The 57,671-nt window shown below is 32.0% G+C and carries 48 protein-coding genes (2 of these 48 running past the window's edge); 14 read left to right on the top strand and 34 right to left on the bottom strand.

Annotation, left to right across the window (positions count from 1 at the left end):
* The 5 genes from V8G69_RS13545 to V8G69_RS13525 form a co-directional block, all read right to left on the bottom strand.
* Positions 1–1,051, bottom strand: the 5' portion of a protein-coding gene (locus V8G69_RS13545) for a RagB/SusD family nutrient uptake outer membrane protein (protein WP_394882572.1). Its footprint begins 296 nt before the window's first position; only the first 1,051 of its 1,347 coding nucleotides appear in the window; the start codon lies at positions 1,049–1,051; the stop codon falls past the left edge of the window.
* A 25-nt stretch (positions 1,052–1,076) separates the two neighbouring features.
* Positions 1,077–4,079 (bottom strand): SusC/RagA family TonB-linked outer membrane protein, encoded by a 3,003-nt coding sequence (locus tag V8G69_RS13540; protein ID WP_394882570.1) that lies wholly within the window; start codon positions 4,077–4,079, stop codon positions 1,077–1,079.
* Between the two features lie 422 nt (positions 4,080–4,501).
* Positions 4,502–6,007, bottom strand: coding sequence for a SusD/RagB family nutrient-binding outer membrane lipoprotein (locus V8G69_RS13535; protein WP_394882569.1), 1,506 nt, complete (start codon positions 6,005–6,007; stop codon positions 4,502–4,504).
* An 11-nt stretch (positions 6,008–6,018) separates the two neighbouring features.
* The gene (locus V8G69_RS13530) at positions 6,019–9,207 is read right to left on the bottom strand and encodes a SusC/RagA family TonB-linked outer membrane protein (RefSeq protein WP_394882568.1); all 3,189 of its coding nucleotides are present in this window, start codon (positions 9,205–9,207) and stop codon (positions 6,019–6,021) included.
* A 136-nt stretch (positions 9,208–9,343) separates the two neighbouring features.
* On the bottom strand, positions 9,344–10,453 hold the full coding sequence (locus V8G69_RS13525) for an acyltransferase family protein (protein ID WP_394882567.1): 1,110 nt from the start codon (positions 10,451–10,453) through the stop codon (positions 9,344–9,346).
* 166 nt (positions 10,454–10,619) lie between these two features.
* Between V8G69_RS13525 and V8G69_RS13520 the strand changes: the two genes are divergently transcribed.
* Genes V8G69_RS13520 through V8G69_RS13505 form a run of 4 tightly spaced genes read left to right on the top strand, consistent with a single transcriptional unit; the run spans position 10,620 to position 14,910 of the window.
* Entirely contained in the window at positions 10,620–11,369 is a 750-nt protein-coding gene (locus tag V8G69_RS13520; RefSeq protein WP_394882566.1) for a DeoR/GlpR family DNA-binding transcription regulator, read from the top strand.
* 26 nt (positions 11,370–11,395) lie between these two features.
* On the top strand, positions 11,396–12,649 hold the full coding sequence (locus tag V8G69_RS13515) for an exo-beta-N-acetylmuramidase NamZ domain-containing protein (protein WP_394882564.1): 1,254 nt from the start codon (positions 11,396–11,398) through the stop codon (positions 12,647–12,649).
* A 10-nt stretch (positions 12,650–12,659) separates the two neighbouring features.
* A complete protein-coding gene (locus V8G69_RS13510; protein WP_394882563.1) occupies positions 12,660–13,613 on the top strand; it encodes an NAD-dependent epimerase/dehydratase family protein in 954 nt (317 codons plus the stop codon).
* A gap of 49 nt (positions 13,614–13,662) precedes the next feature.
* Positions 13,663–14,910 carry an exo-beta-N-acetylmuramidase NamZ domain-containing protein gene (locus V8G69_RS13505; protein WP_394882562.1) on the top strand — a complete coding sequence of 416 codons (1,248 nt, stop codon included), beginning with the start codon at positions 13,663–13,665 and terminating at the stop codon, positions 14,908–14,910.
* Positions 14,911–14,985: 75 nt separating this feature from the next.
* Here the strand turns inward: V8G69_RS13505 and V8G69_RS13500 are convergent, their stop codons facing one another.
* A complete protein-coding gene (locus tag V8G69_RS13500; protein ID WP_394882561.1) occupies positions 14,986–15,927 on the bottom strand; it encodes a nicotinic acid mononucleotide adenyltransferase in 942 nt (313 codons plus the stop codon).
* Positions 15,928–16,059: 132 nt separating this feature from the next.
* Here V8G69_RS13500 and V8G69_RS13495 point away from each other — a divergent pair, with 132 nt between their 5' ends.
* Positions 16,060–17,061 (top strand): NAD(P)H-dependent glycerol-3-phosphate dehydrogenase, encoded by a 1,002-nt coding sequence (locus V8G69_RS13495; protein ID WP_394882560.1) that lies wholly within the window; start codon positions 16,060–16,062, stop codon positions 17,059–17,061.
* 1 nt (position 17,062) lies between these two features.
* On the opposite strand, the gene V8G69_RS13490 is transcribed toward V8G69_RS13495, so the two are convergent.
* Positions 17,063–17,458: a hypothetical protein gene (locus V8G69_RS13490; RefSeq protein ID WP_394882558.1), complete on the bottom strand. Its 396-nt coding sequence runs from the start codon at positions 17,456–17,458 to the stop codon at positions 17,063–17,065.
* Positions 17,459–17,622: 164 nt separating this feature from the next.
* Between V8G69_RS13490 and V8G69_RS13485 the strand changes: the two genes are divergently transcribed.
* Positions 17,623–20,166: a DUF2339 domain-containing protein gene (locus V8G69_RS13485; RefSeq protein WP_394882557.1), complete on the top strand. Its 2,544-nt coding sequence runs from the start codon at positions 17,623–17,625 to the stop codon at positions 20,164–20,166.
* 55 nt (positions 20,167–20,221) lie between these two features.
* Positions 20,222–21,388, top strand: coding sequence for a DUF3999 family protein (locus V8G69_RS13480; protein ID WP_394882556.1), 1,167 nt, complete (start codon positions 20,222–20,224; stop codon positions 21,386–21,388).
* Between the two features lies 1 nt (position 21,389).
* On the opposite strand, the gene V8G69_RS13475 is transcribed toward V8G69_RS13480, so the two are convergent.
* From V8G69_RS13475 to V8G69_RS13445, 7 genes are all read right to left on the bottom strand, one after another.
* Positions 21,390–21,980, bottom strand: coding sequence for a TetR/AcrR family transcriptional regulator (locus V8G69_RS13475; protein WP_394882555.1), 591 nt, complete (start codon positions 21,978–21,980; stop codon positions 21,390–21,392).
* 96 nt (positions 21,981–22,076) lie between these two features.
* A complete protein-coding gene (locus V8G69_RS13470; RefSeq protein WP_394882554.1) occupies positions 22,077–23,504 on the bottom strand; it encodes an efflux transporter outer membrane subunit in 1,428 nt (475 codons plus the stop codon).
* Between the two features lie 5 nt (positions 23,505–23,509).
* Positions 23,510–26,647 (bottom strand): efflux RND transporter permease subunit, encoded by a 3,138-nt coding sequence (locus V8G69_RS13465; protein WP_394882553.1) that lies wholly within the window; start codon positions 26,645–26,647, stop codon positions 23,510–23,512.
* A gap of 12 nt (positions 26,648–26,659) precedes the next feature.
* A complete protein-coding gene (locus V8G69_RS13460; protein WP_394882552.1) occupies positions 26,660–27,793 on the bottom strand; it encodes an efflux RND transporter periplasmic adaptor subunit in 1,134 nt (377 codons plus the stop codon).
* Positions 27,794–27,806: 13 nt separating this feature from the next.
* The gene (locus V8G69_RS13455; protein ID WP_394882550.1) at positions 27,807–28,304 is read right to left on the bottom strand and encodes a GbsR/MarR family transcriptional regulator; all 498 of its coding nucleotides are present in this window, start codon (positions 28,302–28,304) and stop codon (positions 27,807–27,809) included.
* A 128-nt stretch (positions 28,305–28,432) separates the two neighbouring features.
* Complete coding sequence (gene pheS, locus V8G69_RS13450) at positions 28,433–29,452, bottom strand: phenylalanine--tRNA ligase subunit alpha (RefSeq protein WP_394882549.1); 1,020 nt, start codon at positions 29,450–29,452, stop codon at positions 28,433–28,435.
* Positions 29,453–29,531: 79 nt separating this feature from the next.
* A complete protein-coding gene (locus V8G69_RS13445) occupies positions 29,532–29,888 on the bottom strand; it encodes a hypothetical protein (protein WP_394882548.1) in 357 nt (118 codons plus the stop codon).
* Positions 29,889–29,961: 73 nt separating this feature from the next.
* Here V8G69_RS13445 and V8G69_RS13440 point away from each other — a divergent pair, with 73 nt between their 5' ends.
* A complete protein-coding gene (locus V8G69_RS13440) occupies positions 29,962–30,495 on the top strand; it encodes a CvpA family protein (RefSeq protein WP_394882547.1) in 534 nt (177 codons plus the stop codon).
* Positions 30,496–30,502: 7 nt separating this feature from the next.
* Here the strand turns inward: V8G69_RS13440 and V8G69_RS13435 are convergent, their stop codons facing one another.
* The 11 genes from V8G69_RS13435 to V8G69_RS13385 all read right to left on the bottom strand — a co-directional run bounded on the left by V8G69_RS13435 (position 30,503) and on the right by V8G69_RS13385 (position 42,580).
* Positions 30,503–31,129, bottom strand: coding sequence for a carbonic anhydrase (locus V8G69_RS13435; protein WP_394882546.1), 627 nt, complete (start codon positions 31,127–31,129; stop codon positions 30,503–30,505).
* Positions 31,130–31,167: 38 nt separating this feature from the next.
* Positions 31,168–31,917, bottom strand: a complete 750-nt coding sequence (locus V8G69_RS13430; protein WP_394882545.1) for a tetratricopeptide repeat protein — start codon at positions 31,915–31,917, stop codon at positions 31,168–31,170.
* A 1-nt stretch (position 31,918) separates the two neighbouring features.
* Positions 31,919–33,691 carry a BatD family protein gene (locus V8G69_RS13425; RefSeq protein ID WP_394882544.1) on the bottom strand — a complete coding sequence of 591 codons (1,773 nt, stop codon included), beginning with the start codon at positions 33,689–33,691 and terminating at the stop codon, positions 31,919–31,921.
* A gap of 67 nt (positions 33,692–33,758) precedes the next feature.
* Positions 33,759–34,607: a tetratricopeptide repeat protein gene (locus V8G69_RS13420; protein ID WP_394882543.1), complete on the bottom strand. Its 849-nt coding sequence runs from the start codon at positions 34,605–34,607 to the stop codon at positions 33,759–33,761.
* Positions 34,608–34,693: 86 nt separating this feature from the next.
* On the bottom strand, positions 34,694–35,731 hold the full coding sequence (locus V8G69_RS13415; protein ID WP_394882542.1) for a VWA domain-containing protein: 1,038 nt from the start codon (positions 35,729–35,731) through the stop codon (positions 34,694–34,696).
* Positions 35,732–35,758: 27 nt separating this feature from the next.
* On the bottom strand, positions 35,759–36,763 hold the full coding sequence (locus V8G69_RS13410) for a VWA domain-containing protein (protein ID WP_394882540.1): 1,005 nt from the start codon (positions 36,761–36,763) through the stop codon (positions 35,759–35,761).
* A complete protein-coding gene (locus tag V8G69_RS13405; RefSeq protein ID WP_394882586.1) occupies positions 36,763–38,442 on the bottom strand; it encodes a BatD family protein in 1,680 nt (559 codons plus the stop codon). The genes V8G69_RS13410 and V8G69_RS13405 overlap by 1 nt, the downstream gene beginning before the upstream one ends.
* 7 nt (positions 38,443–38,449) lie before the next feature.
* Entirely contained in the window at positions 38,450–39,316 is an 867-nt protein-coding gene (locus V8G69_RS13400) for a DUF58 domain-containing protein (RefSeq protein WP_394882539.1), read from the bottom strand.
* A complete protein-coding gene (locus tag V8G69_RS13395) occupies positions 39,316–40,173 on the bottom strand; it encodes a hypothetical protein (protein WP_394882538.1) in 858 nt (285 codons plus the stop codon). Before V8G69_RS13395 ends, V8G69_RS13400 begins: the two co-directional genes overlap by 1 nt.
* Positions 40,174–40,266: 93 nt before the next feature.
* A complete protein-coding gene (locus tag V8G69_RS13390; protein ID WP_394882584.1) occupies positions 40,267–41,268 on the bottom strand; it encodes an AAA family ATPase in 1,002 nt (333 codons plus the stop codon).
* 187 nt (positions 41,269–41,455) lie between these two features.
* The gene (locus V8G69_RS13385) at positions 41,456–42,580 is read right to left on the bottom strand and encodes a DUF4382 domain-containing protein (RefSeq protein WP_394882537.1); all 1,125 of its coding nucleotides are present in this window, start codon (positions 42,578–42,580) and stop codon (positions 41,456–41,458) included.
* Between the two features lie 344 nt (positions 42,581–42,924).
* On the opposite strand from V8G69_RS13385, the gene V8G69_RS13380 reads away from it, so the two are divergent.
* From V8G69_RS13380 to V8G69_RS13370, 3 genes are read left to right on the top strand one after another with little or no spacing between them, the layout of a single operon-like run.
* Positions 42,925–44,979 (top strand): M13 family metallopeptidase, encoded by a 2,055-nt coding sequence (locus tag V8G69_RS13380; RefSeq protein WP_394882536.1) that lies wholly within the window; start codon positions 42,925–42,927, stop codon positions 44,977–44,979.
* Between the two features lie 22 nt (positions 44,980–45,001).
* Complete coding sequence (locus V8G69_RS13375) at positions 45,002–45,754, top strand: SDR family NAD(P)-dependent oxidoreductase (RefSeq protein ID WP_394882534.1); 753 nt, start codon at positions 45,002–45,004, stop codon at positions 45,752–45,754.
* Positions 45,755–45,783: 29 nt separating this feature from the next.
* Complete coding sequence (locus V8G69_RS13370; protein ID WP_394882533.1) at positions 45,784–46,917, top strand: ATP-binding protein; 1,134 nt, start codon at positions 45,784–45,786, stop codon at positions 46,915–46,917.
* 154 nt (positions 46,918–47,071) lie between these two features.
* Here the strand turns inward: V8G69_RS13370 and V8G69_RS13365 are convergent, their stop codons facing one another.
* Positions 47,072–48,625 carry an aldehyde dehydrogenase family protein gene (locus V8G69_RS13365; RefSeq protein WP_394882531.1) on the bottom strand — a complete coding sequence of 518 codons (1,554 nt, stop codon included), beginning with the start codon at positions 48,623–48,625 and terminating at the stop codon, positions 47,072–47,074.
* Between the two features lie 123 nt (positions 48,626–48,748).
* Here V8G69_RS13365 and V8G69_RS13360 point away from each other — a divergent pair, with 123 nt between their 5' ends.
* Together V8G69_RS13360 and V8G69_RS13355 are read left to right on the top strand one after the other, a co-directional pair.
* The gene (locus tag V8G69_RS13360) at positions 48,749–49,801 is read left to right on the top strand and encodes an isoaspartyl peptidase/L-asparaginase family protein (RefSeq protein WP_394882530.1); all 1,053 of its coding nucleotides are present in this window, start codon (positions 48,749–48,751) and stop codon (positions 49,799–49,801) included.
* A complete protein-coding gene (locus V8G69_RS13355; RefSeq protein ID WP_394882528.1) occupies positions 49,794–50,117 on the top strand; it encodes an antibiotic biosynthesis monooxygenase family protein in 324 nt (107 codons plus the stop codon). The genes V8G69_RS13360 and V8G69_RS13355 overlap by 8 nt, the downstream gene beginning before the upstream one ends.
* Here the strand turns inward: V8G69_RS13355 and V8G69_RS13350 are convergent.
* Genes V8G69_RS13350 through V8G69_RS13340 form a run of 3 tightly spaced genes read right to left on the bottom strand, consistent with a single transcriptional unit; the run spans position 50,107 to position 52,172 of the window.
* Positions 50,107–51,015 (bottom strand): endonuclease/exonuclease/phosphatase family protein, encoded by a 909-nt coding sequence (locus V8G69_RS13350; RefSeq protein ID WP_394882527.1) that lies wholly within the window; start codon positions 51,013–51,015, stop codon positions 50,107–50,109. The genes V8G69_RS13355 and V8G69_RS13350 overlap by 11 nt on opposite strands.
* A 21-nt stretch (positions 51,016–51,036) precedes the next feature.
* A complete protein-coding gene (locus tag V8G69_RS13345; RefSeq protein ID WP_394882526.1) occupies positions 51,037–51,513 on the bottom strand; it encodes a CYTH domain-containing protein in 477 nt (158 codons plus the stop codon).
* Positions 51,510–52,172 carry an NAD(P)H-binding protein gene (locus V8G69_RS13340; RefSeq protein ID WP_394882525.1) on the bottom strand — a complete coding sequence of 221 codons (663 nt, stop codon included), beginning with the start codon at positions 52,170–52,172 and terminating at the stop codon, positions 51,510–51,512. Before V8G69_RS13340 ends, V8G69_RS13345 begins: the two co-directional genes overlap by 4 nt.
* 42 nt (positions 52,173–52,214) lie before the next feature.
* Here V8G69_RS13340 and dinB point away from each other — a divergent pair, with 42 nt between their 5' ends.
* Positions 52,215–53,312 carry a DNA polymerase IV gene (gene dinB / locus V8G69_RS13335; protein WP_394882524.1) on the top strand — a complete coding sequence of 366 codons (1,098 nt, stop codon included), beginning with the start codon at positions 52,215–52,217 and terminating at the stop codon, positions 53,310–53,312.
* Between the two features lie 68 nt (positions 53,313–53,380).
* Here the strand turns inward: dinB and pyk are convergent, their stop codons facing one another.
* From pyk to V8G69_RS13310, 5 genes are all read right to left on the bottom strand, one after another.
* Positions 53,381–54,823, bottom strand: a complete 1,443-nt coding sequence (gene pyk / locus V8G69_RS13330; RefSeq protein ID WP_394882523.1) for a pyruvate kinase — start codon at positions 54,821–54,823, stop codon at positions 53,381–53,383.
* Entirely contained in the window at positions 54,823–55,308 is a 486-nt protein-coding gene (locus V8G69_RS13325) for an IPExxxVDY family protein (protein ID WP_394882522.1), read from the bottom strand. The genes pyk and V8G69_RS13325 overlap by 1 nt, the downstream gene beginning before the upstream one ends.
* A gap of 125 nt (positions 55,309–55,433) precedes the next feature.
* Complete coding sequence (gene rnc / locus V8G69_RS13320; RefSeq protein ID WP_394882521.1) at positions 55,434–56,168, bottom strand: ribonuclease III; 735 nt, start codon at positions 56,166–56,168, stop codon at positions 55,434–55,436.
* Between the two features lie 7 nt (positions 56,169–56,175).
* Positions 56,176–57,426, bottom strand: coding sequence for a beta-ketoacyl-ACP synthase II (fabF, locus tag V8G69_RS13315; protein ID WP_394882520.1), 1,251 nt, complete (start codon positions 57,424–57,426; stop codon positions 56,176–56,178).
* Between the two features lie 12 nt (positions 57,427–57,438).
* On the bottom strand, positions 57,439–57,671 hold the 3' portion of the coding sequence (locus V8G69_RS13310; RefSeq protein WP_007647141.1) for an acyl carrier protein. It continues 1 nt past the right edge of the window; 233 of the gene's 234 nt are visible here — the last part of the coding sequence; the start codon is cut by the window's right edge — 2 of its three bases fall inside, at positions 57,670–57,671; it ends in the stop codon at positions 57,439–57,441.

Below are 57,671 nucleotides of genomic sequence, written 5' to 3'. Positions count from 1 at the left end.
TAACTGCGTTACCTAATTGACTTTGTCTTGCATAAGCTTCTGCTTTGTTTAACATCATTTCTCCATTAAGGTATATTGGAATTGATGCTGTACTAGTGCCAAAAAAACCAAGCATCTCACTTAGAGCTTGTCCACCTGCATCGGCATTTGCAAAACCAGCATCGGCTCCTAAATAGAAATCTAGACGACCATCTCCAGCTTCAGGAACATAAGCTCCTACTAAACCAAAATTTGATTGAGGATTTAAATCGGCTGAATTAACAGTTCTATTCCAAATAGGATTTTGGTTGTTAGCATCATAAACCCACATTGAACTTGTAGCATCACTATCATTCAATACTGCGTCAGCAGCAGCAATTGACTCAGGATAATTACCTGCCATTAATTGATATCTAGATAAAAATGCATTAACCGTTTTTTGCAAATTAATATCTGACCATAGAACGGTTGATTTAAATTCATCTGACATAGGTGTTGATGTTAAAACATCTCTTGCTTCTTCTAAAAGTGAAATACAATTGGCCAGCACTGTTGCCCTATCACTAAATTCCGCAGCTCCATCTGCAGCATTATTTATTGGCGCTTGTTCAAACATTTCAATTAAAGAACCAAGACACATGGCTTTAAATAAATTTCCATAAGCTAAAAGTCCGCTTTTGGTACCACTTGAAAGTTCTACAGAATTTGCGCCATCAATTAATGATTCTGCCATTCCTTTAGCACGTAAAAGATTTACCCATGGATTTGTGATTCCACCACTTTCAGCAGGTAATTCTGCACCACCTTTGGCCAATTCATTAATATTTAAAAACGTATTGGTTACACCTAATTCTCTGGTTGTAATACCTGGTGCTTCAATTATCTGTCTCAATGCTGTTACAGAATAATATTGTCTTATTCCTGTGGCTAATGCAAACAGACCTCCTTTTGTTCCTAAAACAACATCTTCGGTTGGATTGTTTGGATTTTCAAACTCAGTGTCGCAGGCAGTAAATAAACCACTGCTAATAAGCAAAACACTTATGGTTATATATATTTTTAAATTTTTCATCTTTTAATATTTTTTATTTAGACACTTAAAAAGTAGCTATTACACCAAATTTAATTACACTCGGAATAGGAACTAATCCCATAACGCCACCTCTTGCTCCATTACTTTGACCATCCATATTTACTTCTGGATCGTAGCCAGAGAAATTATCAATTGAAAACAAATTACGACCAGTTAAAGTGAATTTTAAACTATCAACCCCTTCAAAAGGGCTTTTCAATAAATAAGAAGTTGACAGCTCACGAAGCTTAATGTAAGACCCGTCCTCAATATACGATTCTGCAATACCAAACTTAGCCGCTCCAGTTCCTCTAACACTGTCACCTCTTAACTCGCTAGCTGTTTCTGGACCACCTCCAAAACGATAGAACATACGTGTATCCCAACTTAAAACATCTACTCCCTGAACGGCATCAAACTGCATTCTAAATGAAAAGTTTTTATATTTAAATTCATTAGTTAAAGATGCTATAAAATCAGGATTAGGATCTCCAATAACCTTACTTAAATTTGCTCCACTTGGTTGTCCTGATCCATCTCGCTCAGGAACAGGATTTCCATTAGAATCATATGATCCTTTCTCTCTTTGAGGAAGTCCTCCTGAAGTTAAAAGTAAACTTCCGTCAGGGTTTCTAGCATAGTAACCTTGATAAAAAACTCCTAAAGGTTGACCGTTTTTAGCAACAGAAAAACCAAAGTTCCCTATACCAAATTGCTCTCCTTCAATATTGTTTACTTCATTTTTGTTCGTAGAAAAAGTCCCTGTAACTGACCAACTAAAATCATTTGTTTGAATTGGTGTTGCCGTAATTAATGCTTCAAAACCTCTGTTAGTCATGGTTCCAATATTTTCTACTCTAGACCCAAAACCAGTAGATGGAGACAATGTTCTTGCCAATAAAAGATCTTTTATGTCTTGTTTATAATATGTAAGCTCAATACCTACCTTATTATCAAACAAGCCCATATCGATACCAAATTCTAATTCTGTTTGTCTTTCAGGCTTTAGTCCAGCATTTCCTAATCGGGTAGGAGCAATTAAACCTGAAGTTCCATCAATACTAGTTGCAGCATAATTTGACAATCTGTCAAAAGGTCCAATTGCGGTAAGGTTCCCTGCTTGTCCCCAAGCTGCTCTTACTTTAAAACTATTAAGTGTACTTCCAAAACTTTCTTTCCAAAAATCTTCTTCAGATAACAAATACGACATACTTGCTTTTGGATATATTTGGTTTCTTTCATCTGCTCCAAAAACTGAAGAACCGTCTAATCTAATGGCTCCAGTAACAAATAGTTTGTCGCTTAACCCAAATGTTTGTTGAAGAAAACCTCCCCAAAAACTTCTCTCGCTTCTATTTTCATTGGTTGAAATTGAAGCAGCCCCATTCGTTGTTTTAACTCCTAATGCTAATCCTGTTCCAGAGATTGAACGCAACATTGTTTCGTCTGATTGCCAAGAAAAACCTGCTGTTGTTGTTGATGTTATTTTGTCATTGATATCAATATCATATGAAGCATTCAAATCACTATTAAATTGTTTTGTGCTAATAGTAGTGGTACTTGCTCTACCTAATACAATCGTATTGGTTCCAATAGGAATATATGTGTTACCAATAGATTCAGAATTATCATAACCAAGTATATAGTTTACTTTAAGACCATCAACTGGTTTTAAGGTAATTTGCAAATCACTGATATTTCTATTGTTCTTTTGATTAAAATCAAAATTATTAATGTATTCTAGAATATTAGGATAAAAAGTCATACTCGGATAATTTCCGTCAGCATCCGGTCTAGGATCTACAGTGTTGTTGGCAAATAATATTGTTGGTAAAATACCTGCAATATAACCTCCATTAGGCTGATCTTGACTTTTACTTGTTGAAAAGTAGGTTCCAAAAGAAGCAGAAGCCCAATCATTGATTACTTGATTAACTCTAATTCTTCCTCCTTGTCTTTCATAATCAGTACTTTTAAGAATACCATCATTCTTTAAATATGAAAAAGAAGCAAAATAGTTTGTGTTATCTTTTCCTCCAGACATAGAGACATAATTATCTGTTCCAACAGAGTTTTGAAAAACCATATCTTGATAATCATATCTAGTTGCTGCAACTTTATCAAGATTAGTAATATCAGTTGAGGCCCAATCAAAAGGCTCTTGGTTAAAATCACGTTTCTTTCTTAAAGAATTAAAATTTACACTACTCGAAAGAGTAATTACAGGTTTTCCAGATTGTCCTTTTTTTGTAAAAATCTGAACAACTCCATTACTAGCTCTAGACCCATAAATTGCTGCTGCTGCTGCACCTTTTATAACTTCAATTCGATCAATATCCTGAGGACTAATATCTGATAACCTATTTTGTACAACACTTGTTGTGCCTAAAACATCTGTAGAATTATTATTAACAATTACACCGTCAATAATATATAAAGGATCCGAACTTCCATTCACAGTACTTGCACTTCTTAATCTAACACTTATTCCTCCTGCAGGATCACCTGAATTTTGATTGACCTGAATTCCTGCCAATTTTCCAGAAAGTCCGCCAGTAATATCTACTGATCCAGATTCTGCAATTTCCAAACCTTTAATGCTAGAAATTGTATTACCTAGTTGCTTTTTAGCGGTCAAAGCTCCTGCACCAGTGATTACAATTTGATCTAACCCCAAGATATCCATAGTCATGGCAATTTCATTAACAACTTCAGTTTGGCTTCCTAAAGAAACTTTAACTTCCTGAGTTGTTAATCCTAATGATCTAAAAACAAGGGTATAATTACCTGCTTCAAGATTTGCTTTCAAATCATAGTTTCCATCAAAATCTGTAATCGCTCCTAGACTGGTGTTTTTAATTTGAACCGTAACACCTGGTGTTGGATCACCTAAATTGTCTTTTACATTACCTTTTAATGTATAAAGGGTTTGACTCTGTAAAGTAAACCCAAACATCATAAGCAGCAAAAAGCAACTTAGAAGTTTGATTCTCTTAAAACAAGAGAGTATTGTATTAGTTTTTTTCATGAGAATGGAAAGATTAGTTATTTACGATAAAAATAAAAAAAATAAACATAAAACCTGCATTTATTTTGCAAATAATTGCAGGTTTTAATCTTTAAATTAGAAAAAAAATGATCTAAAATTGTCAATATATCAGAAAATCGAAGATTTTGAATAATCAATCTTTAAAATTTAGAAAAAATGAACCATATAAATTAAGACTATGTTAAAAAACAATTCTACAACAACTTAATACTAAACATTAAAGAATTATATAGAATTAATTAGTATGTTGTGGCACAACAAACAAGTCTAAAAAAAGAGGTGAGAGTAAAAACTGATCTCCCACCTCATTTACTAACTCAAAATAAACTAAACATAAAAACTATAACTTTAAGACTTTAATTTTACTAATAAATAAAGCCTGTATTTTTTTATTTAATAAATTATTCAACATCCCACCACATTCTAGTAGTTAAAAGATCTCCTCCTTGTCGAGAAATAGCTTCTTCTACATTGTCAGGGTTATTCAATTTTTCAGATCCTGGATAATTCAATCTTCTTGGTATTTCACCGCCTGTATAAACGTTTGCTGCATTTGCGGGAACCAAAACAGGATACCCTGATCTTTTCCAATTTGCAAAAGTCTCATTAGCATTTCCAAAAGTGGCAACCCAATATTGCTCATTTATCATTCTTAAGGCTTGCGTTGGTACAAAAGGATTAGCTGCCAAATAATCACTTATTTGGGTTGGTGTAATTTCAACACCATGCCCATATAGAGATAAATATTCCATTGCAGCCTTTACACCTGCATTATAATGAGCTTCAACATCACCACCTGCTAATCCCCAACGTTCAGCAGCTTCAGCTAACATATATTCTACTTCAGCATAGGTTTGATAGAAAAAAGGCGCGTCATAAATAATAATTCGAGACCCGTCATTTAATGCCCCTCCAAAAATATTGACATTTGGCTTTGAGTTTGCAGAACTTTGAGTGGCATCGTTTATATCTTGACCAAATTGTAATGCTGAATCTGTATCACCATCGGTAGTAGAACATAAAACAGAAACACGCGGATCGTTTCTGTCTTTCATGAAATCCATAAAAGTCTTAGAAATTTTATTCTGATTTACTCCTCTTGATGTAAAACATTTTGTAAGCGGGTTTACATTAGGTCCGCCATCATTAGCAGAATTTTCATATTTTATATAGGCAATATCACCATTGCTTGTCATAACACCACCAGAAATAGCTTTCGATGCCCATGCTTGAGCCCCTGCATTATCAACCTTTACCATACGCATTGCTAAACGCAGCATTAATGAATTGGCAAACTTTTTCCATTTTACAACGTCTCCGCCATAAAATAAATCTGCAGAACCATAAGAACTAGCTCCTCCAGAACTTAATGTTGCCGCAGAACTTTCTAAGGTTGCTAACATATCGGCATAAATATCGCTTTGCTTATCATATTTAGGGAAACGAATTCCTTCTAGGAACCCTTTACCAGCTTCGCTATAAGGTATATCTCCATAAACATCAGTTATTCTACTAAATATAAGAACCTTTTGTACTCTAGCTATGGCTAAATCTACAGCAGCAGTAGGTTTTTCACTTGTTTCTAATTGAGCTTCTAAATCTGCAATATTTTTAACTGTAGTTTTAAACTGCTCTTCAAATAACCAATGTGTGTTGTTCGTTTGATATAAAAAAATAGTTCCATAATTGGTCTCATTAAGGTGTTGAACATTTTGCATTAAATGAATAACATTCCAAAACAAATAAGACGCATAACTACTTCCTGCAGTATACAATTGAATATATGTCAATTTTGTTGATGGATCAAGTTGAGTAGGTTTCGTAGGATTTACATTAATTTCCTCAAAGCCGTTATCACAAGATCCAAATGTTACTACTATTGCTAGTAAAATAAGTATTTTTTTCATTCTCTTTTTTTTTAAAATTTAACATTTATAGAAAAACCGTAGCTTCTGGTTGATGGAATCCCAAATCTTTCTATCCCTTGCGAATTAAGATTATTTAAAGCGGCTTCAGGATCAACATTTTCAATATCTTTTGAGATAAAGAATAAGTTTCTACCAATTAAAGAGATTCTTAAATCATTTATAAAAATATTTTCCAATACTTTTTTTGGCAAATTATAAGACAAGCTCAATTCTCTAAACTTAATAAAATCTGTACTATAAACAAATTCTTCTGCTATACCTGCAGTCTCTGCTCCTATTAAACCCCAATAATTCCCCAAGCTTTCTGGCGCCACTGTCATAGTAAAAGGCTGACCTGTTGCATTATCAATACCTGACACAACTAAACCAGTATCACGCCCCTCTAAAGTTTTTTTGGTTAGACCTACTGTAGTCATATCATGATTGGTTCCAGAATAAACTGATCCACCAAATTTCGCATCGATTAAAAACCCTAATGATATATTTTTGTATCTGAAAGTATTAGAGAATCCCATAGTATATGGAGCAACACCTTGTCCTAATATCTTGTTTTCTCCTTGAACAGGTTTTGGAATAGAACCTGTAATATCATACATTATGTTTCCGTTATCATCTCTTTTATAAGATGAACCATAAATTACACCATAGTGTTCACCAACAATATGAGAAATAATTGCGGTTCTATCTCTACTTTGACTACCATCAACATTTATAGGAGTATCTTCATCATCAGTATGAACAATTTTACTATCATTATACCCTAAATTAAATGACGTACTCCATGAGAAGTCCTCGTTTTTAATAGGTGTGCCTCCAATCAAAAATTCGATTCCTTTGTTTTCCAATTCTCCAATATTAAGTATTGACGATGTATAGCCTGATGATAGGGAAGCAGCAGCACTAACAATATCATTTTTTGTATTATTTGAATAATATGCCATATCAAGATTTAAACGATTATTTAAAAATCTACCCTCAAATCCAATTTCATATTCATCCTTTTGAAATGGTATTAAGTTTGGGTTAGGAATAGTATTTCCATTTAACTGTCCAAAAGATTGCCCTTGAAAAGACCCAGTAACAGCATAATCTAAATTTAATGCATAAGCATCTTGAGCTCCACCAGCTACTTGTGCATAACTTGCTCTTAATTTTGCATAATTGATTGCTTTAGGTAATTCAAAAGCTTCATTTAATAGTAAACTTCCACTTAATGACCAATAAAAATCATTGTTTGGAGTTGTTTTTCCTGGGAAAGATAATGTTGAGAACCAATCGTTTCTTCCTGTAAAGGTTAGGTAAAAGAATTTATCATAATCGAATTCAAATGACCCATACAACGAATTAGTTTTGGTTTGAAAATAATTATTTTTAGGTTCTGGTAGTGTGGTATTATTTAAATCTTCTAAGCCTATTACTATAAAGCCTCTACCTTCTGCACTTAAGGATTCGAAAGTGTTTGTTCTAGTATTAGCTCCAATTATAGAGTTTGTTGAAATTTTATTTGTTATGGCTTTCTCAACACCCAGCATAAAATCGGCATCAAAAGATGAATAGGTAGATTTACTTTGAGAAAATATACCTGCGGGACGATACGCTGTTCCGTAAGGCGTTACATTTCTTCTAGATAAATCATATGTATCTAAACCTGCCCTACCCGTAGCATATAACCAATCTGTTATATCATATCTTAAAGTGGTTGATACTGTTAATCTGTTTTTCTTATCGTCATTATTAAAATCATTAACGGCCCAATAAGGATTTGAATTAAACTGACTTGGTTGAAATAAAAGTTCTGTTCCATCTGAATTAGACCCAGGTTTTAAATCATAAATATCCAAACTACTTGGCAATCTAAACGCCGTCGCATTTGCATTTCCCGGAGTATCTCCAATACTAATACGGTTATGTACTTTTTCAATAACATATTTTGCATTAATAGTTGAAGTTAACTTAGGATTAATTTTTGCTGAGGCATTTAATGAAAATGACTTTCTGTCTAATCTAGTCTTTGGGAAAATATCCTTATTCTCTAAATTAGAAAAAGAAAAACGATAATTATAGCCATCTCCTCCTTTTGATAAGGCTACCGAATTAACAGCAGTTGTTCCTGTATCATAAAATTTATCGAGGTTATTCCCTGTGTACGAGTATGGTCTCTTAACACCATCCCAGTTATAAACAAGTGATCCGTCCATTGGAGCGCCCCAAGATTGCAATGAACTATTAAAAGCATCATTAATAGCATTTGTAGGATTAGCTATCTCAACAGGATTACCACTTGAATCATATTCATATCCTGGTTTTAACCTATTAAGGCCTTGTCCATATGAAGTTTGGAAATCTTGAAGACCTGTGTTGATTTTATCAAAAGTATAAGAACTAGAATATTCTATACCTAAACTTTCTTGACCTTTGCCTGATTTCGTTGTAATCATAATAACTCCGTTAGAAGCCAAAGAGCCATAAAGTGCTGATGCCGAACTTCCTTTTAATATTGATACAGATTCAATGTCGTCTGGATTGATGGTAGAAATATCATCTCCACCGTCTCCAGTTCCATCATTAGTTGGGCCAACAACAGACCCATTGGTGTTGTTAATAATAGGAATCCCATCAACAACATAAAGTGGTTGGTTATTTCCGGTTAAGGAACTCGCACCACGGATAACTATCCTACTTGAGCCTGAAGCTCCTGTACTACTTGTAGAAACATTTACACCTGCAACACGCCCCTGCAATGAATTAACGGCACTCGCTGTTTTTACTTGCGACACATCTTCACCATCCACCTTTGTCAATGAATACCCTAAGGCTTTAGATTCTCTTTTAATACCTAATGCGGTAACAACTATTTCATCTAAGCTAGTAGCATCTTCTTCAAGCTCTAAATTAACAACCTGATTTACGCCTGTTAACACTACAGAAACTGTTTTAAAACCTAAAAAACTAAAGACAAGGGATTTGCCTTTGGTATTTTCAGCTACAATTGAGTACTTTCCATCAAAGTCTGTAACACTTCCCTTTGATGTCCCTTCAATAGAAACATTTACACCAGCTAAGGGAATCGCACTTCCTTTTTCAGTAACTACACCCGAAACTGTTACAGATTGCGCAAAAGAACTCTGAGCAAAACACAACAGTATCAAGATGATTAATTGAAAATAATAATTTTTCATATGAGATTGAGTTTAAGTTATTTTAGCTAAAAATATAAAAATAAATCTAAAACACGCATTTTTTTTGCAAAAAAATGCGTGTTTTGATTAAATAATTCGAATTATCTTACGTAATTCAAAGACATTATTAAAAACCCTAGATTTTTATAAAAATCTTATTTCTATAAAGAAGTAAACAAATAAGCCAAAAAACAACAATATGCGTTAAAGCAAAGAGCAATGAACCATTCATGTTTCCCGCTATGGGAGAAAATATTTCATCAAACATATATTGATAGGCCGATATTTTATCACCTGAGTTTGTTACAGGCAATTTAATTAAGTAGATAATTGTTTTTACATATAACCCAGAGAAAACAAATATAAATAGAGGGTTAGTTCCAAAATGAACAAAAGGTTTTGCCCAAGTTTTATATCCTTTAAAATCGATGATGAAAATTAAAAAAGCTAAAAATAATGTTCCCAATCCAGCAGTATAAAGCACATAAGAACTTGTCCATAAAGCCTTATTAATAGGGAAAAACAACCCCCAAACAGCACCTAAAATAACTAGTATAGTTCCATGAAATAATAACTTTTTTATTTTTAACAAAATGGATTTTTCAACACTAATAGTTTGACCAACCAAAAACCCAATGATTACCGTTCCAACAGCTGGGATAGAAGACAATAATCCTTCAGGGTCAAAAGGAATACCAAAACCCTTATATACATGATTCTCACCAAACAAAAACAAATCAAATTTCCTGACGATGTTTTCTTTTAACGAATACGGATCTAATTCAGACCCAAAATACAACAATGCCCAATAGCCCAATAAAATGACGGCTAAAACAATTAATAATTTATCTCTTTTAAAACTTAAACAAAGAATAGAACCTATTCCATAAGCTAAAGCTATTCTTTGCAAAACTCCCATAATACGCACTTTATCAAAATCAAAAAAGGGGAATAAATTTAATAGTAATCCTAACAGAAAAATAATTGCGGTTCTCTTTAATATTTTAAATAGAGCTACTTTAGAAATTTTGGTTTGATACTTCTCAAAAGAAAACCATACAGACACACCAACAATAAAAAGAAAGAAAGGAAATACTAAATCTGTTGGCGTGCAACCATTCCACTCGGCATGCCGAAGAGGTGAATAAACATATTTCCAGCTACCAGGATTATTTACTAAAATCATAAATGAAATAGTTATTCCTCTTAAAACATCTAATGAAATTAATCTCTTTGATATAATCATAATTTTTATATTTTTATTAAAATTTTTAAAAAAATACTATCAAATATATGTATTTTTTTAAACAAATGCATGCTTATGCGTTTAAACAAGCAAAAAAATGCTTATTTTTAAATATTAATTTGCATTTTAATTTAATTTAATCTTATTTTTGAAGAAATCAGTTTTTATGAAAAAGAGAGAGAGACAACAAAAAGTAATTGACGAAGTAAGTATTAATAGAAAGGTTAGTTCTAGTTTTTTATCAGAAAAACTTGATGTTTCTGAAGACACCATAAGAAGAGATATTAAAGAGCTACATGACAAAGGTATGATTACCAAAGTTCATGGTGGAGCAATCTCAAACATTCAAAAGCTTTATCATTACAATGAAGATGTAATATATAATAGAGAAGGAAAGGTTCGTATTGCTCAAAAAGCTATTTCTTTAATTGAAGATGGTATGATAATTATTATTAGTGGTGGAACCACAAACTTAATGCTTGCTAAGTTACTTCCGAAAAATTTAAAAGCTACAATCTATACTTATAGTTTACCAATAGCCATGCAATTAACAGAGCATCCTTTAATAGAGACCATATTTATTGGTGGAAAAATTCAGAGAAATTCAATGGTTACTACAGGTATTGATGTTATTCAATATCTGTCTAACATAAAAGCGAGTATTTGTTTTATGGGCGTAAGTGCCTTAAACATTGAACAAGGTATTACAGATGAAGGCTACGAGGTTTCATTAATAAAAAAAGCTATGATAACCGCATCCGAACATATAGTTTATTTAGCAACTTCAAACAAGTTAAACTTAAGACTTAATTATGATGTGTGTAATTTAAAAGAAATTGACACAGTAGTAACAGATTTAGATAAGCAAGATCCAAGGCTGAAAGATTATATTTCAGCAGGTATAAATTTATTGTAACCAAAAACTTAATAAAAACTCTAACCATGCAAAAAGAAATTTCAAAAAGTCTTTTACTCCTTTCAGTATTATTTATATTGTCAAGTTCAGTAATCAGTTGTCAGAAAAAAACCAAAGAACAAGCTACAACTTTAAGTGAAAAAGAGAGTATTGTTGTTGGGGCCAATCAAACAGAAGCATATTTAGATTTATTAAAAGGGAAAAGGATCGCTATAGCAGCAAACAATACTTCGGTTATCTTTAAAAGCGATGATAATCAATCTAATCAACACCTAGTAGATTCATTATTATCTCTTAATATAAAAATTGAAAAAATATTTACTCCTGAACACGGTTTAAGAGGCACTGTAGATGCTGGTGAGATTATTAATAACGAAATTGACGAAAAAACGGGCATCCAAATTGTTTCGCTTTATGGTGACAACAATAATGATACTAGTAATAAATTCAAACCAACTAAAGAACAATTAGAGAATATAGATTTGGTGGTTTTTGATATTCAAGATGTTGGCGTTCGTTTTTACACCTATCTTTCTACCATGCATTACATTATGGAAGCTTGTGCTGAAAATGGAATTCCAGTAATAGTTTTAGATAGACCAAACCCTAACGGACATTATATTGATGGTCCTATAGTAGAAAATGAGTTTAAAAGTTTTGTTGGGCTGCATCCAGTGCCAATTGTTTATGGAATGACAATAGGCGAATACGCTAAAATGATAAATGGCGAAAAGTGGCTGAACAATGGTGTTCAGTGTGATCTTACTGTGATTCCTTTAAAAAATTACACTCATAAATCTACTTACAGTCTTCCTTTTCGACCTTCACCAAACCTTCCTAACGATAAATCTATAAACCTTTATGCAAGCATATGTATGTTTGAAGGAACTAACGTTAGTTGTGGTAGAGGAACAGAAATGCAGTTTCAAATTTTTGGTTCACCAGATTTACCGAGCGATATTTATAAATTCAACTTTACTCCCCAACCAAATTTTGGGTCGAAAAACCCTAAAAACATGGGGCAAGTGTGCCATGGATTAGACCTTTCAAAAACTGAAAATTTAAGTAGCCTGAATTTCAACTGGTTGATAGACGCCTATAAAGCAACTTCTGATAAAGACAAATTTTTCAAAGAAAAGTCTTTTAATATATTGGCAGGCACCGGTAAATTAAAAGAGCAAATTGAGCGAGGACTTACTTTTGAAGACATTAAAGCTACATGGCAAGATGATTTATCTGAATTCAAAAAAATAAGAGAAAAGTATTTAATATACCCTTGATGGGAAATAGATGAAAATAGTTGTAATAGGTGGAACAGGGCACATCGGCACCTATCTGATTCCTAAATTGGCCATGAAGGGGCACGAGATTATTTGTGTGACCCGTAATATAAGCAAGCCTTATGACATCCTTCCAGCATGGGAATTTGTAAAACAAATTAAAATAGATAGAACAGAAGCTGAAGAAAAAGGTGTTTTCGGAGATAAAATAAGAGCATTAAAAGCCGATATTGTTATTGACCTTATTTGTTTTACTTTAGAAAGTGCCACTATACTTGTAGAAGCACTTTCAGAAAATATTCAACACTTCATTCATTGTGGAACTATGTGGGTTCATGGACACAGCCAACTAGTCCCAACCCTTGAGAGTCAAGAGCGTAATCCATTTGGTCAGTATGGTATAAATAAAGCTAAAATAGAATCTTACTTGCTTTTCAAATCGCAACAAATAGGATTTCCTGCTACTATATTACATCCAGGACATATCACTGGACCAGGATGGTTACCTATTAATCCAGCTGGAAACCTAAACCCAGACGTATTTTTAAAATTAGCAAAAGGCGAAGAATTAATTTTACCCAATATTGGAATGGAAACAGTCCATCATGTACATGCTAGTGATGTTGCTCAAGCATTTATAAATACAATAGAAAACAGACCAAATGCATTAGGGGAAAGTTTCCATATTGTTTCAGAGCAAGCTATCACTTTAAGAGGTTATGCCAATGCAATGGCCAAATGGTTTGGAAAACAAGCAAAGCTAAAATTTTTGCCTTGGGAAGAATGGAAAAACACAGTCAGCGAAACCGAAGCAAAATTAACCTGGGATCATATAGCACATAGCCCAAACGGAAGCATTGCAAAAGCTAAGAAATTAATAACCTACATCCCAAAATATAGTTCTTTACAGGCTGTGCAGGAATCCATTGAGCACTACTTTGAAAAAGAACACATAATGTTATAATTAATAAAACATAGACATTCTCAAAATAATTTATCTAAAAACTTACAAAATGTCAAAACTCACAATTCTATTTCCAATAATACTGATATTATTATGCCTTAGTTGTAAAAAATCAAATGACAACAAAAAGGCTTCACCGATAAGGAATGAAACAGAAAACATTATTGTTGGAGCAAATCAAACCGAAAAATATTTAAGTTTATTAAAAGGTAAAAGAATTGCTTTTGTGGCCAATAACACGTCTGTTATTTTTAAAAACGATAAGGCAAACCCTAATCAGCATATTGTTGACTCATTATTGTCATTAGGGGTTAATATTGTAAAAGTTTTTTCTCCCGAACATGGTTTTAGAGGAAATGCTGATGCGGGTGAGAATTTAACTGATGCTATTGATGCAAAAACAGGATTACCCATAATATCATTGTATGGGAAAAGTGAAAACCCCAAACAAATATATAATTACAGAAAACCTACTCCAAACCACTTACAAAATGCAGATGCTGTTGTATTTGATATACAAGATGTTGGAGTACGATTTTACACTTATATATCAACACTGCATAATGTTATGGAGGCATGTGCTGAGAATGGAATACCTGTGATAGTTCTTGATAGACCAAATCCTAACGGATATTACATTGACGGTCCAGTTTTAGAAAAAGAATCAAAAAGTTACGAAGGCTTAGGTCCAATTCCAATTGTTTACGGAATGACTATTGGGGAATATGCTAAAATGACAAATGGAGAAAAATGGTTAAATAATGGCGTTCAGTGCGACCTTACTGTAATTCCCTTAAAAAATTACACTCATAAATCTACTTATAGCCTCCCTTTAAGACCATCTCCGAACCTTCCTAATGATAAATCCATAAACCTATATGCTAGTTTGTGTATGTTTGAAGGAACCAGTGTTAGCTGTGGAAGAGGTACAGAGATGCAGTTTCAAATTTTTGGATCGCCATACCTGCCAACTGAAACGTATCATTTCAACTTTACACCTCAACCAAATTTTGGATCTAAAACACCAAAACACTTGAACACAGAATGTCATGGTTTAGATTTATCAAAGGCTGAAAATTTGAGTAGTCTAAATTTTAACTGGCTCATTGATGCCTACCACGCATCTTCTCATAAAGAAACGTTCTTCGATAAAGAGGCTTTTGACAAATTAGCTGGTACAACAAAACTGAAAGAGCAAATTGAGCAAGGACTTACTTTTGAAGACATTAAAGCTACTTGGCAAAATGATTTATCTGAATTCAAAAAAATAAGGGAAAAGTATTTAATATATCCTTAAATAAAGAAAAACCGCTTGAAGCAAGGAGCTTTTAAGCGGTTTCAAAACTAAATAACCAACCAAACTAACTATATGTTATCCACGAGTGCTCTCTCTTGGATTTTCTACCTTATCTTTTCTTTCTTTACGCAACTTTTCTGTTGACGTAGCAGTACTATTTTTTGTATTTGATGTTTTCAAGAATTGAATATAACCTCTGCCAACAAAATCGTAAACGGTTTGTGATGCTGGATGATATAACTCAATCTTTCCGTCATTTATAACGCTTAATTCAAAGTGTTCATTGTTGAAGAAATCATAATCTAATGTTAAAGTTTTCAAGTACATATTACCACTTACGTTACCAACTCCATAAACTCCTGTATAATCCCAATATAAATTAGAAACACTTGTTCCAGGCGCATCTTGAGAGCTTCTAAATTCTGAATCGTTGCCTCCTGCTAAAAACTGTAAGAAGTTTTCATTGTCAAACTCATTAATGGCTCCAAAATCACTGGTATATGTTTTTTCCCAAGCTTCATATTCTTGCAAGAAATAGTGAATGTTATCGTAAAAAACAAAATCATAATCAAAATTGCTGCGTTGATAACCCTTTAAAAAGTAAGATGTATCGTTATTTGGATTGTAAAGTTCTAAGGTGTTATTATTTACTTGATACACATCAAAGGTTGAAAGTCCATCAACATCATGATGTACATCTAAAATCATGTCATACGCATTATAATCTGCAACTGCAATTCCAAAACCATTTCCTGTACTTCCTATACCTACCAAATTATTGTTGGCAAACATGGTTCCGTTTCTAAAAGACAGTGTAAAAGCCTTTTGCAAAAATGGTGTTGAACCATATCCAATGGTTTCATTAATGTCTACATACCACAACTCATAGGCCCCTAATAATTGGTTTAACGAAATTGTTGGTTCATCAATATAATCGTCTACTACAACTTCTGTATAACAAGAAGTAAAAAGTGTTGTTGCTAAAGCAAAACTTAAAAGTAATTTTATAGTCTTCATAATCACTCATTTTAAGGGTTAATACTTAATGGTTTTCAAAACACGTGCCAAAAAATATTTATTATGAATTTAAGTACTTAACTATGACTAATATTTTATGTACTTTTGAAACCATAACCATTTATTTTAAGTATGAGTAATCAGCTAAAATATGCCGTTTTTGGCGCCGGAAGTTGGGCCACGGCTATTGTGAAAATGCTTTGTGAAAATCTTCCTGAAGTAGGCTGGTATATGCGTAGTGTTTATACTAAAGAGCATTTGTTAAGAGAGCAACACAACCCTAATTATTTAAGTTCTGTTGAATTTCATTTGGAGCAATTAAAATTAAGTAATGACATCAATGAAATGGCAACTTATGCAGATGTATTGATTTTTGTCGTTCCTTCAGCTTTTATGTATAGTGAATTAGAAAAATTAACAGTTGATATTTCAGATAAAATAATTGTTTCAGCAGTAAAAGGTATCATTCCAGAAAGCGGTTTGTTGGTAGGTGAACATTTTCATCAGTTTTACAAGGTTCCTTTTAACAACATAGCTGTTATCGCAGGTCCATGCCATGCAGAAGAAGTTGCTCTTGAACGTTTATCATATCTCACCATTTCATGTGCCGATTCTAAAAAAGCAGAGGGAATTGCTAAACAACTCTCCTGTGATTATATCAAAACAAAAACAAGTGATGATATTATGGGTACAGAATATGCAGTGATGCTTAAAAATATTTATGCCATTGCAGCCGGTATTGCCCATGGTTTGGGTTATGGCGATAATTTCCAGAGCGTCCTTATGAGCAATGCCATACGCGAAATGAGACGTTTTATTAAAAAAATGCACAAAATGAAACGTAACATTAATAATTCGGCTTACTTAGGTGATTTACTGGTTACCGGATATTCAGTTTTTTCAAGAAACAGAATGTTTGGTAATATGATTGGTAAAGGCTATACGGTAAAATCGGCACAAATGGAAATGAGTATGATTGCCGAAGGATATTATGCTACAAAAAGTGCCCATTTACTTAATGAGAAAAACAAAAAGAAAACTCGTTTACCTATTATAGAAGCCGTTTACGAAATATTATATGAAGGCAAAGACCCCAAAAAGACCTTTAAAAAATTAACAGAGAAGTTGGATTAATTTACTTTACCAAAACACCTTTTTTGTTTATTACAGGAATGTTTTGGAAAGCTTTTGTGTTAATGGTATTTTTTCTAAATAAATAGGTTTTATCAAACATATTATTTCCTACAAAAAAAGTGACTTTAAACTCATTGTTTAATTGTAAAACATCCTCTTGCATCAGTTCAATTTTTGCATAACTTTTAGCAGGAAGCTTATCTAGTTTATGGCGCATTGTTGATGTTACTTTAGTTTCTGCAAAACCATTTACAACAATTAAAACCATATCTAAGTCTGTATCTCTATCGTTAATAATATAGGCATTCCAGTCATTGGTTTTATAAATATCATTATACTCATTTATTACTGCAACATAAACGTTTTCAACCTTTGGAATATTAATATCTTTTTTCACAACATAAATTTTCAAAGCTCAAAAATACTTATTTTAGGTGATTATCAAACAAATTGTTTGAACTTGAATTAGTATTAAAAAAACAACTACATTAGCTGTTCAACTTATAATGTTGATTGTTTCTCCACCAATAAAATGATTATTTTATTTAATAAAAGCGTATTATGGATAATCAAAACAAAGTTGATGAACTTCAAAAAAGGTTAGACTTACTTTTAAAAAAACAGGAGGTTTTTTCAAAAGAAATTAACGACTTACAAAAAGAATTAAACCTGTTTAAAATTTCTGAAAAGCAACAAGAAATTGAAAAGGCTCCTGTTGTTGAAAAAACTTCTTTTAAAGAGAAGGCAGAGTCAGTTACTGAAACTCATAAAGGATTTTTTAGAGATGTATATCATCGTGGTTTAGGAGGTGTTTGTTCTGGCTTAGGGAATTATCTTGGTATTAACAGATACTTGGTTCGATTTCTATGGATACTCCTTTCTTTGTTTTTTGGAATTGGCTTTTTTCTATACTTAATTCTTTGGATTGCTGTGCCAAAAATTAAAAAAGAAGCTACGTCTGAAAAATCTATTCAAACAATTACAAAAGAAGCTCCAAAACAAGTCCAAACAGTAACTCCGGCTCAAAATCCTATAAAAATCAGTAACGAACTAGAAAAGTTTATTGGAGAGAATCTTATTAATAAAATTGGTATTGCTATCTTAATTATTGGCGTTGCAATTGGAGCAAAATATTCCATTGAAAACGATTTAATAAGTCCGCTAACAAGGATTATTCTTGGATATTTAGTAGGATTAGGGTTGTTAGGTTTATCGATCAAGCTTAAACCAAAATTTGAGAATTTTAGTGCTGTTTTAGTGAGTGGTGCTATGGCAATTTTGTATTTTCTTACCTATGCAGCCTATAGTTATTATGGATTAATACCTCAAATAATAACGTTTGTGCTTATGTTTGTTTTTACAGGCTTTACAGTATTTGCAGCTTTAAAGTACAACAAACAGCTTATTGCCCATATAGGTTTGGTTGGCGCGTACGCTGTGCCTTTTTTGCTTAGTGATGGTTCAGGTAATGCTACTGTTTTGTTTAGTTATATGTCAATAATTAATATTGGTATTTTAGTATTGGCATTCTACAAATACTGGAAACCTCTTAACTATGTTTCGTTCGTTTTAACTTGGTTAATTTATTTGTCTTGGTTTACCATTAATTATAATAGCATTAACGACTTTGCAACTGCGCTCATTTTTGCTGGTGTCTTTTTTGTTATTTTTTATGCTACATTTTTAGCTTACAAATTGATTAAAAAAGAGCAATTTGATACTTTAGATGTTATACTGATATTAGCGAACTCTTTTATTTTTTACGGTTTTGGATATACAATTCTTGAAAACCATGAAACAGGAAACCAATTACTTGGATTGTTTACGCTTTGTAATGCTATTTTACATTTTATTGTGAGTGTAATTATATATAGATTAAAATTGGCCGATAAAAACCTATTCTATTTAGTTGTAGGGTTGGTTTTAGTGTTTATTACCATTACAATTCCTGTACAATTAGATGGTAATTGGGTTACTTTATTATGGACTGGAGAAGCGGCTTTTCTGTTTTGGATAGGACGCACAAAATCAATTTCGGTATATGAATATATTTCGTATCCTTTAATGGCTTTAGCCATAATAAGTTTATATGAAGATTGGAGCAATGGATATTTGAGTTATTGGAATATCAGTGATTCTAACAAAATAATGCCTCTTTTAAACATTTACTTTTTAACTACCATATTAGTTGTTGTTGCTTTTGGCTTTATATATTTTATTAACAAAAACTCAGCATTTATTTCAGAAGAGCATTCAAAAAAAGATAACCAAAAAACAATCTCTTTTGCAGTTCCTGCTATTATTATTAGCACTGTTTATATAGGACTCTTTTTGGAAATTGATTATTATTTTCAAAGGCTTTATAATGAATCACAGTTGACCATTAATAATCAAGAGTATTTTGAGAATTACAATAACTATAGTTTATTAAAATTTAAAGTTGTTTGGTTGCTCATTTATTCCATGGTTTTTGTTTCTGCAATGTCTTTTTTCAATATTAAAAAATTAAAGAACAAAACCTTTGGCTATATAAACATAGGGTTAAACGGCATTACTGTTTTTTTCTTTTTAACTCTTGGCTTATATGCTTTAAGTGAATTAAGGGATAATTATCTTAATCAAAACCTATCTGAATATTATCATATTGGAACATGGTATATTGCTATTCGTTATGTTTCATATGTATTTGTTGCGGTAACATTATTTGTTAGCTATAAATATGTCCTTGAAGAGTTCATGAAAATTACCAACAAAGTTCCGTTTAGCATTTTATTTTATTTTATCATTTTATGGATTGCTAGCAGCGAACTTGTTAATTTATTGGATATGTCTGGCTCTACACAATCCTATAAATTAGGACTAAGTATTCTTTGGGGTGTCTTTTCATTATTATTAATTGCTTTAGGAATTTGGAAGCAGAGAAAACATTTGCGTATTGCGGCAATCGTTCTATTTTCAATTACGTTAATAAAACTATTTTTCTACGATATTTCACATTTAGGAACCATCTCAAAAACCATTGTATTTGTATCTTTAGGTATTCTTTTATTAATCATTTCATTTTTATATAATAAATTTAAAAGCAATATTTCTGATGACATTTAAGTCTAAAATTTTTACTTGCTTTCTCCTTTTACCTTTTGTGTTTTCATTTGGACAAATGCAAAAATATAGCTACAAACGTGAGCTAGAAGGAGTAACAAATTCTTGGCATAAACTAGAATTACCTAATGATATTTTTAAAAAAATATCCCCTGATTTATCCGATATAAGAGTTTTTGGAATTTCTGAAAAAAACGACACCATTGAAGCACCTTACCTTTTAGAACTTAAACGCGAAAAACGGGTAAAAACTAATGTGAATTTCAAAATAATTAATACGTCTCATAATGAAAAAGGCTATTATTTCACACTTGAAGTTCCAAACCAAGACGTTATAAATCAATTACAAATAGATTTTAAACAATTTAATTTTGATTGGAGAATTTCTTTAGAAGGCAGCAACAATCAAAACGAATGGTTTACCATAGTTGACGATTACCGAATATTGTCTATAAAAAATGCCGAGACCTTTTATGAATACAACAATATAACATTCCCAAATTCTAGCTATAATTATTTCAGAATTCTTGTGAAAAGTCTTGAAAAACCAGAGTTAAAATCCGTTAAAGCAAGTTACACCACCATTGAAAAAGGTGAGTTTTATGGTTGCGAAATTAAGAGCTTGGAAATAGAAGAAAAAAAGCAAGAAAAAAGTTCGGATATTAATATAGAATTATCAAAACGTTTACCCGTAAGCTATTTAAAAATTGATGTTGATGCATCTTATGACTATTATCGTCCAATTATGATTAAATATGTTTCAGATAGTGTTAAAACACAAAACGGGTATGTTTATAATTACAGAACTTTAACAAATGGCACCTTAAATTCAATAGAAAATAATGTGTTTGCATTTGAAAATACAGTCTTAAAAAAACTTAAAATTATTGTCAATAATCAAGATAATGAACCCTTAAAAATTGAAAATGTTACTGTAAAAGGAAATGTTTATAATTTAGATATTCGCTTTACTGAACCAGCTACATACTTTTTAACCTACGGAAATTCAAATGTTTACAGGCCAAATTATGATATTGAGCGTTTTGTTTCAAAAACTCCTGATACCATTTCCAGTTTAACATTAGGTGAAGAACAAGTAATTTATAAAAAGCCTACATCTAATAACGCTCCATTATTTCAAAATAAAATATGGTTATGGATTATTATTGTATTGATGGTTGCACTTCTTGGATGGTTTTCAATTAAAATGATGAAATCAAAATAACTCACTCAAAATAAGAATTCGTGTAGTTTGCATTCGAAATTCCTTTCAAATTATAAACTATCATATGCTCTAATAATTCTTTTTTAGAATACTCATCAAAAAAATTATTTGGCTTGTAAATTACATTTTCTATTCTTAAAAAATATAATTCACAAGCCAGTTTTATATTAATTTCTTCTTTAATTAATTTTTGCTGTTGTGCTTGTTCCAATAAATTATATACTTTTCCAAAAACAATTTCATGTCTAAATGTTTCAAACACTTCATCTGCTTTCGGATAATACTTCTTCAATCCAAATGTAAATGAAGGTTTAAAACATTTAAAATAATCAAAACCTATCTTATAAATTTCTATGATTTTAACAATAGGATCTGTATGTTGAAGCAAAGTTAAATCTATTTGCTTTTTGATTTTTTTAATTAAAAACTCTAAGCTTTCAGATACTAAATCCTCTTTGTTTTTAAAATAATTGTAAATCGTTTTTTTAGACATTCCTAGCTCGCCAGCAAGTTCATCCATGGTAAAACTTTTACTTCCAAACTTTGTAAAGTTGGCTATTGAACACTCTAAAACCTCTTCTTTTGTCGTCATTTCAAATTTAACTTAAGTTAAAAGGCAGAAATGATTTAAAAAATAAAACCATTCCTGCCAAGCATAACCAACTAACTATTAACCAAAATCTTTATATTATTTCCAGCCACCTCCAAGAGCTTCATACAAATTAACAACAGAAAGCAATTGTTGTAGTTTGCTATCAATTACATTTAATTCAGCATTCAGTGCACTTTGTCTAGCTGTTAATAAATCTAAATAGTTAGCATATCCGTTTTTTAATAATTCTTCCGAATTGGTTTCGGCATTACGTAACGCTTCTACTTCGTTTTGTCTGAATACAAATTTTTTCGTTTCGGCATTATAAGCAAACAAAGCATTTGACACCTCATTGCCTGCAATTAAAAGTGATTGTTTAAAGTTTAACAAGGCCTGTTCTTGTTGTGCCTTGGCTACTTCATATTGCGTTTTTATTTTTCTTTGGTTAAAGATAGGTTGCGATAATCCGCCAACTAAATTGGCGAAAAGTGAATTTGAATTAAATAAGTTATCAAATTCTAAACTTTGAAAACCTGCTGACGCTGTTAATGTTAATGACGGGTAAAAGCTGCTACGTGCCACATTAGTTAATTCGAAAGACTGGATTAAACCATACTCGGCAGCCATAACATCGGGTCTGTTACTTAATAAAGTAGCAGGAACGCCAATTTTTAAATCTGATTCAATTATTTGACTGTTTATTGTACTTCTTTCAAAATGTTGAGGAGCTTTTCCAAGCAAAATGCTCAACGCATTTTCGGTTTTAAAAATAGTGGTTTCTAAATCTACTTGTAAAGCCTTTGCGTTATTATATTGTGCAATGTTTTGATCTACTGCAACTTGTGTAACTTGTCCTGCATCTTTTAATGCTTTAATGGTTTCCACACTATTTTCGCGCGTTACAATAGTTTGTTTTGTAATTGCTAATTGAGCATCTAATGCCAAAAGTTGATAATACGTTGAGGCAATACTAGAAATTAATTGTGTTTTTACAGCCTTATGCGCAGCAACACTTTGCAAGTAACTCGCTTGATAAGCGCGTTTGTTGCTTCTTATTTTTCCCCATATATCGGCTTCCCATGATAAGGCACCAGATAATTCAAATTGATCAATATGGTCTTCTCCCAAGCTACTTAAAATAGCTCCTTGCTGTCCGTTTTTAGACAAGTAAGAACGTGAAGCTGTTCCTTTTGCGCTTAAGTTTGGCAAATATCCTGCTTTCCCCTGTCTTAAATAAGCTTCAGCCGACAAAATTTGCTGGATTGCAATACGAATATCAATATTGTTTTGAAGTCCTTCTTCAATATATTGATTCAAATAAGAATCTGTAAATAATGCTTTCCAAGAAATATCGGCCATTGATAAACTATCTGTTGGAAGGTTATCGGTTCTATATAAATTTTGTGTTTCCTCTAACTTTGGCGTCGTATAATCTTTAGCAACAAAACAACTTTGAAGAGTTAAAGAAACGATTATTAAAAGAATTGCTTTACCTAAAAATTTATTTTTTATAATTGATTTCATAATGATTATTCTTCAATAGTTTTGATTGCTGGTTTACTAGAAATTTTTTCTTGTAACCACTGAAATAAAATGAATAAAACAGGAATTACAAACACTCCCAAAACGGTTCCTATAAGCATACCACCAGCGGCACCGGTACCAATAGATCTATTCCCTTCTGCACCAACACCTTTTGCCAACACCAAAGGCATTAGTCCTAAAATAAAAGCAAACGATGTCATTAAAATAGGGCGCAAACGTGTTTTAGCTCCATGAATAGCAGAATTTAATATACTCTCTCCCTGTCTGCGTTTTTGAAGTGCAAATTCTACAATCAAAATAGCATTTTTAGCAAGCAGTCCAATAAGCATAATTAATGCTATTTGAAAATAAATATTGTTTTCCAGTCCTAAAAATTTCGTGCTTATATAGGCTCCAAAAACTCCAAGCGGTATGGAAAATACAACGGCAAATGGCAAAATGTAACTCTCATATTGTGCGCACAGTAAAAAGTAAACAAACAGAATACTTAAAATGAAAATAAAGGTGGTTTGACTACCTGAATTTACCTCTTCACGTGTTAAACCAGAATAAGCAATCGTATAATTACTTGGCAATTTTGCAACTTCTTCTTCAATCACTCTAATAGCATCTCCTGTACTGAATCCAGCATTTGTAGCACCAGTAATACTTGTTGAATTGAATAAATTAAAACGTGTTACAGACTGTGGGCCATAAATCCTTTTTAAAGTCACAAACTGAGTAATTGGTGTCATCTCTCCATTATCTGTTCTAACATACATACTATTTAAAGCATCAACATCCGCCCTGTCTTCTGGTAACGATTGAATATAGACACGAAACTGTTTTCCAAACCTTGAAAAATCTGAAGCATAAACACCGCCTATATATCCTTGTAATGTTGAAAATATACTACTAATCGGAACACCTTTTTCTTTTGCTAAAGGCACATTCACTTCCATTTCATACTGCGGATATTTAGTATTGAAAGAAGATTGAGCATACTTAATTTCAGAATGCTGCATTAAAGCCCCAATAAATTCTTGATTGACTTTGTCTAACTCAGTAAAATCCCCACCAAAACGATCTAATAAATTAACTTCAAAACCAGCAGAATTACCAAACCCTCGAATACTTGGTGGTGCAAAGAAAATAATATTGCCATCTGGAATTGTTGAAGCAATACCAAATAATTTACCTGTAACTGCTTCAGTAGAAAGTGATGGATCTTCGCGTTCTTTCCAATCTTTAAGTTTTATAACTCCAAACCCATAATTGCTTCCAGAACCACTTATTAAACTTCTTCCTCTAATAAAAGAAACACCTTCAACCCCGGGTAGATTATGCGCTTTTTCATATAATTGATTTACTACCTCAGCAGTCCTATCTAAAGACGCGCCTGCGGGTAACTCAACGTTTGCAAATATAATTCCTCTGTCTTCATTTGGCACAAACCCTGTAGGTGTCGTTTTTGATGCCCAAAAAAGTCCGACTGCCGCTATAATTAATAAAAGAATTGTAATCCATTTTTGTTTGTATAGAAATTGAATTGACTTTCCATATTTTTCGATGGTCGCATTAAATCCGTGATTAAAAAGTGCGTGAAATCTATGGACTGGGTTTTTGCTTTTTAACTCCTCTTCTTCACTATGGGATTTTAAAAACAAAGCGCATAAAGCAGGACTTAAGGTTAATGCGTTTACAGCAGAAATAAGAATAGCTATTATTAAAGTTACCCCAAATTGCTTGTAAAATACCCCCGTTGGTCCCTCAACAAAGGTAACAGGAATGAACACAGCTGCCATTACCAGAGTAATAGACACAATAGCTCCTGCTATTTCATGCATGGCGGTTAATGTTGCTTTTTTAGCATTCTTCTCACCATGGTCCAATTTAGCATGAACCGCCTCAACCACCACAATAGCATCATCAACTACAATTCCAATAGCTAAAACAACAGCAAATAAAGTTAGTAAATTGATTGAATACCCTAATAAATTCAAAAAGAAAAAAGTTCCAATAATAGACACAGGAACTGCTATGGCAGGAATTAATGTAGACCGTAAATCTTGTAAAAAGATAAACACCACAATAAACACTAATAAGAATGCTTCTAACAACGTGGTTACTACTTTATCAATGGAAGCTGTTAAAAATAAACTGGTATCATACGGAATAAAAATATGTATCCCTTTTGGCAAGTCTTTTTCAACGCTTTCTAAAGTAGTTTTAATATTTTCAATGATTTCTTCAGCATTAGAACCTTTTGTTTGAAAAATCCCCATAAAAACAGCTGGATGCCCTAAACTAACTGCACTAGAACCAAATGATTGCGCGTCTAACTCAATATCGGCAATGTCATTTAAACGTAAAAACTCTCCATTCCCTAATGCTTTTACAATAATATTGGCATACTGCTTTTCATCTTTAAATCGACCACTATATTTTAAAACATAAGAAAATGCTTCTCCATTATTTTCCCCCAAAGATCCTGCTGCTGCTTCCAAGTTTTGTTCTTTTAAAACAGCTGTAATGTCTGAAGGTATTAAATTGTATGTGGCTAGTTTTTCAGGTTTCAACCAAATTCGCATGGCATAATCTTGTTGTGAAAACACACCAACTTCACCTATTCCTTTAATCCTTTGGAGTTTAGGTGTTACGTTAATTTTTAGATAATTTTGAATAAAAGTCGCATCATAGTCTTCATTTTCAGAATACATGGACAAGAACATCAAAGCACTTGTTTGTTGCTTTTGAGTGGTAACACCCGTTTGTTTTACCTCTTGAGGCAACAATGGATTAGCCCTTGATACACGATTTTGAACATTTACAGCAGCCACATCGGCATCTACATTTTGATCAAAATATACGGTAATATCTGCTGTTCCGTTATTTGAGGCTGTTGATGTTATGTAGGTCATTCCCTCTACACCATTAATTTGCTCTTCTATAGGAATAATAACACTTTCCAATACCGTTTCTGCATTAGCTCCTGGGTAGCTTGCGGTTACTTTAATGGTTGGTGGCGCAATATCTGGATATTGTTCTATGGGTAAGCTTTTGATACTTATAAATCCTAGTAAAACTATAATGATAGAAATAACTGTAGAGAGTACAGGTCTTTCAATAAATGTCTTTAGCATAATGATAAATTTCTAGTTTTTAAACAATGTTTTAATAGGTTTAACAATACTATCAAAAGGAACTTCCTGTGGTGTAATTGGCATATCATTTCTTAGCTTTCCGACCCCTGAAACCACAATTTTATCGCCTTCTATAACACCAGACTCTACAACATATAAGTTCTCAATACTTGCTTTAATTTTGACTATTGAGGCTGAAACCGTATTGTTTTCTCCAACTTTAAATACCATAATATTGCCTTGTTGTTCATAGGTAGCTTCTTGCGGAATTACTATGGCATCTTTGTAAATAGTAGGAATCTTAATTTTTCCACTATTTCCATTAGTTATCAACTTATTAGGATTGTTAAAAACAGCTCTAAAACTAACGGTTCCGGTTTTTTGGTTTATTTGTCCTGAACTTGTTTCAATTTTTCCTTTCTCTGAATACACATCTCCGTTTGCAAGTATCAAATTAACTTCGGGAAAATTAGAAATCTTTTCTTCTAAATTATTCCCTTTAGTGTTTTGTAAAAAATCTAAATAACCCACTTCATTCATGGTGAAAAATGCATACACCTGCTTAATATCGCTAACGGTTGTTAATGGGGTCTTATCATTTGGACTTATTAATGACCCTTCTCTAAAATTAATAGCTCCTACATATCCATCAACAGGGCTTTTTACTGTTGCATAACCAATATTAGCCGCAATACTGCTGTAATTTGCTTTGGCATGAACTAAATTTGCTTTAGCCGTTTCTAACTGCACTGGACTAATAATATTTTTTTCAACAAGTGGAATTAATTTATCAACCTCAACTTGTGCCACATTTATTCGGGCTTTAGCTGCACCAGCATCTTGACTTAATGCCTGTGTTTCCAATTTGAATAAAATTTCTCCTTTTTTTACTTTTTGACCTTCGTCAACTAGTACTTTTTGAATATATCCTGTTACTTTTGGTCTTACATCACTATTTACAATACCCTCAATATTAGTTGGGTACTGTTGAAAACCAGTTACTGTTTTATGGTTAATTTTCGATACAGAAAATGAAGCTGGTGGTCTTTGAGGAGCTTGTCCACTATCTTGTTTATTACCACAACTTGATAATAACCCTGTTATAAAACATATTGTTATTATTGATTTTAGATTGATTCTTCTCATTATTAAAGGATTATTATTGGTTTACGTTATTCGTTATTTTTGTTCTAAGCTCTAAAATTGATTTTGTGGCTTCGTCTAAAAACTTGATATAATTATCATGAAATGTTAAATCAAATTTTGAGTCTACATCCAAAATAGTCACGTTCTTATTTTCTTTATATTCTTTAATCTCTAAATGCAATTCTTTTTGAGTTGTCCAACTTTCAATCATAGCATTAATACCTTGAACAATAGAGCTGTGGTTAACTACAAAATATTTTTTTCGGTCTCCTAGCTTTGTGAAATATTCTATTTTCTTTAAATCTTGAAGATGATTTAAATGTGTTGATATGGTACTTTTACTGGCACAAAGTTTTGTTACTAAATCTTCAAAAGTGGTTCCAGCTTTACCTGTTAATATTATATATGATAAAATACGCGCTTCAATAGGAGCGAGTTGGTCTTTGCTTTCTATTAAAACTCCTAATTTTTCAACTAAAGCATGCTTTTGTTTACACAATTCGTCATTCATAACTGAGATATTTGAATGCAAATATATGTAAGGTTCGTTTTTTTCCGAACTAAACGAAATTAAATAATTGTTAAATAAAAAACCGATAATTAATATCGGTTAATAATTATAGTAAAAGTTATTATAGTTTATAAAGCAGACTTAAACTGCTCTAAGAAACGCACATCATTCTCGCTTAATAAGCGTATATCACTAATTTGATGAAGTAATAAAGCAATGCGGTCAATACCCATACCAAATGCAAAACCTGAATATTCTTTAGAATCTATTCCGCAGTTTTCCAAAACATTTGGGTCAACCATGCCACAACCCATTATTTCTAACCAACCAGTTCCTTTGGTCATTTTATAATCTGTTTCTGTTTCTAATCCCCAATATACATCAACCTCAGCACTTGGCTCTGTAAAAGGAAAATATGATGGGCGCAAACGAATTTTAGATTTTCCAAACATTTCAGTTGTAAAATATTGAAGTGTTTGTTTAAGATCTGAAAAACTAACATCCTTATCTATATACAACCCTTCTACCTGATGAAAAAAACAATGTGAACGGGCAGAAATAGCTTCATTTCTAAACACTCGTCCTGGTGAAATTGTTCTAATAGGGGGTTTGTTATTTTCCATATAACGCACTTGAACAGAACTTGTATGAGTACGTAATAAAATATCTGGGTTTGTTTGTATAAAAAAAGTATCCTGCATATCACGAGCTGGATGATATTCCGGTAAATTTAAAGCTGTAAAATTGTGCCAATCATCTTCCATTTCTGGGCCTTCGCTTACATTAAACCCTATGCGTGAAAATATATCAATAATTTGATTTTTAACAATCGATATTGGATGACGAGCACCTATTTGAATAGGTTCACCTGGTCTTGATAAATCACCATAAACTCCTTTAACTTCTTCTTTACTTTCAAGTTCTTCCTTTAAGGAAAGGACTTTATCTTCAGCAGTTTTTTTAAGCTTATTTATAACCTGACCAAACTCTTTTTTCAGCTCATTAGGAACATTTTTAAATTCAGCAAAATAATCATTTAACAATCCTTTTTTACCTAAATATTTTATTCTGAAAGCTTCAATTTCTTCTTTTGACTGCGCTTTGAAAGCTTCTGCTTCTATAATAAGTTCCTTTATCTTTTCTATCATGATATCAATTCAAAATGTTGGCAAATTTAATGATTTTTGTGTAAAATGCGTTAGTGATGAAGTAATTGTGTTTTATGGATTAATCAATATATTCTGTTTCAACAAAATAGTTTACTATAGCTTCTTTCATTAATACACTTTGTTCTCCTGCTTTTAAAAAAGGCAATGCTTCCTTTGCTTTATAATGTGGCCATCCTTCATCATCAACAAAATCCAGTTCATAATAGCCATAAGGCATTAATAACTTACAAATAGCTATGTGCATTAAATCTAGCTTTTGGTCTTTTTTAAATGTTCGGTCCAATTGACCTAATTCTTGAACACCTATTAAATAAATAATGGCATCGAGATCTAAAGTATCTCCATCTGCAAACTGATTAGATAACTTTTTTGTTACTAATTCCCAACGTTGTTTTAATTGTTCGTCTCTAGACATAATAATTTTAAAGATGCAAAGTTACAAAGTAGTTTGCAATCAAAACTTTATATTTGTTATAAATCTATTTGTTATGAGTATATTAGATATCGCCTTATTAGTTTTATTAATCTTAGGATTAGCACGTGGTTTTACACGTGGCTTTTTTGTAGAATTAGCTTCTTTAGTTGCCTTGATTGCAGGAGTTTATGGTGCCTTTCACTTTAGTAATTTTGCTGCTTCTTTTTTAAAAGATCGTGTTGATTGGAACGAGAACTCGGTTAATATCATGGCATTTGTTATCACTTTTGTAATTATAGTTTTAGTTATTTCGTTAGCGGGAAAAGCGTTAACTAAAATAGCCGATTTTGCAATGCTTGGTCTTTTAAACAAAATACTTGGAGCCACTTTTGGTGGTTTAAAAGTTGCTTTTATACTAAGTGTTATTCTTATTGTTTTAGATAAAATGAATGCAAATGTTCCCTTTGTAAAAGAAAAAGATCAACAAGAATCTGTGCTTTATAGCCCTATTAAATCTTTAATCCCTGCCATTTTCCCTAATGTTATTGTTAATGGAAAACCAATAGGTGATGATCTTAAGGAAGAAAACGTGGAGGAAGAAATTTAAATTTTGTTTAATCTAGATGATAAATCTCCATGATGTTATGAAGAATGGTGTTAAAATCTATTTTTAAATCAATGAGTTTTCCTGTGTGAATATCAAAAACCCATCCATGTACTTTTAAATCTCTTTCTCTTGATGCTTTTTGAACTGCTGCAGTTTTAATAAGATTAACACATTGCTCCTGTACGTTAAGTTCAACCAAGCGATCATATTTTTCTTCTTCATCTGTAATAGCATTTAACTTGTTTTTATGAAGACGAAATACGTCCCTTATATTACGTAACCAAGGATTTAAAATCCCTAAATCTGCAGATTGCATTGCTGCCTTAACACCTCCACATGAATAATGCCCACAAACCACCACATGTTTCACTTTTAAATGTTCAACGGCATAATTTACAACAGACATCACATTCAAGTCAATACTAATGACCATATTAGCAATATTTCTATGAACAAAAACTTCTCCTGGACCCAAACCCATTAATTCTTCAGCAGAAACTCTGCTATCAGAGCAACCAATAAATAAAAGTTCTGGATTTTGACCTTGACCTAATTTGTTGAAGAAATCTGGATTTAAGGCAAGCTTTTCTTTAATCCAATGCTCATTATTTGTAAAAACTCTGTTTAAATCCATAGAATGCCATTTAATGAGTTAAAGATAATTCAAAAAAATTAAAGTTCCTTAATATCTTCTTTCTCTATCCAACCTGTTTTACCATCGGCAAGTTTAATTTCCCTCCATTGGTTAATGGTATCGAGAATTTGAACTTTGGTGCCTTCATGCAATCTAAACAATTCTTGACTACGGTTATTTGGCTCACTTTTAATAACAGTTTCCTGAGCAAAAATAATGGCAGGCTTATCTTTTTGACTAAGATTATATTTATGAAACGCAATTAATAATGATATAGCTGCTATAAAAAGAAATATATTACTGGTAATAAAAGCCAGTCTTTTTTTATTAGTAGAATATGTAAAATAATAGAGCAAAATTAATAGCACAAAAATGATGACTGAAGCAACTGCAACTTTCGACCAGTCGTCAAAACTCATAATATCGGTGATTTTTTTTATAACTTTTGAAAATCCAGCATCGGGAATTGTATCAATAGCATCAATGGTCATGTTTTTAGCAAAGGCTAAATTGTTTTTTATATCCTGATCTTCTGGAGCTAATTTTAAAGCTTTTTCATAATAGAAAATACTTGGTGCAATATGATTTAACTTATAATGTGCATTGGCTAAATTAAAATATAAGGCTTCAGAATGATTGTTTGTTTCAAGTATTGCTTTATATTTTTCTATGGCTTCGGCATACTTTCCTTGGTTATAAAGCTGATTTCCTTGTTCAAATAAAGATTGATTTTGAGCAAACATTCCTGCACTAAACAACGCTATAAGTATGTATAATATCTGTTTCATATTAACTAGCTTGTTTATCAATTAATGAAATAGTTTTTGCAGCCTTATCGTAATCTTGCTGCATCGTTACAATAGTAATTGGTGTATATCTTGCCAACTCGCAATTTTCTAAAATTGCTATAAAATCTGTAATTGTTTGAACATCAACTTTGCGCTCTCCAAGAAGATTTTTAATGACATCTTTACTGAAATCGCTGGTTTCTATATGCAATTTTGCCTTTAAATAATTATGTAAAGCTTTTTCAAGTGCTATGTAAAACTCTTCTTTTTTGCCTAAAGCCTTCTTCGCATTGCTCAAATATTTTTTGGCCAATTTATCGGCTGTTCTAATTCTATTTCCAAAAACATCGGCATCGCGTTCTGCTTTCTTTCTTCTAAAAACAATAGCAAGAGGAATTGCTAAAAAAGGCAACAACAAACTACTCCAAAATAGATTTGATTGAAAAAAGTATGAAGGCGTTATCGGCTTGAAATTTGATTTCGTTTTTATAAACGCAAATTGATCACTACTTAAAACTACGGGCTTTTTAGCATTGTTTGCAACTAAATTATCATTTGAATTTGCCGAACTTGTAGGGCCTTCTAAAACATTAATAATAGTTTCTTTAGAATCAATTCTTTTATAAGTTTCAGTTTTCAAATCAAAATAAGAAAACGAAATACTTGGTGTTGGATATTTACCTTTATATTGAGGAACCACTGTGTAAGTATCTGAAATGCTTCCTTGCATGCCATCCAAATTTGTTATGACATTTTCATTGTGCTCTGGCTCAAAAACCTCTAAAGAACTTGGTAAGGATATTTTTGGAAGGTTTATAAGTTTTAAGTTTCCTTTTCCTTTAACTTCTACCTTAGCTTGTAGCGATTCTGATGCTTTAAGTTCTGTTTTAGACATAGAAACATCAAAACTAAAATCTCCTACAGCACCCGAAAAATCTGCTGGTTTTCCTGCTTCTGGCAATGGTTTAACATTAATGGTTTTACTGCCTGCAGAAACCGTTCTGTGGGCTTGTGCCATCATTCTTCTTCCAAAGATATCGCGTCTGTTTGTTGGTACTTGTACTGAAATATCTAAGCTTAAAGGTTCAATATTTAACTTTCCTGTTTTTTGAGGATACAAGACTGTTTTTCTAAGCACCAGAAAACGATAATCTTCTCCATTAAAAGTTCCTGTTTGTACTTTTTGACCTTGCATATCGATATTCTGACTCCAAAAATCATTATATCTTGGACTATCAATTTCCTGCCAATTATCTACTCCTGTGTTTGGCGACACATATAGTTTGTAAACAACCGTAATAGCTTCATTTAAATAAGGATTTGTTTTAGAAATTTCGGCAACTAAATGAATATTTTCTGCAGCTAAATAATCTGGGTCATTAGGATCTTTAGGAATATCAACCGCCGAAGTAACTTCTATTTTTAAAGGAACCGTTTTGTAGGTTTCTCCATCAATGGTTATAGATGCTTGGTCAATAGTAAAATTACCTTGTTTTTTAGGAGCCAAAAAATAGCTATACGTTTTAGAATATGAACGTACACCGTTAATCCAAGAATTACTTACTGATTGATTTGGTCCACCAACAACAGTGAAATTGCTAAAGTCTGGTGGATTAAAATGATCGCCATCCTGATTCATTTCAAAATCAATTCGTAAACGTTCATTTACACCAAGTTTGTTCTTGCTTACTTTAGCTTCAAATTTTACTTGTGCATAAGCAATGCCTGAAACAAGCAAAATCAATACTATGGTTATGTGTTTTATAAATTTCATATTAATTAACGATTGGGGTTTTACGATGCACCATTATAAAATTGTGATTCGCGATTCGTCAATCTTCCTACCAATCTTTATCCGTTTTTACTTTAACTCCTTTTTGTTTTTCAGCATTCATTTTTTCTTGAACTTTTTGCTCTTGATTGTTCATGGCCTCTAACAAACTTTTTATTTGCTGATCAGATAATTTTCCTGGTTGTGGCTGTGGTTTTTGCTGGTCTTTATTTTGGTCGTCCTGCTTACCTTTATCCTGATCTTGTTTTTCATCTTTAGGCTTTCCATCTTCATCTTTTTTATCGTCGCCTTCTTTTTTATCCTGATCTCCTTTGTCTTTTTGATCGTCCTTATTATCGCCCTCTTTATCTTTCTGATCCTGTTTGTCTTTATTCTCGTCTTTTTTATCTTGATTGTCCTTATTATCCTTATTGTCTTTATTTTGATCTTGTTGATCTTTTTGTTGTTCGGCACATTCTTTAGCTAAACCAAGATTATAACGCGTTTCCTCGTCTGTAGGATCGTTTCGCAATGCATTTTTATAGGCTTCAACAGCTTCTTTGCATTTTTTGTTTTTCATTAAAATATTTCCAATGTTATGGAATGCTTTATGTTTTTCTGCTTTGGAAGTTGAAGTTTTAACGACCTCTTGTTGGCGATATAAGGCTTCATCAAAACTTCCTTTTTTGTAATAGGAATTTGCTAAATTATAAGCTCCAACAGTGTTTGATGCATCTTTTGAAATAGCCTTTCTATATTCCATTTCTGCGGCAACAAAATCATCCTTATCTGATAATTGATTACCTTCATAAACGTAATCATTAGCTTTTTTTAAAGCAGCTAAATCCTGCTTTTCTTTTTCTTGTGAAAAAGAAAATGCTATGTTTAAAGTTAATATGACTATTATTATATTTTTCATGCACATTGTCTTTCAACAGTCTTTTAATAGCTAACAAAAACTACCTCAAAGATATTAAACCAATAAATTTCAGATAGTTAAATGTTTTATAAATTCTCATTAAATAAATTCAATTTTTTCAACCAACCTGTTTTACGTTCTAATAAGAAAATATCTAAAAACAAAAAGAATAAAGCAAAGCCTAAAAACCATTGAAACTGGTCTTTAAAATCGGCATATTGTTTTGCCTCAAACTCTGTTTTATCCATTTTATTTAAAATTTCTCCTATTTTATCTACAACATCATTAGTGTTTCTACCATTAACATAATCGCCATTGGCTTTACTGGCAATACTTTCAAGTATTTCTTCATTTAAACGGGTAATAACAGTTTCTCCATTACTGTCTTTTTTATAATTTAAAACAATGCCGTTTCTTTTTTCTGGAATCGGGCCACCTTTAACATCGCCTACACCAATTGTAAAAATTCTAATTCCTTCTTCATTAGCTTCTTCTGCAACTGAAGCAGCTTCTTCACTATGATCTTCTCCGTCTGAAATAATAATTAAAACACGATTGGTTTGCTCTTCATCATCATAATATGTTTTAGCCAATTTAATAGCTTCGTCTATAGCTGTTCCTTGTGATGAAAGCATGTCGGTATTCATGCTTTGTAAAAACATTTTGGCCGCCGCATAATCTGTTGTAATTGGCAACTGTGGAAATGCTTTTCCTGCATAAGCAATAATACCAACGCGGTCGCTAGCTAAATTGTTAATGATTTGTGTTACTAATTGCTTTGCTTTTTCTAATCGGTTAGGAGCAATATCTTCAGCCAACATACTTTTTGATACATCTATTGCAAATACAATATCAACGCCTTCCCTTTTAACGGTTTCAAGTTTAGTGCCTATTTTAGGATTCACCAAAGCAATTGCAAGACAGGCAAATGCTAAACTTAACACTACTATTTTTAATATGGATTTGAATAAAGAACTGTTAGGACTTAGTCTTTTAAGTAATTGTTTATCGGCAAATTTACTTTGCGATTTATGTTTCCAAATTTGCAAAATAAGAAAGAATAGGAATATTACTGGAATAACTCCTAAAACCCAAAACCATATTTTTTCATCTAATTGATACATTAAATCTTTTTATGTTTTTTATCCTACTTAAACAAAACTTCTAAAAATTGTAGATCGCAACAAAAACTCTATTAGCAATAAAAATCCAGCCAAAATCACTAATGGTCGAAATTTTTCCTGATAATTATAATATTTGAATTCATCAATATCGGTCTTTTCAAGCTTATTAATCTCTGCATAAATTTCTTCTAACTTTTCGTTATTGGTAGCTCTAAAATATTTTCCGCTGGTTACGTCTGCAATTTCCTTAAGTAAAGCTTCATCTATTTCTACAGGAACACGTCCATACTGAAAATCTCCATTTGGTAAAATGCCTATTGGAGATAAGGCCGTTCCATTGGTTCCTAATCCAATCGTGTAAACTTTTATACCATATTCAACGGCTAATTCACTCGCAATTTTTGGGTCTATAAACCCTGAATTATTGACTCCATCTGTTAATAATATAATGACTTTGCTTTTTGCTTTGCTGTCTTTTAACCTATTAACTGCTGTTGCCAAACCAGAACCTATCGCTGTACCACCTTCTATTACGGTATTATATCTAACATCTTTTAAAGACCTTAAAATGATCGCTTTATCGCTTGTAATTGGGGTTCTTGTATAGCTTTCACCTGCATATTCAACCAAACCAATTCTGTCATTAGGCCTGCCTTTTATAAATTCTCCAGCAACTTTTTTTAAAGCCTCTAATCTGTTAGGCGATAAATCTTTTGCCAACATACTGGCAGAAACATCAATAGCCATAACAATATCAATCCCTCTTGTTGTTTTCGTTTTTGTAGAAACGTCAACCGTTTGAGGTCTTGCAATGGCCATTATAATTAAAGCTAGTGCCAATAATCTTAAAACAAACAACAAATGTTTTAGTTTTGGCAACCATGAATTTGTAACCTTAAACCCTTTTAAGCTTGATATTTTAAGCTCAGCGGTTTGTTTTTTGTGCTTAATAATATACCAAAGAATAGCTACCGGAAGTAGTAAAAACAACCAGAACAAATTTTTATTTACAAATTCAATGCCTTCAAACATTATTCTTTAGGTTTAATAAGTTCTACTGAATTTAAGATTCGCTCTACTATTTGGGCAGCATATTCATCACCTTCTCTCCAAGATAAAATAACCTCTTGAATTACATTGTTAGAGTTAAAAGCAAGTATAATATAATTCCCTCTTGATAGATTTTCAGTTGATCCAAAAGGAAAATCAGCATTTCCATAAGTTTTCAATCCTTCAGCCCCATTTGGTGTTACAAATTGTTTGTCTTTAACAATGATGTTTTGAACACCACCTTTCTCCCATGTTTTAATGTTATTTTCAACTACTTGTTTTAAATCTACTTTACTTTCTTCTTTTTTATCACCTTGGTTTTGAGTTTTTACTATTGAAGTTGCAACTACAATATTGAATCGTTCTATTAAACTGCCATAACCAAACATAGTTACTTGAGTTTGTTGAGCAATTTCTTTAGGTAATTCTGGTGAAATTCTCTTTAATACTTTTGGCGTTGAAATGGCTATTGGAGGAACACCATAATCACTTGTTACCCATTCGCCTTCAAGCAATTCTAAGCTATTATTTCCTATGATGGTGTCTTTTACATAACTAAATCCATATTTAATACCAAATCCAACAAATGTTGCCATTAAAAGAAATACACATACAGCAACAGTTAATAATATTTTTTTGCGTTTTTCTTTTCTTTCTAATTCTTCCCTATATTTTTCGTCAAGCAATTTTTCTTCTTCAGAAGCTTCAGGTAAAACTTCTTTTACATGATCAATTTCTACATCAATCGTTTTTCTGTCTAATTCTGCTAAAGAAACATCTGGTTTAGATTTAGCAAATTTTACCAAATCGGCACGTTTTAAAATACTTTCTATGTTTTTAATGGTTTCCTGACTTAAGTCTATTTGATTTCCTTCTTTTAGTAATCTTAGTCTGCTTACAAGCTCGTCTGTTGTACTTTCCATAGAATGGTCATACACCTTTTCATCTAAATACTTTCTAACTATAAGTGTTAATTCTGAATAGTATTCTTTGAACTCCTCTTGTTTTAAATAAGGACTCGTTTCTAGTTTTTTCAAAGCAATTTTTGCTCTATCGTATGGAGGAAGCAAGGCAATTTGCTCTTCTTCTGTGAGTGGTTTTTTTCTCCATAAAAACCAATATAATAAACCGGCGACAACACCAATGGCTAATAAAACAATTAATAAATATTTCCACCATTGACTAGCAGATTTTTTAACTTCTATGATTGGTTTAATATCGTAAAGCCCTTGTTTGGTAGAATCAACCAGAATATTTCTAACCTCAACCTTTAAAGAATCGGTAAAAAATGTTTTATCTCCAATAATGATTTTTTGGCGAGGAATGGTATAGGCTCCAGAATCAAATTGGGTTAATGCATATTCTTTAATAAGATTGTATTTGTCCTTTTGTTTAATAGTATCTGTTTTATAAGAATCAATCACCTCTAAAGGCGTAAATGATTGTCCTTCTGGAAATACCACTAAACTGGTTGTATCAGTTTCTACCTGAATTTTATAGGTTACTTGTGCTCCAATTTTTATTGATGTTGAATCTATAGAAGCTTTTACTTGAGAAAACGATACTAAAGAAAACAGGAAAAAGAATGTAAACAAAACGACCAATGACGGAGAACCGAAAATGGATGCTTTTTTATTCATAACTCTGAAATCGTAATTCATAGATTGTTTAGGCTCTAGCTTTAAAATATCCCAATAATTTTTTAACATAACTTTCATCAACACGGCAATCAATGGCTCCTGCTCCTGATTTTGAAAAACTATCTTTATAATAATCTACGCGTTCACGATAGTATTTTCCATAATTTAGTCTTACTTTTTTTGATGCAGTGTTTACCAACATAAGCTCTCCTGTTTCACCATCTTGCATTTGAACCATTCCTAAATTTGGAATACTCTCTTCTCGTTTATCATATACACGTATGCCAGTAACATCATGCTTTTTTGATGCTATTTTCATGGTATGTTGAAAATCATCTGCAATAAAATCAGAAAGCACAAAAACGATGGCTCTCTTCTTCATAACACTTGATAAAAACTTTAAGGCTTCAGCAATATTGGTTTCTTTGCTTTGAGGTTCAAATTCAATAAGTTCACGAATAATTCTTAATACATGTGAACGTCCTTTTTTGGGCGGAATATAAAGTTCAATTTTATCAGAAAACAAAATCAAGCCTATTTTATCATTATTTTGAGTGGCTGAAAAGGCTAAAGTTGCAGCAATTTCTGTGACTACTTCGTTTTTAAATTGTTCTTGTGTTCCAAAAAATTCTGAACCCGAAATATCGACCATTAACACCATGGTTAATTCACGCTCTTCTTCAAAAACTTTTATAAATGGTTCGCTATATCTGGCTGTAACATTCCAATCAATATTTCTTACATCATCTCCATATTGATATTGCCTAACCTCACTAAATGTCATACCACGGCCTTTAAAGGTAGAATGATATTCTCCCCCAAATATATGATCAGACAATCTGCGTGTCTTAATCTCTATTTTTCGTACTTTTTTTAAAAGCTCCTTGGTATCCATTATCTCACTGATTCATTAATATCAAACCGATGTTTGTTCTCATTTAATACGTCTAATACTTTATCTAATTTTATTTTGCCATAATTCTCAAGCAATAACTCATGTGTTCCATCTACTGTATTTATAATTAATTTTGATGGATTATATTGAATACCTGGAATTGTAAAATAACTAACAATATCCTTCCAATAAACTAAAATTTTATCATCTTTATATGATATTAGGGTATCATTGATTTTAAGAATAAACTTATACTTATATATTTTATATAAATCTAATCCAATTAATACCAAAAAAACACTCGCCAATATTAAAGAGTTTTTTAAATTATATTTTCCTGCTAGACACATATAAAACAAACCTATCATTAGTATTAAATAAATAAGGATATTCCATTTAAGCGTGCTTTTAAAAATTGTTTCTCTTAAAATAGCATTATTAATATCTCTTACTAATACTTTTTCAGAATTTAACCTTTTATAAAATCTTAATAACTCTTTCTTTTGCTTTTCAGTTTTAATTTCGATTTTCCTGAAAAAAGGTCTTTCATCAATTAAATTTTTTATTTGAGCTTCTCTATAAAATCTATGAATATCTTTTACATTATTTCCTGCCCAAATTTTATATTTTACAACATTAATTGACCACCATGATATTGGAACAATAACTCCTAAAACGAAGCTACTTATAGATAAAACTATAAATAAAATACTGTTTTTATCGTCTCTAAAAAAATACATTAAAGCTGCAGGGGTAACTAAAAAGAAAAACAGCATCAAAGATATAGATGGCATTACCAACCATTTATTGCCTTTTTTTAAAGCTTCGGAGACTTTTATGTTTTGATGATTATTCAATGTAACTTATTATTAGTATCCATAAGGAATATTCAATGTTAAATATTTAAAGCTCAAGGCACAATTCCCATTGAACTTAAAACTTTGAACTTTTTAAGGTACTTCTATTTCGTTTACAATTTTGTTGATGATGTCGACTGAAGTTACATTTTCAGCTTCGGCTTCATAGGTGAGACCTATTCTGTGTCTTAATACATCATACACAACTGCTCTAACATCTTCTGGGATAACATAACCACGACGTTTAATAAAGGCATAACATTTGGCAGCAACTGCTAAATTAATACTACCACGAGGAGAAGCTCCAAAAGAAATTAAAGGTTTTAAATCAGGCAGTTTGTATTTTTCTGGGTAACGAGTGGCAAAAACAATATCAAGAATATATTTTTCAATTTTCTCATCCATGTAAACCTCTCTAACCGCTTTTTGAGCTTTCAATATTTGATCAATTGAAACCACTGAATTTACCGTATCATAACCTCCTTTTAAGTTAGCTCGGACTATCATTTGTTCTTCCTCTATTTTAGGATAATCGATCACTGTTTTCAACATAAACCTGTCAACTTGGGCTTCTGGTAATGGATATGTTCCTTCTTGTTCAACAGGGTTTTGAGTTGCCATTACTAAAAATGGCTTATCAAGAATAAAAGTTTCATCACCAATAGTAACTTGTTTTTCCTGCATGGCTTCAAGTAAGGCAGACTGTACTTTTGCCGGTGCTCTGTTTATCTCATCAGCTAATACAAAATTTGCGAAAATTGGCCCCTTCTTAATTGAAAAATCATTAACCTTTATGTTATAAATCAATGTTCCAGTAACATCAGCAGGTAATAAATCTGGAGTAAATTGTATTCGGCTAAATGAACCATCTATAGCTTTAGCCAACGTATTAATAGCTAATGTTTTTGCTAATCCTGGAACACCTTCAAGTAATATGTGCCCTTGTCCTAATAAACCTATTAACAGTCGTTCAACCATATGTTTCTGACCTACAATAACCTTATTCATCTCAAGCATTAGTAAATCAACAAAAGCACTTTCCTTTTCTATCCTCTCATTAATAGTTTTAATATCAATTATACCTGTTTCTTCCATCATTTTTTAAATTTTTTAAAGCCCGAATATAGCACGCTTATTTGAGCATTGCAAATTGTTAAAATTTTAAATGGTATGCTGTTAACAATTGGTTAAAATATTTTGGGTTTTCAGTTAATAATAGGTTAAAAACAAAGGGCAACATCAATGATGTTGCCCTTTGTAATGGATAAAACTATTTTAATATTTATTCTGCTACTAAAGTAATAGGGTCTAAAACTGTTTCGGTATTAGCCTCAACAACTACATCTGTAGAACTGTCTTTAGTATAATCTTGTGAAATATAGCCCGTAGCGCTAATGGTTACTTTGTAAGTTCCTACTGGAATACCTTCAATAAGAAATTCTCCAGCTTCATTTGAATCCATTGTTGCAATAACATTCTCTGTATCTTTTTCTTTTATGGTAATCGTTACAACAATATCATTTGTTACATCGCCGCTAATAGAACCTGGTTTCATGGTTAATTGAATAGGATCTGCAATAGTTGTGATTTCACCATTAACCACAGATACTCCGGTAGCCATTCCTTCAGCATAATCAGATTCAGAGTCAATTGGTGTTGCAATAACATCATAAGTTCCTGCTGGTACGCCCCATAAAGCAAATGCACCTGTTTCGTCTGTATTCGCTGAAATAATAAAATCATCATCTGTTTCTGGTGTTCCCATATCATCTACCAATACAGATACTGTTGAAGGCACATCGCTTGGTGCAACCGTTCCTTCTATAATGCCTGAACTTACTTCTGCACTAGCATAAAGTACTGGTTTTAAAATAATATTATCTGAATTACCTGCCATAACAATTGATTTATCTACATCAAAATCTAAAACATAATTATAAGTAAAGCCTTCTTCTATAACTGCATTTACTTTAACTTTTAGTCCTGATTGTTGTGCACTTGGTGTTTTTAATTCGAAAGTTTCTGGCACATCAGAATCATTTCTAATAACAATTGTATTACCATCACCTAATACTAAACGTATTTGTTTTAATGTTCCAACAGGAATTGGGAAACGCTCTACCAATACTTCATTAACGCCACCAGTAAGATTCAATAAATTAATTGGGCCGCTGTTAATCATATCTAAATTAATCCAACCACTGTCATCTTCGCTATCATCCATTTTAATCATAACCCCAACAACATTTACGTTAACTTCATCGAAATCTCCAGGAGAATCAACCAATTTAATCGAAATTGTAGGAGCTTCTAGAGATATGTTGTCCGATTCAGAATCTTTACATCCAAAAACGGATAACATTAAAAGTGATAGAAATACTGATTTTAATCTAATTAAAGTTTTCATAGTTTTCATAGTTTTTTATATTTACTCGAAGTTCGTTAATTATATACGCAGTCTTTTTATAAATTGGATTACCTCTTTCGGAAAAAATTCTTATCTACCTGACAGAGAGGACCTCTAAGAACTTTTTTAACAACTGCAATTCGTGTTTTTTGTAAATACAAAAACAATTATACAATTTTATATCGCTTTTGAGTATTTTTATATACGAATTGCATAAAAATCTATATCAAGAGTAAATGTTATCAAATTTTTAGACCTGAAGCATTCAGCCTTGAGTAAATTAAAATGACTGCTTTTTAATTTTATATATTTAACTGTTATTTTTTTAATCATCATCTTACAAAATGAAAAAATCTATTTATCCAATCTCATTTTTATTGTTTGCATTTATTTTAATTGCCTGTAATCAAAAAATCAAAAAAAATTCTAAAGACTTTACCGTCATTGACCCGCTAGTAACTCATATTGACTCCAGTTATTCTCCTAAAACCGATTTTTTCATGTTTGCCAATAACGGCTGGTTTAAAGAACACCCAATAAACCCAACTGATAGAGCCAACGGTATTTTTGTAACTATCCAAGACACCGTTAATGCTGCCATAAAAAAGATTTGTATTTCGTCTTCTAAAGCCAATGCCGAAAAAGGAAGCAACCAACAAAAAATTGGTGATTTTTATACTAGTGGAATGGATACCATTACTATTGAAAAATTAGGGTTATCTCCTCTTAAGGCTGAATTTGATAACATAGATAATATAACAAACCTTAAACAGCTTACAGAAGAAATTGCTCATCTTATAAAAATTGGCGCCTCTCCTTTATTAAGAATTGGTGTCGGTGTAGATGACAAAAACAGTCAACAAAATGCTTGTTTTTTTATTCAAGGAGGTTTAAGTCTTGGTCAAAAAGATTATTATTTCAATACAGATAAAAGAAATACAACCATTAGAAATAAATACCAAAAACATCTTGGTAAAATGTTTGAATTAATGGGCAATGATAGTATTAATTCAATCAATATTGCTAATACTATTATGCAAATTGAAACAGATTTGGCTCAACAGAGTAAGAAGCTCGAAGATTTAAGAGATCCTTACGAAAACTATAATAAAATTGCTGTTAGCAACTTAAACAACGCTTACAAAAATATTCTTTGGAATGAATTATTAAGTACCTGGAATCTTAAAAACGTTGACTCTGTTATAATTGGCCAACCTAAATTTTTTGAAAATTTAGGTGGTATTCTAAACAAATACAGTATTGATCAATGGAAAAATTATTGCAAATGGAATTTAATCAATGCCTTTGCAAGTGATTTATCAAAAGATTTTGCTGACGAAAAATTTGACTTTTATTCGACAACAATGACTGGAGTAACCAAACAAAAACCTAGATGGGAAATCATTGTTAAACAAACCAATAAAAATCTTGGAGAATTAATTGGTCAAGTTTTTATAAAAGACTATTTACCCAAGAATACAAAAGAAAAATTATTGGAAATAGGAGAAAACATTAAAAGTGTTTTCGCCGAAAACATAAAGGAATTAGATTGGATGAGCGATGAAACCAAACAAAAAGCGCTTTCTAAGTTGGCTAAAATAAACATGAAAGTGGGATATCCCGACAAATGGAAAGATATGAGCAGTGTAACCATTAGCCCTGAAAGTTATATTCAAAACATTATAAATGTTAATGTGTGGATGTTTAACAGAATGATTGACAAATACGGAAAGCCTGTCGACCGTTCTGAATGGAATATGTATCCACAAACTTATAATGCTTATTACAGTCCAAGTTTTAACGAAATTGTAGTGCCTGCTTGCAATATTATTGTTCCGGGATATGAAGGTAAAATGGCAGACGACGCTATTTTATACAGTATTATTGGTGGTTCTATTTTTGGGCATGAAATATCGCATGGTTTTGACGACCAAGGAAGTCAGTACGACGAAAATGGAAATTTACATAATTGGTGGACCACAGAAGACAGAGAAAAATTTAAAACAAAAACAAAATTAATTGTAGTTCAGTATAGCAATTATGTCGTACTTGATAGTCTTCATTTGAATGGTGAAGCCACACAAGGGGAAAACATCGCAGATTTAGGCGGACTTGTTGTAGGATATGAAGCTTTTAAAAGGACTCCTCAATTTAAAAACAACGAAATTATTGCTGGGTTAAATCCATCAGAACGCTTTTTTTTGGGTCACGCATTTGCTTGGATGATGAACCAAAGGGACGAATCGTTAGCCAATCGAATTATGAACGATGTGCATTCACCATATAAGTTTAGAGTAAATGGCGTAGTAAGTAATTTGGTTCCATTTTATGAGACTTTTCATGTAGAAAATGGAGACGATATGTTTAGGGCAAATTCTGTAAGAGTGAAAATTTGGTAACAATTAAAAATAAGAATATAAAATGAGTAAAACAGCTTTAGTTACTGGTGCAACAAGTGGCATAGGAAAAGCAACAGCTTATGAATTTGCTAAACACGGCATTCAATTAATCATTTGTGGAAGAAGGCAGGAACGCCTTGAAGCCATTAAAAAAGAACTTGAGTCTCTAACCAAAGTCTGCACTTTACAATTTGATGTTAGAGATAAACGCCAGGTTGAAAAAGCCATTGCATCATTGCCTAATGAATTCAAACAGATTGACATCCTAATAAATAATGCAGGTAACGCTCATGGCCTAGATCCTATACAAAGTGGGAGTCTTGATGATTGGGATGCCATGATGGATATTAATGTAAAAGGGTTGCTATATGTTAGTAAAGCAGTAATTCCTCAAATGACCGAAAGACAATCAGGGCATATCATCAATATTGGTTCGTCAGCAGGAAAAGAAGTGTATCCAAAAGGCAACGTGTATTGTGGCAGCAAACACGCTGTTTTAGCTATAACCGAAGGGATGCGAATTGATTTAAATCCGTTTGGAATTAAGGTCGGTGCTGTAAATCCTGGATTGGTGGAAACCGAATTTTCAAAAGTTCGCTTTAAAGGCGATAAAATTGCTGATACTGTTTACAAAGGGTTTAAAGCTTTACAAGCTGAAGATATTGCAGAGATTATTTACTTTGTTGTATCAAGGCCATATCATGTAAATATTGCAGATTTATTAGTATTTCCAACGGCTCAAGCTAATAGTACAACTTTGAAAAAGAATATATAAAATAGATTCTTGCGAACGCAAGATAAATTATGATTAACAAACGCCTACTTATAAAGCATCTTTTAGCTCATAATGATGAAAATAGCTTTTATGATAAAAAGCGTAGGATAGATATTAGCCATAAAGAAGGAAAAGCGAAGTTTTTAAAGCATATCTGTGCTTTATCAAACAGCAACCCAAAAAACAACTCTTACATTGTAATTGGCGTTGAGGATGAAGATAATACTATTGTTGGAGTAGATTTTTTTGATGACAGTAAAATACAAAACCTCATCAATGCTTATCTAACTAATCCCCCAATTGTTCAGTATGAAAATATTCCTTTTCCTCACTTACCAGACGATAAAGTAGTAGGGTTGGTAACCATTAGACCTATTGATAAAATAACCTCACTCAGAAAAAATATCTGGAAATATTACGGTGGTTCTGTTTTTTTTAGGGATGGTAGTATGAGTATGCCAAAAGTTTTTGATGTTGAAATAAAAGATATCAATTCAAAAATTGTTGAAGCCATTGAAAATAATGCTCAAAACAATATAGAACATACGCTTAATGGTGTTTTTGATTTTATGAATAAACGAAAAGATTACAATCCACAGTATAAAGTGTTTAAAGAATATTTTGTGGTATGTTGGGCAGGACAAAAAAAGGTTGTAAAAGAGGAAACATTTTTCTCTAGAGTCGATATTGAACTTGTAAATGAACAAGTGCGATTGTTTTTTTCAACTTTAGATGAAGTTTCAATAAGTTATGAAGAAGACTATTTTAAAATCATTGAATACGTGAATCTTGGTTTGCAAAACAATAACAAATACTATCAACTTGAAGAAACCATAATTCAATTTGAAAATAATGCCAATTATACTATTGAAACTAAGTTATTGTTTCATCCACCACAATATGATAAAAAAACATTACATCATATTTACAACAGTAATAATGCTATTTTAGAGAAGCTTAAAAAAGGATCGACGCTTTCAAAAATGGAAGAGTTAGATTTAAAAAATTTACCTGCCACATATTTGATTTGTTATCTAAACTTGTTCCATGATGCTATTGATAAACTTAACGAATCCAGACCTTTTCTAAAAAACTATAGCGAAGAAATTTATAACTCTTACAAAGAATCAATTAGGATTTTAAGGAAAGTAAAATACAGTTAAATTTCAAACTACATTTAACCATATCTTAACAATAAAAAGCATTACAAATCAATTTTTTTTTTGATTTTTGTAATGCTATTAATCAATTATAAACTAAACCTTGTCTCTCCCGAAAAAATCGGCATTGAAGCAAGGTTTTTTATTTCACTTTAATTTATAAATCAAACTTGATTCCTTGAGCTAATGGTAACTCAGTAGTATAATTTATAGTGTTTGTTTGGCGTCTCATATACACTTTCCAAGCATCAGAACCTGATTCTCTGCCTCCACCAGTTTCTTTTTCTCCGCCAAAAGCACCTCCAATTTCTGCTCCCGAAGTACCTATATTCACATTAGCAATTCCACAATCTGAACCTTGTACAGATAAGAAATATTCGGCTTCCCGTAAGTTATTAGTCATAATTGCCGAACTTAATCCTTGAACAACACCATTTTGAATTTCTATGGCTTTTTCTATATTTCCTGAATATTTTAATAAATATAAAACAGGGGCAAATGTTTCATGCTGAACTATTTTAAAATGTGGTTTTGCTTCAGCAATAGCAGGTTTTACATAGCATCCGCTTTCATAACCTTCTCCAGTAAGTACGCCTCCTTCAACCAAAATTGTTCCTCCTTCTTCCACTACACTTGATAATGCCTTTTGATACATTTTAACGGCATCAGTATCAATTAATGGTCCAACATGATTGGTTTCATCTAATGGATTTCCTATTCGTAATTGTTTATAGGCATCTGTAACTGCTGTTTTAACTTTGTCATAAATAGACTCATGAATAATCAATCTGCGTGTACTTGTACAACGTTGACCTGCGGTTCCAACTGCTCCAAAAACCGCTCCAATAACAGTCATTTTTATATCGGCATCAGGTGTTACAATAATGGCATTATTTCCTCCTAATTCTAATAATGATTTTCCTAAACGACCAGCCACTTCTTGAGCTACAATTTTTCCCATTCTGGTGGAACCTGTTGCAGAAATTAATGGTACCCTAGTATCTTTCGTCATAAATTCTCCAACTCTGTAATCTCCATTAATCAAACAAGAAATCCCTTCTGGCAAATTATTTTTTGAAAAAACTTCAGCTGCTATATTTTGGCATGCAATGCCACATAATGGTGCTTTTTCACTAGGCTTCCAAACACAAACGTCACCACAAATCCAAGATAATGCTGTGTTCCAAGACCAAACAGCGACTGGGAAATTAAATGCTGAAATAATTCCCACAACACCAAGTGGATGATATTGTTCATACATTCTATGTCCTGGACGTTCACTGTGCATGGTTAAACCATGTAGTTGGCGAGAAAGTCCAACAGCAAAATCACAGATATCAATCATTTCCTGAACTTCTCCCAAGCCTTCTTGAAGACTTTTTCCCATTTCATAAGAAACCAATTTGCCTAATGCCTGCTTTTTCTCTCTCAATTTATCTCCAAACTGTCGAACAATTTCACCTCTTTGAGGCGCAGGTGTCGTTCTCCAAATTTTAAATGCTTTTGTGGCAGCATCCATAACTTTTTCGTAATCTTCCTTTGTTGTGGTTTTAACCTTTCCTATTAATTGACCATCCACTGGTGAATAGGATTCTAAAATATCGCCGTTTGAAAAAGAAAGAGAACCCGTTGATGATCCCTCGTTAATATCTTTTACACCTAATTGATTTAATGCTTGTTTTATTCCGAAATCGGTAGCAGTAGCTTCCATATATGCTTGTTTTTTACGAATTATTTAATTTTGTTGTAAAGGTACTAATAAAAAGTTGTTTCAAATATAGACTTAGTTTTTAAAAAATGTAACTTTAAACCTTACTTTAAATTTCTTTTAACAATGAAAAATTTATTTGTTTCAATATTAATTTTCACGCTTTTGATTGGTTGTAAAAAAGGGAACGATCCAGTAGAATCAAAATTAATACTGGAGAAACAAAATGAGTTTGCAATTGTAATCCATGGTGGTGCAGGCACAATTTTAAAAAAGAATTTGTCTCCTGAAAAAGAAGCTGAATACAAGGCAAAATTAGAAGAAGCAATAAGAGTAGGGTACACTATTTTAAAAAATGGAGGAAGTAGTATAGATGCTGTTCAAAAAACCATTAACGTCATGGAAGATTCTCCTTTATTTAATGCAGGTAAAGGTGCTGTTTTTACTAATGCAGGGACTAATGAGCATGACGCCTCTATAATGGATGGAAAAACGCTAAATGCAGGAGCATCGGCTGGAACAAAAACAGTTAGAAACCCTATTAGTTTAGCAAGGGCTATTATGGATAATTCTCCTCATGTGATGCTTTCTGGAAATGGGGCAGAAGAATTTGCTGTTGAGCAAGGTTTACAAATCGTTGATCCAAGTTATTTTTACACAGAAAACAGATTTCAATCGCTTCAAAAAATTAAAAGCAATAAACCGTCTTCAATAAAACTTGACGAAAAAGATGCCTTTTACGACTCAAACATTAAAGATTCAAAGTTTGGGACAGTTGGTTGCGTAGCATTAGATAAAAATGGTAATCTAGCTGCTGGAACTTCTACTGGAGGTATGACAAATAAACGCTGGGGACGTATTGGCGACACTCCTATTATTGGCGCCGGAACTTATGCTAATAACAATACTTGTGCCGTATCAAGTACAGGTTGGGGCGAGTTTTTTATTAGAACTGTTGTGGCGTATGATATTTCGGCTTTAATGGAATATAAGGGGCTTTCATTAAGTGAAGCAGCAAAAAAAGTTATTCAGAAAAAAATACCTGATCTTGGTGGAGATGGAGGTGTTATTGCTATTGACAAGCAGGGTAATATGGTTATGGAATTTAATACTGCTGGTATGTACAGAGCCACTATGAATGATTTGGGTGAATTATATATAGGAATTTACAATGAATAAAAGCCTTCCACATTATGCGGTAATTTTTACCTCAAAACATTCTGAAAACACCGAAGGCTATTCAGAAATGGCTGAAAAAATGGAATTGCTAGCTAAACAGCAAGAAGGTTTTTTGGGCATTGACAGCGCTAGAAATGAAATTGGTATTACCGTAAGTTACTGGGCAAGTTTAGATGCTATTAAAAATTGGAAACAACAAACAGATCATCTTGAAGCGCAACAAAAGGGAAAAACAGAATGGTATAGTTGGTACAATGTAAAAATTTGTAAAGTAGAACGGGAATACAGTTTTAACAATCAAAAACCTATTGTTTAATATATGTTTTCAACATACTATGATCAGATTTTGTTGTGAAAATTTTCTCTGTTTTTAAAATTTTTAAATCTTTTGAGACCCAAATATGATCTAATGAAAGCAATGGTATATTGTAAAACCAGGTTTCTCTAAAACCATTACCCTTTTTATTAAATGCTTGGTTAAAATCTGTTTTAAGTTGTTTTAGATATATAGATTCATAAGGTGTATTAAAATCGCCCAAAACAATGGTGTTATTCTTTTCCTTGATTGATTTATTGATATATGTTAATCCCCATTCTTTAGGTACATCAAGACTTCCAATGGCATCAATTGCATAAAAATTAATCCCTGCAGTTTTAAAATTAATAACTGATGTGCTAAATTTTGAAGTGTTTTCACTTATACTATCCAATGGTGTTTTAGAAAAAATAAGCAGCTCTCTATCAGACCTATAAAAATGATATTTAGGATATTTTTTTTTTAATTCCTCAATATTGTTTTTTCTAAACTCTGCTAATACCATAACATCTGGAATATCTCCCTTTTCATTAAAAGCCATTTCAAAAGTGTTTTCTCTAGAAGTATTCCAAAACACTACTTCTAAATCCTTTTCTTTAATAGTATCAGGAATATGCACTTTAAAACTTTTACTTAACCATACCAGCAACAAAACCGAAGCTATAATTAAATTATATCGTCTCCATTGTTTAGTAAGAAAAAGGGTTAAAACTAAAACTACAACAATAATGACCGGTAAAGGAAACCCATAAAAAAATAACGAAGACCAAAAAGTACGCTCTTTTATAACAAAGTGACTTGTTATTAGGCTTAAAATAACCACAACATTTATGAGTTGTAAAATAACCCTTAAAACCGTTTGTATTATCTTAAAGGAAATCCTTTTGTTAACTACCATAAATAATTTTAAAAAAACAAACTAATCTTTTTCCCATGTATCATATGGTTGCTTACTTAATTGAGAATTATAATATTTAATATTTCCCGTTACTTCTTCACCAATCCAGTTAGGTTTTGTAAAAACCTCGTTTTCATGCTCTAATTCCAATTCAGCAATAATTAAACCTTCATTATCACCATGAAAAACATCTACTTCATAAATATGCTTTTCAACTTTTATTTCGTAACGTGTTTTGTCAATTACTCCAGGTTCACAAAGTTTTAATAACGATTCTGCTTCATGTTTTGAAATTTCCTTTTCCCATTCAAAACGTGTTAAACCTTCATTGTCAGATTGTCCTTTAACAGTTATAAATCCTTTATCTTCATTTAATCTAATCCTAACTGTTCTCTTTTTATCTGTGTTTAAAAACCCTTGAATAATTCTTGTTTTTTTTAATGCTTCTTGTTTAAAATCAAGCGATTTTACTAAAAACTTACGTTCTATTTCTATCATAATTTATCAGAAATTTTTTGAATTTCGTTTGATAAAATTCTACCCGATTTATAATTATTATTTGCTAACCAAATCATAGCGTTTACAATGGTTTTTGCCTGAATGGATCTATATTTTTTTAAGCTTCCCAACAGAAGAGGATTTAAAACAGTCATGAAAATCTTTCCTATTTTTTCGCTTGATCTTTTTTCTGTTCTGTTTCCAGTAATTAATGAAGGTTGAAGAATGTATGTATTCATTATTTTTTCTCTCAACACATCTTCTTCCATTTTCCCTTTGGTCCTGTTATAAAACAGTTTACTTTTTTTGTTAGCGCCTAAAGCTGAAATAACAATAAAAGTTTTTATCCCTCTTTTTACACAAATTTGTGCTAAACTCACTGGAATTCCATAATCAATTTTAAGATATGTGGCTTCATCAGGTGTTTTTGCCTTGGTTGTTCCAATGCAACAAAATACCTCATCGGCAATAAATAAATCCTCGTATTTTTCTAGTTCAAACAGATTTATTAAATGCTCTTTAATTTTTGAATGTGCTATATTGCAAGAAGTTCTACTTAAAAGTTTAATTGTTTTATACCGCTTATCATCCAAAAGTTTTTGCACTAAGATGCTGCCTGTAAGACCCGTTGCTCCAATTATAATTGCTGTTTTTGACATGGCATGTAATTCTCTTTGATAAAGATATTATATTTTTACAAGATGTCTGAGATTCCACCTATTAGAAAAATTATTCATGTAGATATGGATGCATTTTATGCGTCCGTAGAGCAAATGGATCATCCTGAACTAAAAGGGAAACCTATTGCTGTTGGTGGAAGTGAAAAACGAGGTGTTGTAAGTGCTGCTAGTTATGAAGCAAGAAAATTTGGAGTGAAAAGTGCTATGAGTGGTGTTCAGGCCAAACGAAATTGTCCAGAACTTATTTTTGTCAGACCGCGTTTTGAAAGATATCATGAAATCTCAAAAAAAATAAGAGCTATTTTTTATGATTATACCGATTTGGTTGAACCTCTTTCATTAGATGAAGCTTATTTAGACGTTACACAAAATAAAAAAGGAAACCCCAGTGCTTCATTAATTGCCAAAGAGATTAGGGAACGCATTTTTAATGAAGTAGGTTTAACTGCTTCAGCAGGCATTTCAATTAATAAATTTATAGCTAAAGTTGCTAGTGATTATAATAAACCAAACGGACAAAAAACCGTGAATCCTGAAGAAGTTATTGAATTTCTTGAACAACTTGATATTAGAAAATTTTATGGCGTTGGTAAAGTTACCGCTGAAAAAATGTACCAATTAGGCATTTTTACTGGAAAAGATTTAAAATTAAAGACCATTGACTATTTAGATGACCATTTTGGAAAGTCGGGTAGATACTATTATTATGTGGTTAGAGGTATTCATAATAGTGAGGTAAAGCCCAACAGAATTAGAAAAAGTTTAGCTGCCGAACATACTTTTAATGAAAACTTATCTAGTGAGATTTTTATGCTGGAAAAATTAGAGCGAATTGCTAGTGAAGTGTCACAAAGGTTAACTAAAAGTAAAGTAGCAGGAAAAACAGTAACATTAAAAATAAAGTATAGTGATTTTACATTACAGACAAGAAGTAAAACACTGCACTATTTCATCAATGATAAATCTTTGATTTTAGACACAGCGAAAGATTTACTGTATCAAGAAAAATTGAGTAATTCGGTTCGGTTATTGGGTATTTCAATGTCAAACCTAAATACAGAGACTAAAAAAATACCTGAACAAAAAAGTGTGAGTGTACAGTTAAAATTTGATTTTTAATTATAAAAAACGTGATTTACATTAAAAAGTAAAGTAAATCACGTTTAAATATTTTAATTAATTACTCTTTAAATTGAACTAGAGGTAATTTCTGTAACACGTAAGGTGTTAACCATTCCTTTATCTTGAATTGGCATTGCTGCTAAACTAATTAACATGTCGCCTTCGTCTAAATAACCCATTTTACAGGCAATATTATTAACATCTTCAATAGTCTCGTCTGTACTTACAAACTTGTCATAAAAAAATGCTTTTACTCCCCAAAGTAAGCTTAGTTGAGTAAGGATGCGTTTATTTGATGTAAACACTAATATATGAGATAATGGTCTCCATGCAGAAATTTGAAATGCAGTATATCCACTATTTGTTAAAGTTGAAATGGCTTTTGCATTAATTTCGTTAGCCATATTTGCTGCGTGATAACAAATTGATTTTGTAATGTATCTATTGGTACGAATATGTGGTGCTAACTGAGGCACTTTAATTAATGGAGAGTCTTCAACACTTTTTAATATGTTTGACATCTGCCTTATAACTTGAACCGGATATTGCCCAACAGATGTTTCTCCTGAAAGCATAACGGCATCAGCACCATCCATCACAGAGTTTGCAACATCATTAACTTCAGCTCTTGTTGGGGTCAAACTAGAAATCATAGTCTCCATCATTTGAGTGGCTATAATAACAGGTATTCTAGCTTTTTTAGCTCTTAACACCAATTGCTTTTGAATTAGAGGTACTTCTTCAGCAGGAATTTCAACCCCAAGATCACCACGTGCAACCATGATTCCATCACAATGTGCAACAATTTTATCAATGTTTTCTACAGCTTCGGGTTTTTCAATTTTTGCAATAATTGGAATTTTTTCATCACTGTGCTCATTAATTAAATCACGTAGTTGAATTAAATCTTCTGCATGTCGAACAAATGACAATGCAATCCAATCTACCTGCTGTTTAATGGCGAATAAAGCATCTTCAATATCTTTTTCAGTTAACGCTGGCTGAGATATATTGGTGTTTGGTAAGTTTACTCCTTTTTTAGATTTTAATGGTCCTCCTTGAATAACACGAGCTTTTACTTCACTAATTTTATCAGTTGAAACAACTTCAAAAATTAATTTTCCATCATCTAACAGAATTCGCTCTCCAGGTTTAGCATCTTGTGGAAACCTATCATAGGTCATATACACTCTCTCTTTAGTTCCTTCAAAACGTTCGCCGGTTGCAAAGACGATTTCATCACCTGGATGAACTACAACTTCTTCCTTCATAACGCCTACCCTAAGTTTGGGTCCTTGTAAATCGCCTAGAATGGCAGCGTTATATCCGTATTCTTTATTAAGCTCTCTTATTATTTTAATACGCTCTGCTACATCATTGTAATCTGCATGAGAAAAGTTTATTCTGAATACATCTACTCCTTCATCCAACATTCCTTTTAATACTTCTTTGGTACTTGATGCAGGGCCTAATGTGGCTACTATTTTTGTTTTTTTTCTGATTGGCATTAGTAAAAAATTAAATTGTCTTTAGATTTTAATTGACTTTGATCAACAGTATACGCTGTTGCTATTTGGGGAATACTTAGTATGGTATTGATAATATGTTTTTCTTTTTTAACATTAAATTCATCATCAATTTTTAATAAATAATTTACGTTTTTTAATTCGGGCAATAAATTAAAAGTTTTTGTAACACTATGAGCTGTTTCAAATAACGAACCCGAATTAGCTTTTGTAAAATCATTTATCTTACATATATTTGAAACCAAATTCCAAGTTAAAAGTTGTTTTTGGTCTTCCCATTTATATATAGAATAGGTAGATTTACCATGATTGAAATCCAAATCACATCGTTTTCTTTCAAGGTTAATTTTTAAAAACTTATTAAGAAGATATGCTAACCGGTAGTCTTCAATGGTGCAATGAATTGCTATTAAAGTAAAAACTGATTCATCAAAAATATCATCAAGAATAAGTTTGTGTATCGCCATAACTTATATAAAATCGGTGTAAATATAATATTTAAAACATTCAAATTAATAAGATTTAGGAAATCTTAATAAGAATCAACAACTAAAACGTTGTAGTAAATGGTTTTAATGAAAGAAATAAAATGTTATTTAGACATTCTTGATTGAAAGACAAAAAAGGCTCTTTTTGATGCTTTTTCTTCAGCTTTTTTCTTTGAAGTAGCTCGAGCTTTAGCTATAATTTTATTGTCAATTGATAATTTTACTGAAAAGTGCCTAACTTCATCATTACCAGTATCTTCATAAACATTATAGTCAAATTTTTTCTTTTCCTTTTGACACCATTCAATGAGTAAACTCTTATAGCTAATAACTTTCCCTTCTAATTGAGCAATATCTACGTAAGGAATTATGACACGTTTATAAATAAATTTTTCACAGAACTTGAATCCTTTATCTAAAAAAATAGCTCCTATTAAGGCTTCGAACAAATTACCATGAATATTATCTCCAAATTGTGCAGATGAAATTTTACTTTCTATAAGTTTAATGAGATTTAAATCTTTTCCTAATTCGTTTAAATGCTCTCTACTTACAATTTTAGAACGCATTTTGGTTAAATAACCTTCGTCGCCACCAGGAACTTCAAGATATAAATGTGATGCAATAACGGCTCCAAGCATTGCATCTCCTAAAAATTCTAAACGTTCATAATTAATGGCATTTCCTTCTCCATCCTTTATGTTCATAGAACGATGGGTAAATGCTGTTTTATAAATCTGTATGCTTTTAGGCTTAAACCCTAATACTTTTTTTAATTGAATAAAAAAAATCCCGTTATTGTTAAAACGGGATTTCAATATGTTTCGAATATTTTTCAATCGTTAATTATTCTAATCTCTTGAATACAACACAAGCATTGTGACCTCCAAATCCAAAGGTATTGCTCATACCTACTTTAACGTCTCTTTTTTGAGCTTTGTTTAAAGTTAAATTTAATTCAGGATCGATATTTTCATCAACAGTAGTATGATTAATGGTTGGTGGAACCATTCCATGTTCCATAGCCAATATTACAGAAATTGCTTCTATAGCGCCCGCTGCACCAAGTAAATGGCCAGTCATTGACTTTGTTGAATTAATATTAATATGTTTAGCATGATTACCAAAAACTTCTGAGATAGCCTTAAGTTCAGCTACATCTCCTAATGGTGTAGAAGTCCCGTGTGTATTTATATGATCTACATCTTCAGGTTTAAGTCCGGCATTTTCTAAACAATTTTTCATAACGGCTATAACGCCTATTCCATCAGGATGTGGTGCTGTCATATGGTAAGCATCAGAAGATAATCCGCCACCAACAAACTCAGCATAAATTTTTGCGCCTCGTTTTTTTGCGTGCTCATATTCTTCTAAAACCAGTGCACCAGCCCCTTCACCTAATACAAACCCATCTCTTGTTCCATCAAATGGACGAGAAGCAGATTCTGGAGTTTCGTTTCTGGTTGACAAAGCATGCATCGCATTAAACCCTCCCATACCTGCAATGGTTACAGCAGCCTCACTACCACCAGTTACAATTACATCACAGTGTCCTAATCTTATAGAGTTTAGTGCGTCAAACATAGCATTAGCTGAAGAAGCACATGCTGAAACTGTTGTGTAATTTGGCCCCATAAATCCATATTTTATGGATATATTGGCCGGAGCAATGTCGGCAATCATTTTAGGTATGAAAAATGGGTTGAATCTTGGAGAGCCATCACCAGATGCAAAGTTTAAAACTTCGTCTTGAAACGTTTCCAATCCACCAATTCCTGCTCCCCAAATAACCCCTACTCGCAATTTGTTTACTTCATCAAGATTTAATTTGGCGTCTGCTATTGCTTCATCAGCTGCAACCATAGCATATTGCGCAAATTTATCCATTTTGCGTGCCTCTTTTCTATCAAGAAAATCGGTAGCCTCAAAGTTTTTTATTTCGCAAGCGAATTTTGTTTTAAACTTTTCGGTATCAAAATATGTTATAGGTGCAGCACCACTTTTACCTCCAATTAAGCCTTTCCAAAATTCATCTTTGGTATTCCCAATTGGGGTTAAAGCGCCTAATCCTGTAACTACAACTCGCTTTAATTCCATAAAAGTTCTTTCTTATTTTGCAGCCTCTATATATGATATAGCTTGACCTACTGTTGCGATATTTTCAGCTTGATCGTCTGGGATTTGAATGTCAAATTCTTTTTCAAATTCCATAATTAATTCAACTGTGTCCAATGAGTCTGCTCCTAAATCGTTTGTGAAGCTAGCTTCAGTTACAACTTCGTTCTCATCAACTCCCAATTTGTCTACGATAATCGCTTTTACTCTTGATGCAATGTCTGACA

Source organism: Gaetbulibacter sp. M235 (assembly GCF_043876835.1).
GTDB lineage: Bacteria > Bacteroidota > Bacteroidia > Flavobacteriales > Flavobacteriaceae > Yeosuana.
This window is presented reverse-complemented; position numbering and strand designations above follow the sequence as displayed.

Bases quoted from the DNA above. Each gene is read 5' to 3' on its own strand.
- V8G69_RS13325 (WP_394882522.1), bottom strand. From the start codon at position 55,308: ATGGCGATACACAAACTTATTCTTGATGATATTTTTGATGAATCAGTT.
- V8G69_RS13455 (WP_394882550.1), bottom strand. From the start codon at position 28,304: ATGAATGACGAATTGTGTAAACAAAAGCATGCTTTAGTTGAAAAATTA.
- V8G69_RS13475 (WP_394882555.1), bottom strand. From the start codon at position 21,980: ATGACGACAAAAGAAGAGGTTTTAGAGTGTTCAATAGCCAACTTTACA.
- V8G69_RS13435 (WP_394882546.1), bottom strand. From the start codon at position 31,129: ATGGATTTAAACAGAGTTTTTACAAATAATGAGCATTGGATTAAAGAA.
- V8G69_RS13390 (WP_394882584.1), bottom strand. From the start codon at position 41,268: ATGGAAGAAACAGGTATAATTGATATTAAAACTATTAATGAGAGGATA.
- dinB (WP_394882524.1), top strand. From the start codon at position 52,215: ATGTCTGAGATTCCACCTATTAGAAAAATTATTCATGTAGATATGGAT.
- V8G69_RS13360 (WP_394882530.1), top strand. From the start codon at position 48,749: ATGAAAAATTTATTTGTTTCAATATTAATTTTCACGCTTTTGATTGGT.
- V8G69_RS13405 (WP_394882586.1), bottom strand. From the start codon at position 38,442: ATGAATTACGATTTCAGAGTTATGAATAAAAAAGCATCCATTTTCGGT.
- V8G69_RS13535 (WP_394882569.1), bottom strand. From the start codon at position 6,007: ATGAAAAAAATACTTATTTTACTAGCAATAGTAGTAACATTTGGATCT.
- pyk (WP_394882523.1), bottom strand. From the start codon at position 54,823: ATGCCAATCAGAAAAAAAACAAAAATAGTAGCCACATTAGGCCCTGCA.
- V8G69_RS13445 (WP_394882548.1), bottom strand. From the start codon at position 29,888: ATGTCTAGAGACGAACAATTAAAACAACGTTGGGAATTAGTAACAAAA.
- V8G69_RS13495 (WP_394882560.1), top strand. From the start codon at position 16,060: ATGAGTAATCAGCTAAAATATGCCGTTTTTGGCGCCGGAAGTTGGGCC.
- V8G69_RS13480 (WP_394882556.1), top strand. From the start codon at position 20,222: ATGCAAAAATATAGCTACAAACGTGAGCTAGAAGGAGTAACAAATTCT.
- V8G69_RS13380 (WP_394882536.1), top strand. From the start codon at position 42,925: ATGAAAAAATCTATTTATCCAATCTCATTTTTATTGTTTGCATTTATT.
- V8G69_RS13510 (WP_394882563.1), top strand. From the start codon at position 12,660: ATGAAAATAGTTGTAATAGGTGGAACAGGGCACATCGGCACCTATCTG.
- fabF (WP_394882520.1), bottom strand. From the start codon at position 57,426: ATGGAATTAAAGCGAGTTGTAGTTACAGGATTAGGCGCTTTAACCCCA.
- V8G69_RS13430 (WP_394882545.1), bottom strand. From the start codon at position 31,917: ATGAAACAGATATTATACATACTTATAGCGTTGTTTAGTGCAGGAATG.
- V8G69_RS13500 (WP_394882561.1), bottom strand. From the start codon at position 15,927: ATGAAGACTATAAAATTACTTTTAAGTTTTGCTTTAGCAACAACACTT.
- V8G69_RS13525 (WP_394882567.1), bottom strand. From the start codon at position 10,453: ATGATTATATCAAAGAGATTAATTTCATTAGATGTTTTAAGAGGAATA.
- V8G69_RS13345 (WP_394882526.1), bottom strand. From the start codon at position 51,513: ATGATAGAAATAGAACGTAAGTTTTTAGTAAAATCGCTTGATTTTAAA.
- V8G69_RS13415 (WP_394882542.1), bottom strand. From the start codon at position 35,731: ATGTATCAATTAGATGAAAAAATATGGTTTTGGGTTTTAGGAGTTATT.
- V8G69_RS13530 (WP_394882568.1), bottom strand. From the start codon at position 9,207: ATGAAAAATTATTATTTTCAATTAATCATCTTGATACTGTTGTGTTTT.
- V8G69_RS13370 (WP_394882533.1), top strand. From the start codon at position 45,784: ATGATTAACAAACGCCTACTTATAAAGCATCTTTTAGCTCATAATGAT.
- V8G69_RS13425 (WP_394882544.1), bottom strand. From the start codon at position 33,691: ATGAAATTTATAAAACACATAACCATAGTATTGATTTTGCTTGTTTCA.
- V8G69_RS13440 (WP_394882547.1), top strand. From the start codon at position 29,962: ATGAGTATATTAGATATCGCCTTATTAGTTTTATTAATCTTAGGATTA.
- V8G69_RS13340 (WP_394882525.1), bottom strand. From the start codon at position 52,172: ATGTCAAAAACAGCAATTATAATTGGAGCAACGGGTCTTACAGGCAGC.
- V8G69_RS13420 (WP_394882543.1), bottom strand. From the start codon at position 34,607: ATGAAAAATATAATAATAGTCATATTAACTTTAAACATAGCATTTTCT.
- V8G69_RS13485 (WP_394882557.1), top strand. From the start codon at position 17,623: ATGGATAATCAAAACAAAGTTGATGAACTTCAAAAAAGGTTAGACTTA.
- V8G69_RS13520 (WP_394882566.1), top strand. From the start codon at position 10,620: ATGAAAAAGAGAGAGAGACAACAAAAAGTAATTGACGAAGTAAGTATT.
- V8G69_RS13350 (WP_394882527.1), bottom strand. From the start codon at position 51,015: ATGGTAGTTAACAAAAGGATTTCCTTTAAGATAATACAAACGGTTTTA.
- pheS (WP_394882549.1), bottom strand. From the start codon at position 29,452: ATGATAGAAAAGATAAAGGAACTTATTATAGAAGCAGAAGCTTTCAAA.
- V8G69_RS13515 (WP_394882564.1), top strand. From the start codon at position 11,396: ATGCAAAAAGAAATTTCAAAAAGTCTTTTACTCCTTTCAGTATTATTT.
- V8G69_RS13470 (WP_394882554.1), bottom strand. From the start codon at position 23,504: ATGAAATCAATTATAAAAAATAAATTTTTAGGTAAAGCAATTCTTTTA.
- V8G69_RS13540 (WP_394882570.1), bottom strand. From the start codon at position 4,079: ATGAAAAAAACTAATACAATACTCTCTTGTTTTAAGAGAATCAAACTT.
- V8G69_RS13465 (WP_394882553.1), bottom strand. From the start codon at position 26,647: ATGCTAAAGACATTTATTGAAAGACCTGTACTCTCTACAGTTATTTCT.
- V8G69_RS13505 (WP_394882562.1), top strand. From the start codon at position 13,663: ATGTCAAAACTCACAATTCTATTTCCAATAATACTGATATTATTATGC.
- V8G69_RS13400 (WP_394882539.1), bottom strand. From the start codon at position 39,316: ATGGATACCAAGGAGCTTTTAAAAAAAGTACGAAAAATAGAGATTAAG.
- V8G69_RS13385 (WP_394882537.1), bottom strand. From the start codon at position 42,580: ATGAAAACTTTAATTAGATTAAAATCAGTATTTCTATCACTTTTAATG.
- V8G69_RS13365 (WP_394882531.1), bottom strand. From the start codon at position 48,625: ATGGAAGCTACTGCTACCGATTTCGGAATAAAACAAGCATTAAATCAA.
- V8G69_RS13375 (WP_394882534.1), top strand. From the start codon at position 45,002: ATGAGTAAAACAGCTTTAGTTACTGGTGCAACAAGTGGCATAGGAAAA.
- V8G69_RS13460 (WP_394882552.1), bottom strand. From the start codon at position 27,793: ATGAGAAGAATCAATCTAAAATCAATAATAACAATATGTTTTATAACA.
- V8G69_RS13410 (WP_394882540.1), bottom strand. From the start codon at position 36,763: ATGTTTGAAGGCATTGAATTTGTAAATAAAAATTTGTTCTGGTTGTTT.
- V8G69_RS13355 (WP_394882528.1), top strand. From the start codon at position 49,794: ATGAATAAAAGCCTTCCACATTATGCGGTAATTTTTACCTCAAAACAT.